This is a genomic window from Campylobacter lari, assembly GCF_001017575.1.
GTDB lineage: Bacteria > Campylobacterota > Campylobacteria > Campylobacterales > Campylobacteraceae > Campylobacter_D > Campylobacter_D lari_C.
In genome coordinates this window covers 1,496,258-1,553,928 of sequence record NZ_CP011372.1, presented here as the reverse complement: position 1 = coordinate 1,553,928, position 57,671 = coordinate 1,496,258, and the positions used below count along the sequence as shown (strand labels likewise).

50 protein-coding genes, 5 tRNA genes, 1 other RNA gene and 2 pseudogenes (1 of these 58 cut by a window edge) are annotated in these 57,671 nt (G+C 30.3%); 34 read left to right on the top strand and 24 right to left on the bottom strand.

The window, feature by feature from the left end:
* Positions 1-101: 101 nt before the first annotated feature.
* The 4 genes from CD56_RS07980 to CD56_RS07965 form a co-directional block, all read right to left on the bottom strand.
* Complete coding sequence (locus CD56_RS07980) at positions 102-1,367, bottom strand: tyrosine-type recombinase/integrase (protein ID WP_047208729.1); 1,266 nt, start codon at positions 1,365-1,367, stop codon at positions 102-104.
* A gap of 175 nt (positions 1,368-1,542) precedes the next feature.
* Positions 1,543-1,618: transfer RNA gene (locus CD56_RS07975), tRNA-Val, on the bottom strand.
* A 45-nt stretch (positions 1,619-1,663) separates the two neighbouring features.
* Positions 1,664-2,854 (bottom strand): replication-associated recombination protein A, encoded by a 1,191-nt coding sequence (locus CD56_RS07970; protein WP_047208728.1) that lies wholly within the window; start codon positions 2,852-2,854, stop codon positions 1,664-1,666.
* Positions 2,851-4,026 (bottom strand): YdgA family protein, encoded by a 1,176-nt coding sequence (locus CD56_RS07965; RefSeq protein ID WP_047208727.1) that lies wholly within the window; start codon positions 4,024-4,026, stop codon positions 2,851-2,853. Before CD56_RS07965 ends, CD56_RS07970 begins: the two co-directional genes overlap by 4 nt.
* A 131-nt stretch (positions 4,027-4,157) precedes the next feature.
* Between CD56_RS07965 and glmM the strand changes: the two genes are divergently transcribed.
* The 3 genes from glmM to hemJ are packed head-to-tail and all read left to right on the top strand — an operon-like array spanning position 4,158 to position 6,386.
* Complete coding sequence (gene glmM / locus CD56_RS07960) at positions 4,158-5,495, top strand: phosphoglucosamine mutase (RefSeq protein WP_047208726.1); 1,338 nt, start codon at positions 4,158-4,160, stop codon at positions 5,493-5,495.
* Positions 5,488-5,943, top strand: a complete 456-nt coding sequence (gene lspA, locus CD56_RS07955) for a signal peptidase II (protein ID WP_047208725.1) — start codon at positions 5,488-5,490, stop codon at positions 5,941-5,943. Before glmM ends, lspA begins: the two co-directional genes overlap by 8 nt.
* A complete protein-coding gene (gene hemJ, locus CD56_RS07950) occupies positions 5,937-6,386 on the top strand; it encodes a protoporphyrinogen oxidase HemJ (RefSeq protein WP_047208724.1) in 450 nt (149 codons plus the stop codon). Before lspA ends, hemJ begins: the two co-directional genes overlap by 7 nt.
* Positions 6,387-6,409: 23 nt before the next feature.
* Here the strand turns inward: hemJ and CD56_RS07945 are convergent, their stop codons facing one another.
* Positions 6,410-7,747 (bottom strand): coproporphyrinogen III oxidase family protein, encoded by a 1,338-nt coding sequence (locus tag CD56_RS07945; RefSeq protein ID WP_047208723.1) that lies wholly within the window; start codon positions 7,745-7,747, stop codon positions 6,410-6,412.
* A gap of 74 nt (positions 7,748-7,821) precedes the next feature.
* Between CD56_RS07945 and CD56_RS07940 the strand changes: the two genes are divergently transcribed.
* Positions 7,822-8,013, top strand: a complete 192-nt coding sequence (locus CD56_RS07940) for a mini-MOMP protein (RefSeq protein ID WP_039619495.1) — start codon at positions 7,822-7,824, stop codon at positions 8,011-8,013.
* A gap of 160 nt (positions 8,014-8,173) precedes the next feature.
* On the opposite strand, the gene CD56_RS07935 is transcribed toward CD56_RS07940, so the two are convergent.
* From CD56_RS07935 to ccoG, 5 genes are all read right to left on the bottom strand, one after another.
* Positions 8,174-9,616 (bottom strand): efflux transporter outer membrane subunit, encoded by a 1,443-nt coding sequence (locus CD56_RS07935; RefSeq protein ID WP_047208722.1) that lies wholly within the window; start codon positions 9,614-9,616, stop codon positions 8,174-8,176.
* Positions 9,609-12,731, bottom strand: coding sequence for an efflux RND transporter permease subunit (locus CD56_RS07930; protein ID WP_047208721.1), 3,123 nt, complete (start codon positions 12,729-12,731; stop codon positions 9,609-9,611). Before CD56_RS07930 ends, CD56_RS07935 begins: the two co-directional genes overlap by 8 nt.
* On the bottom strand, positions 12,731-13,828 hold the full coding sequence (locus CD56_RS07925; protein WP_039629236.1) for an efflux RND transporter periplasmic adaptor subunit: 1,098 nt from the start codon (positions 13,826-13,828) through the stop codon (positions 12,731-12,733). The genes CD56_RS07930 and CD56_RS07925 overlap by 1 nt, the downstream gene beginning before the upstream one ends.
* Positions 13,829-13,915: 87 nt before the next feature.
* Positions 13,916-14,539, bottom strand: coding sequence for a TetR/AcrR family transcriptional regulator (locus tag CD56_RS07920; RefSeq protein WP_047208720.1), 624 nt, complete (start codon positions 14,537-14,539; stop codon positions 13,916-13,918).
* A gap of 2 nt (positions 14,540-14,541) precedes the next feature.
* Complete coding sequence (ccoG, locus tag CD56_RS07915) at positions 14,542-15,915, bottom strand: cytochrome c oxidase accessory protein CcoG (protein ID WP_047208719.1); 1,374 nt, start codon at positions 15,913-15,915, stop codon at positions 14,542-14,544.
* A gap of 185 nt (positions 15,916-16,100) precedes the next feature.
* Here ccoG and rpsU point away from each other — a divergent pair, with 185 nt between their 5' ends.
* The 9 genes from rpsU to CD56_RS07870 all read left to right on the top strand — a co-directional run bounded on the left by rpsU (position 16,101) and on the right by CD56_RS07870 (position 22,929).
* Positions 16,101-16,313 (top strand): 30S ribosomal protein S21, encoded by a 213-nt coding sequence (gene rpsU / locus CD56_RS07910; protein WP_002780697.1) that lies wholly within the window; start codon positions 16,101-16,103, stop codon positions 16,311-16,313.
* A gap of 42 nt (positions 16,314-16,355) precedes the next feature.
* Positions 16,356-16,961: a LysE family transporter gene (locus tag CD56_RS07905; RefSeq protein WP_047208718.1), complete on the top strand. Its 606-nt coding sequence runs from the start codon at positions 16,356-16,358 to the stop codon at positions 16,959-16,961.
* Positions 16,962-17,036: 75 nt separating this feature from the next.
* Positions 17,037-17,654 (top strand): UPF0323 family lipoprotein, encoded by a 618-nt coding sequence (locus CD56_RS07900; RefSeq protein ID WP_039619476.1) that lies wholly within the window; start codon positions 17,037-17,039, stop codon positions 17,652-17,654.
* A 9-nt stretch (positions 17,655-17,663) separates the two neighbouring features.
* The gene (locus CD56_RS07895; RefSeq protein ID WP_047208717.1) at positions 17,664-18,836 is read left to right on the top strand and encodes a glutathionylspermidine synthase family protein; all 1,173 of its coding nucleotides are present in this window, start codon (positions 17,664-17,666) and stop codon (positions 18,834-18,836) included.
* Positions 18,836-19,768: a D-2-hydroxyacid dehydrogenase gene (locus CD56_RS07890; protein ID WP_047208716.1), complete on the top strand. Its 933-nt coding sequence runs from the start codon at positions 18,836-18,838 to the stop codon at positions 19,766-19,768. Before CD56_RS07895 ends, CD56_RS07890 begins: the two co-directional genes overlap by 1 nt.
* The gene (locus CD56_RS07885; protein WP_047208715.1) at positions 19,758-20,249 is read left to right on the top strand and encodes a YajQ family cyclic di-GMP-binding protein; all 492 of its coding nucleotides are present in this window, start codon (positions 19,758-19,760) and stop codon (positions 20,247-20,249) included. The genes CD56_RS07890 and CD56_RS07885 overlap by 11 nt, the downstream gene beginning before the upstream one ends.
* Complete coding sequence (locus tag CD56_RS07880) at positions 20,246-20,725, top strand: hypothetical protein (RefSeq protein WP_047208714.1); 480 nt, start codon at positions 20,246-20,248, stop codon at positions 20,723-20,725. Before CD56_RS07885 ends, CD56_RS07880 begins: the two co-directional genes overlap by 4 nt.
* Before the next feature lie 8 nt (positions 20,726-20,733).
* Positions 20,734-22,446, top strand: coding sequence for an ATP-binding protein (locus CD56_RS07875; RefSeq protein ID WP_047208713.1), 1,713 nt, complete (start codon positions 20,734-20,736; stop codon positions 22,444-22,446).
* A 63-nt stretch (positions 22,447-22,509) separates the two neighbouring features.
* Entirely contained in the window at positions 22,510-22,929 is a 420-nt protein-coding gene (locus tag CD56_RS07870) for a PepSY-like domain-containing protein (RefSeq protein WP_039619466.1), read from the top strand.
* Between the two features lie 52 nt (positions 22,930-22,981).
* Here the strand turns inward: CD56_RS07870 and CD56_RS08615 are convergent, their stop codons facing one another.
* The 4 genes and pseudogenes from CD56_RS08615 to CD56_RS08600 form a co-directional block, all read right to left on the bottom strand.
* The gene (locus CD56_RS08615; protein ID WP_407044205.1) at positions 22,982-23,422 is read right to left on the bottom strand and encodes a methyl-accepting chemotaxis protein; all 441 of its coding nucleotides are present in this window, start codon (positions 23,420-23,422) and stop codon (positions 22,982-22,984) included.
* Between the two features lie 882 nt (positions 23,423-24,304).
* Positions 24,305-24,697, bottom strand: a pseudogene (locus CD56_RS08610) (cache domain-containing protein); the annotation flags it as partial.
* A 452-nt stretch (positions 24,698-25,149) separates the two neighbouring features.
* Entirely contained in the window at positions 25,150-25,590 is a 441-nt protein-coding gene (locus CD56_RS08605; protein WP_407044205.1) for a methyl-accepting chemotaxis protein, read from the bottom strand.
* A gap of 777 nt (positions 25,591-26,367) precedes the next feature.
* A pseudogene (locus CD56_RS08600) lies at positions 26,368-26,910 on the bottom strand (PDC sensor domain-containing protein); the annotation flags it as partial.
* A gap of 385 nt (positions 26,911-27,295) precedes the next feature.
* Between CD56_RS08600 and CD56_RS07855 the strand changes: the two are divergent.
* The 4 genes from CD56_RS07855 (at position 27,296) to CD56_RS07840 (ending at position 27,678) form a co-directional block, all read left to right on the top strand.
* Positions 27,296-27,370 (top strand) — tRNA-Gly (locus CD56_RS07855).
* Between the two features lie 9 nt (positions 27,371-27,379).
* Positions 27,380-27,468, top strand: a tRNA-Leu gene (locus CD56_RS07850).
* Positions 27,469-27,484: 16 nt separating this feature from the next.
* A tRNA-Cys gene (locus CD56_RS07845) sits at positions 27,485-27,558 on the top strand.
* Positions 27,559-27,590: 32 nt separating this feature from the next.
* Positions 27,591-27,678, top strand: a tRNA-Ser gene (locus CD56_RS07840).
* 75 nt (positions 27,679-27,753) lie between these two features.
* Here the strand turns inward: CD56_RS07840 and ilvD are convergent.
* Complete coding sequence (ilvD, locus tag CD56_RS07835) at positions 27,754-29,430, bottom strand: dihydroxy-acid dehydratase (protein ID WP_047208710.1); 1,677 nt, start codon at positions 29,428-29,430, stop codon at positions 27,754-27,756.
* A gap of 133 nt (positions 29,431-29,563) precedes the next feature.
* Here ilvD and CD56_RS07830 point away from each other — a divergent pair, with 133 nt between their 5' ends.
* Positions 29,564-30,916, top strand: coding sequence for a Na+/H+ antiporter NhaC family protein (locus CD56_RS07830; protein WP_047208709.1), 1,353 nt, complete (start codon positions 29,564-29,566; stop codon positions 30,914-30,916).
* A 24-nt stretch (positions 30,917-30,940) separates the two neighbouring features.
* On the opposite strand, the gene CD56_RS07825 is transcribed toward CD56_RS07830, so the two are convergent.
* From CD56_RS07825 to CD56_RS07815, 3 genes are read right to left on the bottom strand one after another with little or no spacing between them, the layout of a single operon-like run.
* Positions 30,941-31,339 (bottom strand): hypothetical protein, encoded by a 399-nt coding sequence (locus tag CD56_RS07825; protein ID WP_047208708.1) that lies wholly within the window; start codon positions 31,337-31,339, stop codon positions 30,941-30,943.
* 1 nt (position 31,340) lies between these two features.
* Complete coding sequence (locus tag CD56_RS07820; RefSeq protein ID WP_047208707.1) at positions 31,341-32,315, bottom strand: phospholipase A; 975 nt, start codon at positions 32,313-32,315, stop codon at positions 31,341-31,343.
* Complete coding sequence (locus tag CD56_RS07815; RefSeq protein WP_047208706.1) at positions 32,278-32,877, bottom strand: molybdenum cofactor guanylyltransferase; 600 nt, start codon at positions 32,875-32,877, stop codon at positions 32,278-32,280. Before CD56_RS07815 ends, CD56_RS07820 begins: the two co-directional genes overlap by 38 nt.
* Positions 32,878-32,918: 41 nt before the next feature.
* Here CD56_RS07815 and CD56_RS07810 point away from each other — a divergent pair, with 41 nt between their 5' ends.
* The 10 genes from CD56_RS07810 to CD56_RS07765 all read left to right on the top strand — a co-directional run bounded on the left by CD56_RS07810 (position 32,919) and on the right by CD56_RS07765 (position 46,018).
* Complete coding sequence (locus CD56_RS07810; protein WP_047208705.1) at positions 32,919-34,223, top strand: NFACT RNA binding domain-containing protein; 1,305 nt, start codon at positions 32,919-32,921, stop codon at positions 34,221-34,223.
* Between the two features lie 2 nt (positions 34,224-34,225).
* On the top strand, positions 34,226-34,546 hold the full coding sequence (locus CD56_RS07805) for a hypothetical protein (protein WP_039619449.1): 321 nt from the start codon (positions 34,226-34,228) through the stop codon (positions 34,544-34,546).
* An 11-nt stretch (positions 34,547-34,557) separates the two neighbouring features.
* On the top strand, positions 34,558-35,286 hold the full coding sequence (locus CD56_RS07800) for a phosphatidate cytidylyltransferase (protein WP_047208704.1): 729 nt from the start codon (positions 34,558-34,560) through the stop codon (positions 35,284-35,286).
* Positions 35,283-36,362: a 1-deoxy-D-xylulose-5-phosphate reductoisomerase gene (gene dxr, locus CD56_RS07795; protein WP_047208703.1), complete on the top strand. Its 1,080-nt coding sequence runs from the start codon at positions 35,283-35,285 to the stop codon at positions 36,360-36,362. Before CD56_RS07800 ends, dxr begins: the two co-directional genes overlap by 4 nt.
* Positions 36,359-37,747: a peptidoglycan D,L-carboxypeptidase Pgp1 gene (gene pgp1, locus CD56_RS07790; RefSeq protein ID WP_047208702.1), complete on the top strand. Its 1,389-nt coding sequence runs from the start codon at positions 36,359-36,361 to the stop codon at positions 37,745-37,747. Before dxr ends, pgp1 begins: the two co-directional genes overlap by 4 nt.
* Positions 37,744-38,751, top strand: a complete 1,008-nt coding sequence (gene tsaD, locus CD56_RS07785; protein ID WP_047208701.1) for a tRNA (adenosine(37)-N6)-threonylcarbamoyltransferase complex transferase subunit TsaD — start codon at positions 37,744-37,746, stop codon at positions 38,749-38,751. Before pgp1 ends, tsaD begins: the two co-directional genes overlap by 4 nt.
* Positions 38,748-39,320, top strand: a complete 573-nt coding sequence (locus CD56_RS07780; protein ID WP_047208700.1) for a type II secretion system protein — start codon at positions 38,748-38,750, stop codon at positions 39,318-39,320. Before tsaD ends, CD56_RS07780 begins: the two co-directional genes overlap by 4 nt.
* Before the next feature lie 117 nt (positions 39,321-39,437).
* Positions 39,438-43,289: an autotransporter outer membrane beta-barrel domain-containing protein gene (locus CD56_RS07775; RefSeq protein ID WP_047208699.1), complete on the top strand. Its 3,852-nt coding sequence runs from the start codon at positions 39,438-39,440 to the stop codon at positions 43,287-43,289.
* Positions 43,290-43,906: 617 nt separating this feature from the next.
* Positions 43,907-45,535, top strand: a complete 1,629-nt coding sequence (locus tag CD56_RS07770) for a multidrug ABC transporter permease/ATP-binding protein (protein WP_047208698.1) — start codon at positions 43,907-43,909, stop codon at positions 45,533-45,535.
* 9 nt (positions 45,536-45,544) lie between these two features.
* Positions 45,545-46,018, top strand: a complete 474-nt coding sequence (locus tag CD56_RS07765; RefSeq protein WP_039619439.1) for a GlcG/HbpS family heme-binding protein — start codon at positions 45,545-45,547, stop codon at positions 46,016-46,018.
* A 23-nt stretch (positions 46,019-46,041) separates the two neighbouring features.
* Here the strand turns inward: CD56_RS07765 and cgb are convergent, their stop codons facing one another.
* A complete protein-coding gene (cgb, locus tag CD56_RS07760; RefSeq protein WP_039619438.1) occupies positions 46,042-46,470 on the bottom strand; it encodes a single-domain globin Cgb in 429 nt (142 codons plus the stop codon).
* Between the two features lie 189 nt (positions 46,471-46,659).
* On the opposite strand from cgb, the gene CD56_RS07755 reads away from it, so the two are divergent.
* The 4 genes from CD56_RS07755 to CD56_RS07740 all read left to right on the top strand — a co-directional run bounded on the left by CD56_RS07755 (position 46,660) and on the right by CD56_RS07740 (position 51,554).
* Positions 46,660-47,664, top strand: coding sequence for a Fe(3+) ABC transporter substrate-binding protein (locus CD56_RS07755; protein ID WP_047208697.1), 1,005 nt, complete (start codon positions 46,660-46,662; stop codon positions 47,662-47,664).
* 19 nt (positions 47,665-47,683) lie between these two features.
* Entirely contained in the window at positions 47,684-49,267 is a 1,584-nt protein-coding gene (locus CD56_RS07750) for an ABC transporter permease (protein WP_052768397.1), read from the top strand.
* Positions 49,267-50,247, top strand: coding sequence for an ABC transporter ATP-binding protein (locus CD56_RS07745; protein WP_052768396.1), 981 nt, complete (start codon positions 49,267-49,269; stop codon positions 50,245-50,247). Before CD56_RS07750 ends, CD56_RS07745 begins: the two co-directional genes overlap by 1 nt.
* Positions 50,248-50,330: 83 nt before the next feature.
* Positions 50,331-51,554: an HD domain-containing protein gene (locus tag CD56_RS07740; RefSeq protein ID WP_047208696.1), complete on the top strand. Its 1,224-nt coding sequence runs from the start codon at positions 50,331-50,333 to the stop codon at positions 51,552-51,554.
* A 5-nt stretch (positions 51,555-51,559) separates the two neighbouring features.
* Here the strand turns inward: CD56_RS07740 and ffs are convergent.
* Positions 51,560-51,657, bottom strand: an RNA gene (ffs, locus tag CD56_RS08245) — signal recognition particle sRNA small type.
* A 52-nt stretch (positions 51,658-51,709) separates the two neighbouring features.
* On the opposite strand from ffs, the gene CD56_RS07735 reads away from it, so the two are divergent.
* A complete protein-coding gene (locus tag CD56_RS07735; protein WP_039619434.1) occupies positions 51,710-52,153 on the top strand; it encodes a hypothetical protein in 444 nt (147 codons plus the stop codon).
* Between the two features lie 10 nt (positions 52,154-52,163).
* Here the strand turns inward: CD56_RS07735 and CD56_RS07730 are convergent, their stop codons facing one another.
* Genes CD56_RS07730 through CD56_RS07715 form a run of 4 tightly spaced genes read right to left on the bottom strand, consistent with a single transcriptional unit; the run spans position 52,164 to position 56,888 of the window.
* Positions 52,164-53,789: a flagellar hook protein FlgE gene (locus CD56_RS07730; RefSeq protein WP_047208695.1), complete on the bottom strand. Its 1,626-nt coding sequence runs from the start codon at positions 53,787-53,789 to the stop codon at positions 52,164-52,166.
* A gap of 4 nt (positions 53,790-53,793) precedes the next feature.
* Positions 53,794-54,807, bottom strand: coding sequence for a flagellar hook capping FlgD N-terminal domain-containing protein (locus tag CD56_RS08595; protein ID WP_052768395.1), 1,014 nt, complete (start codon positions 54,805-54,807; stop codon positions 53,794-53,796).
* A 50-nt stretch (positions 54,808-54,857) separates the two neighbouring features.
* Positions 54,858-56,546 (bottom strand): flagellar hook-length control protein FliK, encoded by a 1,689-nt coding sequence (gene fliK / locus CD56_RS07720; RefSeq protein WP_047208694.1) that lies wholly within the window; start codon positions 56,544-56,546, stop codon positions 54,858-54,860.
* A gap of 3 nt (positions 56,547-56,549) precedes the next feature.
* Entirely contained in the window at positions 56,550-56,888 is a 339-nt protein-coding gene (locus CD56_RS07715; protein ID WP_039619431.1) for a hypothetical protein, read from the bottom strand.
* A gap of 127 nt (positions 56,889-57,015) precedes the next feature.
* Between CD56_RS07715 and typA the strand changes: the two genes are divergently transcribed.
* Positions 57,016-57,671 carry the beginning of a translational GTPase TypA gene (gene typA / locus CD56_RS07710; RefSeq protein ID WP_039629177.1) on the top strand. It continues 1,153 nt past the right edge of the window, so only the first 656 of its 1,809 coding nucleotides appear in the window; its start codon is at positions 57,016-57,018; the stop codon falls past the right edge of the window.

The window sequence follows — 57,671 nt, the reverse complement described above, 5'->3', positions numbered from 1 at the left end:
AATCTGTTTCAAGTTCTGTAATATAAGGTTTTATACTCTTTTTAACGAAATTAAAAAGAGTATAAAAATAATTATGAGAAATATAATATAATATAATATATTTATATTCCTAAAAATTCTAAATTATTTAAATAATCATCATACCATTGTAAAAGTTTTCTTTTTTGAATGATGGTTGCTTTTTCTCTTTCATAAGAAAATTTTATTTGATTAAGTTCTTTATGTGCTAAAACGCTTTCAATAACTTCTTCGCTAATATTTAATTTTAAGAGCTCTGCCTTATGTTGAGAGCAAATAGTTCTAAATGTAGCTCTAAAACCATGAGAACTAGCTCGCTTGTGCCATTTATTTTTACCTCCTAAATTTTTAATGGCTTTACCTATGCTATCTCTATTAATATGTCCTTGTATGGTTTGTGCAGGAAAAACAAAATCGCTAATTTCTCCGCTAAATAAAAATTGCTCTTTTAATACCTTAATCATTGTTTTTGTAAGTGGAATTTCATGTGCAATTTTTGTTTTTGTTTCATTTGCTGGTATAGTCCAAATTTGTTTTTCAAAATCAATATTAGCCCATTTTACACTAGCAGTATTAAAAGGTCTATTGATACTAAGAATTTGTAAATACAAAGCCCTTTTTGTTTGTTTTTCCATTCTATTATCTTGCTTTAGATCTTGAATAAATTCTTTTAAATCTTCTGATTGAATTAAGGCAGGGTATCTTGTATCTATATTATGGTTGTTTTGAAATCTTTTAGAGGAAGCAAAGTTATCTTTTAAGCCATCGCTAGGATCAAAATCAATATATCTATCTTTTAATGCTATTCTAAAAATACCCTGAATATGATTGATTAAACGGTGTATGGTTTCTAACCTACTTGTATAAGGATTATTTGGATTATAAATAGCATTAAATATAGATAATAAATCGCTATATTTTATGTTTTTTACATCTAAATTTCCTAAACTTGGCATGAGATATTTTTCTACCATTTGTATAATTTTTTTAACATAGCTATCGCTAAGACATTTTTTTTGTTTTTGATCTATATAAAGAATAAATAAGTTTTTAAACTTATATTTATCATTTCCATTTTTTAGCAACCGTATATCTTTACATTTTTCAAATTCTTTTAAAAACTGAATAGCTTCTTTTCTAGCTTCAGCTACACTATAAATTCCTTCTCTAAATTCTTTAAGTTTTGTGTATTTGTCATTAATTTTAATACTAAAAGTTTTTTGACCACTAGGATATACAAAAATATAAAGCTCTTTTGGATTACCTACAGCTTTTTTGTATCGTTTATCACTAGGTTTTAAATTTCTAATATCTTTATCTTGTAAGCTTTGTTTTGCTATGTTTGCCATTATTTTCCTTTAAAGAACCCTATTAGGTTTTAAGAACCCTAATAATGACCTTAATTAATTGAAAATAATTATAACACAAAAGAAATTAATTGAAATCAAAGATCATTTAGTTTGTTTATATATAGCATTTTGAAAGCATTTTTTGGAAATTAAAGAAATCGAAAGAAATAAAAAATGGTGGCTCCGATTGGACTTGAACCAACGACCACCACCATGTCAAGGTGGTGCTCTACCAACTGAGCTACGGAACCAAAAAATGAAAATTATATAAAAATATTTTTACATTGTGCTTAAAATCACTTTTTAACTTTTTTCATATCATTTAGCCATAAATCTAGCTGTGCTTCAAAGCCTATGCCTTTACTATGATAAAATTTCAAGTCTTTTTCTAAGTATCTTTGCTTAACCCAGCCACCAAAATCATGCGGATAAAGGTAGTTTTTTCTTTGAGGGTTGTTATTATCAAGATAAGGAAGTATTTTTAACGCAGGATTGTTTTGCACATAATTTAGCGCTTCATTTATAGCAAGATAGCTTGAGTTTGACTTGGGCGAACTTGCTAAAAATACCACACATTGAGCTAAGATGATCCTAGCTTCAGGATAGCCTATGTTTTTTACTGCTATGAGTGTGCTTGTGGCTAGATTAAGTGCTTGTGGATTTGCATTTGAGATATCTTCACTTGCAAATATCACTAATCTTCTAGCGATGAAATCCGCACTTTCGCCCCCATCAATCAACCTCGCAAGATAATACAAACTCGCATCTACATCACTTCCTCTTAAGCTCTTTATCATAGAACTAGCTAGTTTATAGTGTGTATCTTTACTTGAAGTGCCATCGCTTAAAACATTTGCTCTTAATTTTTTCAAAGTTTCAAGCGTGATATGAGTGCTATCTAAAGCCAAAGCAAACTCACATAAATTTAAAAAGCTTCTTGCATCATTTGCACTAGAAGTGATTAAGAAGTCTTTGGCATCATCATCGATTTTACATTGGAGTTTTTCTTGCACTTTTGTGGCAAGTTTTTCTAAGTCTTTATATTCTAAACCTTTAAATTCAAAAAGCATACTTCTACTTCTTATGCCTGAAGTTAAAGTAAAATAAGGGTTTTCAGTGCTTGCACCTATGAAAAGGCATTTTTGATTTTCCAAAGGAATTAAAAGCATTTCTTGTTGGGTTTTTGAAAGCCTATGTACCTCATCGATAAAGATCAAAGGTTTGAATAAAGAATTTTCATAATTAATTAGTATTTTTCTAAGCTCTTCAAGCTTAAAATTTCCTCCATCAAACTCATAAAAGTCTAGTTTATACTCATACGCTATAGCCCTTGCAAAAGAAGTTTTTCCACAACCTGCTGGACCAAAAAATACACTATGAGGGAGTTTTGAAACTTGTATGAATTTTTTAAAAATTTCTACTAAATTTTCTTGTCCTAAAACCTCATCTAAAGTTTTAGGACGAAAAGTTAAGCTTAAATTTGTCATTGTGGATTTATGGTAAGTCTTTCACCATTAATGATAGTTGTAACATCACTTTTGTTAGAATCATCATAGATAAAATCAAGCACATAAGAGCCATTATTATCTACAAAATAAGTATCAAAATTTGCAAAATCAGGCCAAATTTGACTAGGAAGAATTTCAGTGTTTGCATGCAATTGTGATTTTATATTATTTTCAGTGAAAATAGTTTGCCCATTTGCATCAAATTTTTTACCTTCTTTTTCAAAGCTTAGATTATTTAAGATGATTTGTGGGTTTGCTTTTAAAAACTGACTTGCTAAAAGCATCATAGAAAAAATATCAGTGTTTGAGTTTTGCACTAAACTATCATAAGCTTTTTTAGAAAGATTATTAAAATTCATATCTAAATTAATGTTGTTTAGCATAAAGTTTTCATTTGCAAGATTAAATTTAGCTAAATCTAGTTTTAAAACACTATCATAATCATTTTGAGCATTTTGAGCTGTTTTTGCAAAAATTTTTAATTTATCAAAGTCAAAAGTAATAGAACTTATAAAATTAACACTATCAATGCTTATATTTTGCTCACTATTTCTACTAGGACTAAAGATATCATTAAAACTTAATTTTTGTATAGGAAATTCAGAAATTTTGATATTTTTTGCTTCTAATTTTTCTTCATGAGATAGTTGTTCTAACAAAACATAACCTAGATTAAGCTCCATATTTTTTACAAATTCTTCAGAACCTATAATCTTAAAAGATGTATTATTTAAAACTAAATTTGTATCATTGCGGGTAAAATTGATATCATTTATTTTTGCATTGATGTTAATGTCTCCACCTTTTGCACTAACTAAGATTTTAAAGATTTCTTCATTTGGAAAAATACCTTTTAAGTCTTCATTTTCATTTAAAATAGAAATGATAGCATTATTGCTTGCAAAAAAATTATTAGAAAAATCCACATTCACTTTAAAACTATAAGGCAAGTCATTAAGTGTAGCTATAAAACTTCCTTTGGAATTTAAAAGTCCTTTGGTATAGTTAGCATCTTCAACACTATAATATGCTGTATCTTGGCTCATTTGAGCAAATATTTTTCCATTGATTGAGTTAATGTAAGAAGCTGAGGTAAAAAATCCTATAACTAATAAAACTACTACTACAACTCCTGCGATGATTTTTTTCATTCATTTTCCTTAAGTGAAATTTTAAAAATTATATATTTTTATTGCTAACTAATGCTTATAAAATTCTCACATTTATACATTACTTAACTTTTTTTCTTATAATTGCACTATTTAAAATCAAAGGTAAAAAAATGAAACTTTTTGGAACAGATGGAGTACGCGGTAAAGCAGGGGAGTTTTTGGATTCGTTTTTAGCTATGCGTTTGGCTATGGCTGCTGGAATTTATTTTAAAGACAAAGCCCTTACAAATAATATCTTAGTAGGAAAAGATACAAGAAGAAGCGGTTATATGATAGAAAATGCTATCGTTTCAGGGCTTACTTCTATAGGATATAATGTTATAGAAATAGGCCCTATGCCAACACCTGCTATTGCGTTTTTAACTGAAGATATGCGTTGTGATGCAGGGATTATGATATCAGCTTCACACAATCCTTACTATGATAATGGTATTAAATTTTTTGATGCACATGGAAATAAACTTGATGAGCAAGCAGAAGCAAAAATAGAAGAAATTTATTTTAACGATAAACTCATAGAAGAAGCAAGAACAACAAAATCACAAATTGGGCAAGCAAAAAGAATTGATGATGTGATAGGAAGATATATTGTTTCTATAAAAAATTCTTTTCCTAAAGAGCTGACTTTAAAATCTTTACGCGTTGTTTTAGATGTGGCTCATGGAGCTTCTTATAAGGTAGCACCTACGGTTTTTAAAGAACTTGGTGCAGATGTGATTGTGATCAATGATAAACCAAATGGTTTAAATATCAATGAAAATTGCGGGGCTTTACATCCTTTAAATTTAGCCTTAGAAGTAAAGAAATTTAGAGCAGATATGGGTTTTGCTTTTGATGGAGATGCAGATCGTTTGGTTGTTGTGGATGAAAAAGGAGAAGTAGCCCATGGAGATAGTCTTTTGGGTGTTTTAGCTTTATTTTTGAAAAAACAAGGCAAGTTAAAATCAAGCGTAGTTAGCACTATAATGAGTAATGGTGCTTTAAAAGAGTTTTTAAATAAACATAAAATCACACATGAAACTTGCAATGTAGGTGATAAATACGTGCTTGAAAAACTCAAAGAATGCGGTGGAAATTTTGGTGGAGAGCAAAGTGGGCATATTATCTTTAGTGACTATGCAAAAACTGGAGATGGTTTGGTAGCTGCTTTACAATTTAGTGCTTTAATGTTAAGTGAAGCAAAAAGTGCAAGCGAAATTTTAAATCAAGTTAAACCTTACCCACAGCTTTTGCATAATCTTAAAATTTCAGAGAAAAAAGACTTAAGCAAGCTTGCAGGTTTGGAAGAGTTGAAAAAAGACTTAGAAAAAAAAGGAATTGCTAGTTTGTTTAGGTACTCAGGTACAGAAAATTTAATACGCTTATTGCTTGAAGCAAAAGACATTAAGCTTTTAGAAAAAGAAATGAAAGTTGTTGAAAGCTTTTTTATGAAAGCATTGAATGCTTAAAATCTTGCCTTTAAAATTTTGGCTTGTTTTTGCTTTAGTTTTTATACTAGATCAAGCAAGCAAGTATTTGTTTTTGCAAGGGCTTGAGTATAAGGGTGAATTTTTTGACTTGGTTTTAACCTATAATACCGGTGTGGCCTTTTCAATGTTTGCCTTTTTAGGAGAGTATTTAAAATATATACAGCTTGTTTTTATTTTGGCTTTGTTTGGGTATTTGCTTTATCAAAAAGAGTTTTTTAAAACGCATTTGATTGCTTTTGCTATTATGCTATCTGCTGGGTGTTCTAATTTACTTGATCGCTTTGTGCATATAGGCGTGGTGGATTTTGTATTTTGGCACAAGTGGTTTGAATTTGCTGTGTTTAATTTAGCTGATGTGATGATAAACATTAGCGTAGCTTTGATTTTAATAAAAGAAATTTTTAATAAAAAAGGAGAAAAATGTTAGATTTTTTAACCGACTGGTATTTATGGATTAAAATGGTGCATTATTTAGCTTTTGTTTCATGGATGGCTGGATTGTTTTATTTGCCAAGACTTTTTGTATATCATACAGAACATAAAGACAATAAAGGCTTTGTGGAAGTGGTAAAAATTCAAGAAAGAAAATTGTATTTTTATATCCAAACTCCTGCTATGATTGTAACTTTAATAAGTGGTAGTTTAATGCTTCATGTTAATAAAGCTTTAATGGTTGGATCAGGTTTTATGCATGCTAAATTAACCTGTGCTTTGCTTTTAATTATTTATCATTTACAAAATTATTATTATTTAAAACAACTTCAAAATGATACTTGCAAAAAAAGTGGGAAATTCTTTAGAGCTTATAATGAAATTCCAACGATATTATTTATAATCATCGCTATTATGATGGTGGTAAGACCGTTTTAATAAAAAGCCTTTTTTAAGGCTTTTTATCCTTTAAACTCCATACTTTTAAAATCAAGTGGATCAACATTTTCTTGCATGATATTAATGTGTTCTTTATCTTGTAAGCGTTTATCATCTCTAAATACAGCACGCACTAAATCCATGCCTGTGTAAAAGTCTTTCATCAATACCATAAACAAATAACGTCCAAATTCACTTGTATATAAAGTATTGTTTTCTTTTTTTATAGCTTTACTTAGTTTAAGGCCTAAAAGTTCGATGAAAAGATCTTTTTCTAAATTACATTCTAAAGTTTTGTTAAATTTATCAATTTCGATTTTACCAGTAAACATTTCGGTTAAAAAGACATATTTGATGATTTCTTTTTTGCCAAAATTAGCTTTAGCAATATTTGCATTTTGTTTTTCTTTGATGAGTTTAGAATAATCATTTAAATTAAAAGCATTGATTAAAAGTTCTCCGTCTAAAAAGCTAAAAGCCCCGCTTCCCACGCCCAAATACTCATGATGGCTACTTACATACTCATCATTAAAGCTACTTTTTTCTAAAGAAAATGACCATGCATTATTTCTTTCATAATCTTTGAAAAAATCTACAATGATTTTATAAAACTCAAATTCATTATCTTTAAAACTTACTCCTAAAGTTTTTGCGATATTATCTTTTGTGAGGTTTGATTTCATCAAAGGATAAGTTGTGATTTGTTGAGGTTTTAAACTCTTAGCTATTTCTAAATCATTGAGCAATTGCTCTTTAGTTTGAGAAGGAAAATTAAAAATCAAATCAAGACTCATAATAGGAAGCACACCTATGGCTTTAGAGAGTTTTTCTTGAAGTTCTTTGCTAGAGCCAAATTTATGGTATCTTGCTACTTTTTTTAAAGTATCATCATCAAAACTTTGTATACCGCAACTTAAACGATCTATAAGCCCTTTAAACATTTCTAATTTTTTTGGGTCAATATGGTTTGGATCGGTTTCACAAGAAATTTCTTTGATGTTAAATAATTTTTTGCAAAGTTCTAAAGTTTTAGCAAGCTCTTCTTCGTTGATCAAAGTAGTGCCACCACCCACATACATAGAAGTAAAATCAAATCCTTTACTTTTGATTTGTTTGATCTCTTCTCTTAAACTTTCAAAATATCTTTTTGCTAAATCTTCATTGTAATAATACTTATGAAAGCTACAATATGGGCAAAAAGTATGACAAAATGGTATGTGAGCATAAAGCATATAAGATTTTTTTGGATTAACTTTTTTTTCTTGTCCTTCTTTTAAAAGTTTCACATCAAAACCATTCTCTAAAGATTTTTGCATAGCCTTGTGTGAGTAAGAAAGAGCTAAGTTTTGTAAAAAATTCATATTTTTCCTAAATTTTCATTTTGTAGTTATTTAAAAAGACTATAATTGTATCATATTTTTACAAAGGCTTTATAATGAAAAAGATTTTTATAGCATTTTTTGTATTTTTGTTAGGATTTATAAGTGTATCAAATTCTGCACCTTTAGATGAAATTTTTCAAGATGTTAATGTTTCAGGTAGTATGCGTTATCGTTTTGAACATAATAGCCCAAAAGATAGAGGAAATAATAATTTTAATCAAAGAATTCAAATTCAAATGCATTGATGATTTATGAAAAAAGTAATTTTAGTATTTATCTTTTTTGCAAATATAGCTAATTGCATCCCTATTGAGGAAGCTGTTAAAAAACTTCCTGTGTCACCAAAGAAATGTTATTATTGTGTAGTAGATGATAATAACTCAAAAACAACTAAGCCTTAAAGGCTCAGTTGTTATAAAAGTTTTCCTTTAAGTTTTCTTCCATAGCTTTGATGTTTTCTTTTGATTCTTCTTTAGCGTTAAATCCTCCACCAAAAGCTTTCATAACATCTACAATGGAATTTGCAAGCTCATAAGATGAATTAGTATAAGAAAGTTTAGCATTTAAGTAATTTCTTTGATCTTGTAAAAAATCAGCCAAGTTAATCACACCATTTTCATATCTTAAGGTAGAAATTTCATAAATTTTACTTTGAGCTAGAAATAAATTTTTATAATTTTGCTCATTTTCATAATAGCTTTGGCGATTAAATAAAGCAAGTCTTATTTCTCCAAAGGCTGTTTTTAATGTATTTTCATATTGTAAAAAAGCTTCATCTTTGGTAAGTTTTGCAATATTAACATTATTCATAATCTCACCCCAATGAAAAATTGGCATTGCAAAATTTCCAGCTACATTCCAAGTATTACTTCCATGTTTGACTAAAAGATCTAAATCATTACTTTGAAAGCCCAAAAGTCCTGTTAAAGAAAGGTTTGGCAAAAATGCAGTTCTAGCTACTCCAACAAGATAGTTTTTTTCTTCTAAAATTTTTAAACTAGCTTGCACATCAGGTCTTTGAAGTAAAATTTCACTACCAATGCCCTCAGGTATGTTAAGCTCGTATTGTCCTATTTTTTTATACTCTATGCTATTATAAAGTATATCATCAATATCATTTGAAGTTAAGATTTTTAAAGCTTTAGTATTAGCTTCTTTTTGAATTTTAGCATTTGTGAGTAAAACTCTTGAATTTTCAAGCTCAGCTTTAAATTTGTTAAGCTCATACTCACTAATCATTCCAAGTTTAAAATGCTCTAATTTTAACTCATAAGTTTTTTGATAACTTTGGGTTGTTTCTTCTAAAATTTTTACTTGCTCGCTTAAGCTTGCTAGGTTAAAATAAGTTTTTACTACATTAGAAATTAAACTTAATCTCGCACTTTCATAGTCAAACTCACTAGCTTGCAATTTTGCTTTTGAGGCACCATAAGTATCTCTGTATTTACCCCATAAATCTACTTCATAGCTTAAATTTAAACCCATATTAAAATCGTTACCATAAGCAAACTCGTTGCTTTTATTACTTGGAGCATTAATGCTAGTTTTTCCTCTTGCTCCACTAGCACTTGCATCAAGATTAGGAAGCAAATCGCTTCTTGCTATACCTAAAGTTTCATAAGCTTTTTGTAAATTCATATATGCAATTTGCAAGTCGTTATTATTTTTTAAAGCTTGATCGACTAAGGTATTTAAATAATTATCATCAAAAGCTTTCCACCACTGTTTATTAATGCTAATATTTTGGTCTAAGCTTTTGGTGTAATTTACATCTTTGATTTCTAAATTTGGTTTTAAACTACAAGCTGTTATTAAAAAACAACTTGCAAAAATTATTAACTTATACATGTTTTTTACCTCTTTTTTTATCAAGCCATTGATTAAAACTTTCTAGTAAATAGAAAAATAAAGGTACAAAGAAAATAGCTATGGTGGAAGCTGCTATCATACCCCCTATAACACCTGTACCTATTGCATGACGACTTGCGCTTCCTGCTCCATAAGCAAAATATAAAGGTAAAATACCACAAATAAATGCTAATGAAGTCATTACAATAGGTCTAAATCTTAACTTAGCTGCACTAATAGAAGCTTCAAAAATACTTTTTCCTTTTTTAAGATGTTCTTCCATAGCAAACTCAACAATCAAAATAGCGTTTTTAGCTGAAAGACCTATTAAAAGTAAAAGTCCTGTTTGAAAATATATATCATTTTCTAAGCCTCTAAGCCATACAAGAAGTAAAGAACCAAACACCGCAAAAGGCACAGCAGTGATTACTGCTAAAGGCATGAGCCATCTTTCATACTGAGCTGCTAGAATCAAAAATACAAATAAAAGTCCTAACATAAATGCTATTTGTCCTGCGCCACTACTTGTAACTTCTTGATAAGCTGAACCTGCCCAAGCAATAGAATAATCCTCTCCTAAAGTTTCTTTAGCAACTTGTGCAATAGCATCAATGGCTTGTCCTGAGGTATAGCCTGGAGCAGGATCACCTTGCACTAGTGCTGATGGGAACATATTAAAGCGTTTTACATCATCAGGTCCAACACCTCTATGGAGGGTTAAAACGCTATCTAGGGCTATCATAGAGCCATCTTTTGCTCTAACGAAAATATTCTTTAATGCATTTTGTGTATTTCTAAAATCTCCTATGGCGCTAATATTTACACGATAATTTTTCCCAAGCATAGAAAAATCATTCACATAATAAGTTCCTATAGTAGCATTTAGCGTGCTAAATACATCTGCTAAATTTAAACCATAAAGTTTTACTTTGTCACGATCAATTTCTAATTTTAATTGTGGAAAATTAGTATCAAGTGTCGTTCTTACATTGTTAAGTTCAGGACGTTTATTTGCTGCTTCAACTAATTTATTTACATCTGCTTGAATTTCATCATAGCTTTTACCACCACGATTTTGTGCATACATTTCAAAACCACCGGTTAAACTTAAACCTTGGATTGGTGGTGGATTAACAAAGAAAGTTTGGAAATTCGGATTTAAGAAATATTGTTTATTATACATTCCTGTTAAATCAAAACTACTAGTGCTTCTATCGTTCCAATTTTTAAGCATTACAAATATAGCACCAGCATTTTCTTTTAAAGAGCCTGTAAAAAGATCATAACCTATAAGACCTACAGCATCTGTTATATTTTCATTCTTACGAATTTCTTCAGTCATAGCATCCATTGATTGAGTAGTTCTATTAAGAGAAGATGCTGCAGGTAGATTAACAATAGTTAAAAAGTATCCTTGATCTTCGGTTGGAACGAGTGAATTAGGTACTAATTTAAATAGTCCGTATAAACCGCCTATTAGAATAAAAAATATTATAACAAAACGCACAGTTCTTTTAAGTATATAAGCTACACCGGCTCCAAAAACTTCAGTAGACCAATCAAAAATATGATTGAATTTTTTAACTAAATAAAATGGCTCCCCTTCATTTCTTCTTAAAAAAATCGCACATAAAGATGGAGTTAGTGTTAAAGCTACAAAACCTGAAATTGTAACTGAAATTGCTAGGGTTATAGCAAATTGTTTTTGAATTTCGCCCACAAAACCGGATATAAATGAAACAGGTATAAATACTGCACAAAGTACAAGAACGATAGATACAACAGGTGCAGCAACTTCATCCATTGCTTTAATAGCTGCTTCTTTTATGCTTATATTAGGATCTTCATGCATAATTCTATCGATATTTTCAACCACAATAATTGCATCATCAACAACAATACCAATGGCGAGTACTAAGGCAAAAAGTGTAAGCAAATTAATACTAAAACCTAAGACATATAATCCTGCAAAAGTTCCTAAAATAGAAACAGGCACAGCAATCATAGGTATGATGGTTGAACGGAAATTTTTTAAGAATAAATACATTACAATTACAACCAAAATAAGTGCTTCAAAAAAGGTTTTTACAACTTCTTTGATTGAAGCTTTTACAAATAAAGTAGTATCGTAAGGTATTTTATAATCTAAACCTTCTGGAAAATTTTTTGAAAGTTCTTCTAGTTTCTTTTGTACTAAATCAGCTGTATTTACAGCATTTGCTCCAGTTTGCAAGAAAATCAAAATAGGAGTAGCGTTTTTACCATTTAATCTACCATTAAAAGTATATTCTCTTGAGCCCAAAGATACTTCAGCTACATCTTTAAGTCTTAAAAAAGAACCATCACTATTTGCTCTTATGATAATTTCTTCAAATTCTTTGGTGTTTTTTAACCGCCCTTGCATAGTGACTGAATACACATAAGGAGATCTTTCCACTACAGGTTCTTGGCCTATCTTACCAGTAGCATATTGAGCATTTTGCTCGCTAACTGCGGCAATCACATCAGTAGCAGTAACTTGATATTTGTTTAATAAGTCAGGATTGAGCCAAATTCTCATAGAATAATTTCTTGAACCAATAGCTACAGCATTACCTACACCAGGAACCCTAGCAAGATCATCTAAGATATTTAATGCAGCATAATTATACACTTCGAGTGAATCCATAGAGCCATCAGGTGAGTATAAAGTAGCAACTTCTAAGATGCTTGAACCAGTTTTTCTTACACTAACACCGGTTTTTTTAACATCTTCAGGCAGTTTTGCCATGGCAGCTGAAATTCTGTTATTAACATCAACTGTTGCTTGGTCAGGATCTGTACCTATGTTAAAATATACACTTAAACTCATATCTCCTGAAGAACTTGAGGTTGAATCCATATAAATCATATTTTCAACCCCATTGATAGCATCTTCAAGAGGAATGGCAACTGTTTGAGCCACCGTTTGAGCATCAGCACCTGAGTAATTTGCACTTACTTTTACAACAGGTGGAGTTAGAGAAGGGTATTGCTCTACAGGCAAAGAATAAAGGCCTATAATCCCTGCTAAAGAAATGATAATAGCTACAACAGAAGCAAATACAGGTCTTTCTATAAAAAATTTAGAAAACATTATTTATTCTCCATTACGCTAACGCTTGCACCGGGACGTATTTTTTTGAAGTTATTTAAAATCACTTTATCGCCATTTTTTAATCCCTTATCAATAACTGCTCTATCAGGGGTTTGATAGATAACATTAACAATGGTTTTAACCACTTTTCCATCTACTAAAGTATAAACATAAGTAGCACTATCATCTTGTAAAAGAGCAACTTGAGGAATTTCAAACCCGTCTTTTTGAACAAAACCACTAACATGAACATTTGCAAAAGAACCAGGCATTAAACTTGAGTTATTATTGTCAAAAATAGCCTTTGCTTTTACCCCGCCACTGCGAGTGTCTATAACGCTATCTATAAAATATAATTTTCCATTAAAAAGTTCTCCACCAACATTAGCTTGCACTTGAATGTTTTCTAACTGCCAATTTCCACTTTGAATATTTTTATTCATATTAATTTTATCTACATCAGAAATATAAAAATCTGCAAAGATAGGGTTAATGTTTGTAATACGCACAAGCTCAGTAGAAGAGGCATTTACATAATCACCTACATCCATCAGTGCATCTCCTAAAACCCCATCAAATGGAGCACTTACTACAGTGTATTTTAAGTCTAATCTTGCATTAGCAAGTTTTGCTCTAGCACTTTCTAAATTAGCTTTTGTGGAGTTAAATTTAGCTAAACTTGCATCGAATTCTTTTTGTGAAATAGCATTCTTTTCTATTAGAATTTGATCTCTTTTGAAATTTTTTTCAGCATCATCAAAATTTGCTCTTGCAACTAAGGCTTCTCCATAAGCCATATTTACGCTTGCTTGATATTTATCAGGTTCTATAAGAAAAAGTTTATCGCCTTTTTTAACAGCTTGACCACTTTTGAAATATTTTGCTTTGATTTCACCGCTTACTTTAGGCTTGATTATCACATCTAATTCAGTGCTTAATCTTGCAGGATAAGTAAATTCTAAAGGTAAATTAGCACTTTGCATAGTCATAATGCTTACAGGTTGGGGAGGGAGTTGTTTAACTTGTGCGTTTTTATCATCTGAACATGCTACAAAGATAAGTGAAGCACAAGCTAGAGTTAAAAGTTTTGTTTTCATTGGTTTCCTTAAAATTATTTATTTAGCTCAATAAAAAAGTAATTTATATTACAAAAATATATGCATAATTATTCTATCAATATATAGTTAATTAAAGTTAATAACCCCACTAATAAAAAGTTTTACGATTTTTGATGCATGCTCTTCTTGCTCTTTTTTATTCATTAGTACTTTATTTCCAAAAATACTTTGCATAAAAAAAGTTCCTCTTAACATAGCACAAAATGTAACACTTAAAAATTCAGCATTGTTAGCTAAATGCTCATTTTCCATTTCAAATCTTTTTCGTAAAACATTTTCAACTTCTTTGCGATTATTACCTTTAAACCATGAGGAAAAATCAAATTTATCATTATAAATTTGAGAGTATAGAAGTCTTACTATAGAAATGGTTTTTTTGTTGTTGAAAATTTTTAAATAAGCCAAGGAATACTGATATAAATATTCTTCTAAGCTTAATTCATTCGTGATTTTCATATTTTTTTTTAAATTAGCTAAGAAATGATTTTCGGCAAAATCATTTAGTATTTCTTCAAATAAACCTTCTTTACTTTTAAAGTGCTCATAAACACTAGAAAAAGATCCACCGGTTTGTTTAATAATGTCTTTAAGATTGGTTGCTTCATAACCATTTTTTAAAAATGATTCTGAAGCAATTTGTTTGATTTTCTCAAGTCTTGCTTGAGATTTAGTAGAAAGTTTTTTTTTCATTTTCAATGTTTTTTGTGTTTTAAAACAGAATTTTTTGGATAGACAAAATTACTTTCTCTTGTAATAACGATATTTTTATCATCAAGCGCATAAGCTTTAATGGTTAAAGGTATTACTGTATCTTTTCTATCATTATTTGCTAGTTTTTTGGTAGCTTTTAAAACAACTATTTGTTTATCTTTTTCACCGGCTTTTAATTTAAAAGATTTTTTTGGTCTAATGATTTCTAAACCATCATCAATTCCTTGTAATTTCACATCAAAATAATACTCATGAGTTTTATTATCTGTGTTTTGGAATAAAAATACATAAGCATTAGTGATTAATAAATCTCCATCATGTGTTTTTCTTACTTGATAAAGCTCGCTGGAGCGATTGATATTTAAAAGCATATTTTCTTTTTTGCTACCCATTAAAACTAAGGCCGCAAAAACACCACATAAAACTACTAAATACCCGATGGTTCTAAATCTAAAGTACCTTACTTTTTCTCTTGTTTCAATAGCTTTTGCACTAGTCCAGTTAATCAAACTAGGGCGATCAAATTTAGCTTGAATTTTTGAACAAGCATCAGCACATTCAAGACAGTTAATACACTCAAGTTGCATTCCTTGGCGTATATCTATATGAGTAGGGCAAATTTTTACACAGGCTTCACAACCTATGCATTCACCTTGTGGTGGTTTTTGGTAAAGTTTAGTATGTCCATCATAAATCACACCGCCTCTTTTATCATCATAAATAACTTGAACGGTGTTATTGTCAAACATTACAGATTGAATTCTTGCATAAGGACATACATAAACACAAAATTTTTCGCCCAAATACACTATATCAAAAGTAAAGGCCAAAGAAGCACAAAACAAAATCCCCAAAAGCAATAAATGATCAGCAGGATTTTGAATATATACAAAAAAATCTTCAGGTGGTACAAAATACCATAAAAATGCACTCATCATTAATAGAGAAAAAAGATAAAAAATCACAATACTTAAAACTTTTTGAACAAAAAATCCATCAGCTTGTTTTTGTTTGTTTGCGGTGCTTTTGTGAATTTTAAAGATTTTTGTTTGCAATAAATCTCTATAAATAACTCTAGCAATAGTTTGAGGACAGCTCCAAGCACACCAAATTCTTCCTGCTAGAGTGGTAACAAAAAGTATAGTTAAAAACATACCCATGATAACAAAAGGCATTAAATAAAGCTCTTGGGTATCAAAAGCAATAAAAAATAAATTAAGTTTTTTATGGTCAAAACTTAATAAAAAGAAATGATTTCCATTGATTTTGACAAAAGGTAACGCTATGAAAATAATCATAGAAATGATATAAGCTATATACCTTTTTTTAGTATAGTTGGTAATACAAGCACTCATTTTTATTTTCCTTGAGAAATATTTTTTTAATTGTAGTACTAGAAAAATTAAACCAAACTTTGTCTTAATTAAGAATTTATGTTTAATTTTTATTTATGTAATTATTACAAAAATAAATTTTATTTTCAAGTGAAATTGTGATATAATCCTTTTTTTAATTTTATTTAAGAAAGGTGGTGAGGGTCGTGCCAGGAATTAAGGTACATCCTAATGAGTCTTTTGATGAAGCATATAGAAAATTCAAAAAACAAGTAGATAGAAATCTAGTTGTTACTGAAGTTCGCGCAAGAAGATTTTTTGAGCCTATGACTGAAATTCGCAAAAAACAAAAAATTTCAGCACGCAAAAAAATGCTTAAAAGACTTTATATGCTTAGACGCTACGAGTCAAGACTCTAATACCAAAAAGCCGAGAAATCGGCTTTTCTTCATTGATTACTTATGTTTCTTTGGATTTTAATCATTCATTTTTTTGGACTTATTTTACCAGGACCTGATTTTTTCTTAGTAAGTTCTTATGCTTTAAGAGAAGGTATTAAAAGTGCTTTAAAAGCTAGCTTGGGCGTGAGTTTGGCTATGAGTTTGTGGATTATATTTTCTATACTTGGTTTGAGTGTGATTTTTCATCAATTTCCATTTTTGCAGATTGCTTTATCAAGTTTTGGGGCTTGTTATCTTTTGTATTTAGCTTATAGAATTTACAAAAATGCAAAAATAGGTAATATAAAAGTTCAAAAAACTCACATATCTGCATTTTTAAGCGGGATGATTACAAATTTATCTAATCCAAAAGTTATTTTTTATTTTGCTAGTGTTTTTGCAAGTTTTGATTTTACCCAAATGCGGTGGATGTTGATAGTTTTAATTTTTGTTTTGATCTTAGAAACTATAATTTACTTTTCTTTAGTTTCTTTACTATTTTCAAAACCTTTCATGGTAAGAATTTATCAAAAGAATTTAAAACTCATTGATTATTTAAGTGCTTTTATATTTTTTGTTTTTGCTATGTCTATTTTAAGTAGTAATTTAATGACTATGATAAATTAAAGCAATTAATTTTTATTAATACTTTTTTTGTTAAAATCTTATTTAAGTTAAACTTATTAAATTATAGGAAAGATTATGAAACACATTAAAACTATACTTAAGCTTAGTATGATAAGTGGTATTGCTGCTATAAGCGCAGGTGCTTTAAGTGCATGTAGTAGCAATGCAAGTGATTCTAATAATGCGTTAAGCCAAGCAGCAAATACTCAAGGTGCTTTTGTTATCATCGAAGAAACTGCTCCAAATCAATACAAAATCAAAGATCAATTTCCAAGTGATGAAACTAGGGTGGTTTTAAAACAACTTGATGGAACTGAAAGAGTTTTAAGTAAAGAAGAAATGGATAAGCTAATCCAAGAAGAAGCTGCTAAAATAGACAATGGTACTTCAAATTTAACAAATCCAAATAACGCTCAAATGAGCAGCGGAGGACTTTCTTTAGGTGAGACATTGCTTGCAAGTGCAGCTGGTGCTATACTTGGTAGTTGGATAGGCTCTAAGCTTTTTAATAATCAAAATTTTGCAAATCAACAAAGGGGAGCATTTTCAAATCAAAGTGCTTACCAAAGAAGTGTAAATAGTTTTAATAAAGCAAGCACAAGTGCCACTTCAGGCTCAAGTGCGAAAAAATCAGGCTTTTTTGGCGGTGGTTCTAAAGCTACTTCGAGTTCTTCTAGTTCTTTTGGCTCTTAAGGGTGTAAAATGAATTTTTTAAAAGTAAATCCTTTAGAAAAATCTTACTTAGATCAAATTGGCTTTTCATGGCATACGGATAATGATGGAAGTGATTATTTAGATTCTAACTTAGTTTGTGTGAGGGAAAATGAAGCAAATGCATATTATGAAGCAGTGAATGAGCTTTATGATATGTTTGTAGCTGCTGCGCAAGAAGTGATTGATAATAATCGTTTTGATGAGCTTGGAATTCCTTTTAATTTAGTTGATGCAATTAAGATGAGTTGGGAAAATGATGTGCATTGGCATTTATATGGAAGGTTTGACTTAGCAGGTGGGCTTGATGGTAAGCCTATAAAGCTAATAGAATTTAATGCTGATACTCCAACATCTTTATTTGAAAGTGCTATTTTACAATGGGCTATTTTAAAGCAAAATAACCTAGATGAAAGCTCGCAATTTAATAATATATATGAAGCCTTAAAAGATAACTTTAAAAGACTCATCACTTTAGAAGAAGATGTAAGTGAGTTTGAAAAATATTATGAAGGTTGGAAGATATTATTTTCTTCAATCGCAGGTAGTGATGAGGATATGATCACAACCAAACTTTTAGCACATATTGCTAGTGAAGCAGGTTTTGAGAGTGAGTTTTCTTTTATAGATGAAGTAGAATTTTCGCCCGAAGGTGTTTTTAAAAATGATGTAAATTTTGAGTATTTTTTCAAACTCATTCCTTGGGAAAGTATAGCCATAGAAGAGGGTGAGCTTGCTATGCTTTTAACGCAAATCATGCAAAATCAAAAAGCAATCATTTTAAACCCTGCTTATACTTTACTGTTTCAAAGTAAGGGTATAATGAAAATTTTATGGGAGCTTTATCCAAATCATCCTTTATTACTTGAAACAAGCGATAAGCCTTTAGTGGGTAAAAAATGCGTTAAAAAACCTGTTTTTGGTAGAGAAGGAGCTAATGTTTCCATTATAGAAGCTAATGGAGATGTAAGTTTTGAAACAAAGGGAGATTATCAAAACAATCGCTTTATATATCAAGAATTTGCTGAGTTTAATAAAAATGAAAATGATTATTATCAAGCAGGAGTTTTCTTTGCTTATGAGGGTTGTGGGTTAGGTTTTAGAAAAGGTGGATTAGTACTTGATAATTATTCTAAATTTGTAGGACATATAGTAAAAGATTAATGAAAATAGTGTGCTTAGATGCTGCTACCTTAGGTGGAGCGGATTTAACGGCTTTTGAAAGTCTTGGCGAGTTTGTAAGTTATGATTTAACTTCTAAAGATGAGGTTATTGCAAGAATAGCTAATGCACAAGTTGTGATGATAAATAAAATCATCATTGACAAAAAAGTGATTGATAGCGCCAATCTAAAACTTATTTTACAACTTGGTACAGGGGTAAATAATATAGATGTAGCTTATGCAAATTCTAAAGGTATAGTGGTAAAAAATGCAGCCGGTTATTCTACAAAAAGTGTTTTAAGCCATACCTTTGCTTTGCTTTTTGCTTTTTTAAATCAAATTCCATATTATGATAAATGGAGTAAAGAAGGTAAATGGTGTGAGAGTGAAATGTTTTGTGATTTTAGCAAGACTTTGCATGCTTTAACCGGTAAAAAACATGGCATTATAGGACTTGGAGCTATAGGTAAAGAAGTAGCTAAGGTTTCTCAAATGTTTGGTTCTAAAATTTGTTACTATTCTACCTCAGGGACTAATAATAATGATGAGTATGAAAAAGTAAGTCTTGAAGAGCTTTTAAAAACTTGTGATGTAATTAGTATCCACGCACCTTTAAATGATAAGACAAAAAATTTATTAAGTAAAAAAGAATTAATGCTTTTAAAAGATGATGCTATTTTGATTAATGTAGGACGCGGTGGAATCATCAATGAAGCAGAATTAGCTCAAGTTATGAATGAGAAAAATATCAAAGTAGGGCTTGATGTGCTTGAAATAGAACCTATGGTTAAAAATCATCCTTTGCTTAGTATAAAAAATAAAGAAAATTTAATCATCACTCCACATGTTGCATGGGCAAGTGAAGAATCCATACAAAATTTAGTCCAAATTGTATTTAATAATCTTAAGGAGTTTATAGAAAATGGCAAGTGAACATAGTTTTGATATTAGCGGGGAAATCGATAAGCAAGAGTTAAAAAATGCTTTAGAGCAAGCTAAAAAAGAACTTGATAGCAGATATGATTTAAAGGGTATTAAAAGTGAAATAGAGTTAAATGAAAAAGAAAGTGTTTATAAGCTTATTTGCTCTAGCGAAGCAAAGCTTGAAGTGCTAAAAGATATTGTTATTTCAAAGCTTATTAAAAGAGGGATAAACCCTAATGGTATTAAAGAGTTAAGCAGGGAAAGTGGAGCAAATTTTAGACTAAATTTAAAAGTTAATGACACTATTGATACTGATAGTGCTAAGAAGATTAATAAAGCTATAAAAGATAGCAAACTAAAGGTAACTTCAAGCATTAGAGGTAATGAAATTCGCGTAGTTGGTAAGCAAATTGATGATTTACAAAGCGTGATAAAAATAGTAAAAGAACTCAATTTAGAACTTAATCTTAGTTTTAAAAACCTTAAATGAAAACTTTACTTCAAATAGTTTTTTTGTGTTTTGTGTGTGTTTTTTTAAGCTCTTGTGCTTTAAAAAGCAAAACACAAGCACAAAGTACTTATATTATTTTAAAAACCCCAGAGTTTAAATTTGCTGATTATGGTTTTTTATATGAGGGAAAGAATTTTACAAGCTTAGAGCTTTATAGCGCTTCTAAAGCCTTACTTGAGTTAAAAATTAGCGATAAAATTTGTGTTAATGGCATATGCTATGCAAAAACTTTTTTTAATAAAAGATTTTTTAATAATGAATATTATGATGATTTTTTGCAAGATCTAATCTATAAAAAGCCTATTTTTTATGGAAAAAATAAACAAGCTACCTCTTGCGGTTTTACTCAAAAGATTATAAGTAAAAATTATGATATTTTTTATGAGGTTTGTGATAAAAATATGAGTTTTAATGATAAAAAATCCAAAATCAAATTTAGTATAAAATCAATATAAAGGAAAATATGAAAGATTTAAAACTTTTTCTTAATGATACTTTTAAAAGCAATATTTATAAAAACTTACAATGCAGTGAAGATGAAATTTTAATTTTAAAGCATTTATGCAAAAATTATTTGCAGGCAAATGCAAGTATTAATGCTTATAATCTTCTTAGTGAAGTTTTTAAAAATGATGAATATGAGTATTTAGATCATTTAAAAGATCTTAAAAATCTTATAGAAAAAGGTTTTATTGTTCAAATTTTTTCTGATTTTAAAGCAAGTAAAAACTCAAGTTTGCTTTTAAATTTATTACAATGTGAGTTAAGTTTAAGTGAAGTTTTCTTGCAAGTTTTAGAAAATAAAAGCATACAAGATTATATGCAAGATCAAATTTATGAAGATCATATTGCGTATTTAAAAGATGAATTTTTTAAAATCGAGCTTTATCAAAGATTGCGTTTTTTTGCTAAAAGCTCTCAAAGTAAGAATATTAAAAAAGATATAGCAACCTTTGAGGCATATATTAAAGAGCGTTTAAAGAAAAGTAAAATTTCTAATGTTTTAGCAGAGATTTTTAAAGAATATGCTTTAAACGATAATGAATGTTTGATATTTATTAGTTTATTAAAAGAAGAGTATTTGCTAAATACTGAAAATTCTTATAGTAGAGATTTTAATTTTTTACTTCATTTAATTAGCGAGGATGAGGCTCAAAAGCAAGAAAACAAAGCTTTGTTAGAAGAAGATTCTAAGCTACTTAGTTCAAATCTTTTAGAATATGATGAATTTGTTAATTCTTTGGGTGATATAACTAAGATTTTTTATTTAAGTGATGATATTTTACAAAGAATTATTAATTTCAAAGAGCCAAAGAAGAATAAAAAAATTAAACTTCAAAATTTAGTTAAAGAACAAGATATCTTTGAGCTAATCGAGCCAAATATCAATATAGATGATGTTATTATGCCTCAAAGTACTAAAGATTTATTAGAAAGTATATTAAAACAACAAGATAAAAAGGTTTTAGAAAGATTAAATAAATGGGGTATAAAAACTAATAAAAACATAGAAGCTAAGATAATTTTCTATGGTCCTGCTGGTACAGGTAAGACTATGAGTGCATTAAGTATGGCAAAAGCTATGAAAAAATCTATTTTAAGTTTTGATTGCTCAAAAATTTTAAGTAAATATGTGGGCGAGAGTGAGCAAAATGTAAGAAAGATTTTTGATACTTACAAAGAACTTTGTCAAACAAGTAAGCAAAGTCCTATTTTGCTTTTAAATGAGGCGGATCAATTTTTAAGTACTAGAGTAGAAAGTAGTGCTGGTGCTGATAAAATGCATAATCAAATGCAAAATATTTTTTTAGAGCAAATTGAGCGTTTTAGTGGAGTTATCATAGCTACAACAAACTTTTTAGAAAGTTTAGATGTGGCTTTTTCAAGAAGGTTTGAGTATAAAATCGAATTTAAAAAGCCAAATTATGAACAACGCTTAATGATATGGCAAAAGGCTTTGCCTAAAAATGCTAAATTTGACGATAGTTTTGATTTAAAAAATTTAGCTTCATATGAATTAAGTGGAGCTCAAATTGTAATGGTAGTTAAAAACACAGCTTTAAAAGCGGCTATTTCTAAAGATGGTGTTTTTAAAATGAGTGATTTTTTGCATACTATAGAAAAAGAAATAGAATCTTCTTTTGATAAAAATAAGATAGTTGGTTTTAAAAATTAAAATTCACACAAATTTCACAAGCAAACAATATCATTCTTTCAACTTTTATCTAAAGGAGAAAAAATGAAAATGAAATTAATGGTAGCTAGTTTAGTTTGTGCAAGTTCTATGTTTGCAGATATGGTTGTTAGCCCAAATGCTTTACCTCAAAAGGCTCAAGAATTTTTAAACACTCATTTTAAAGGTGTAAATGTAGGTTATGTAAAGCAAGATGTAGATTCTTATGAAGTAAATTTAGTTGATGGAACTGAAATTGATTTTATCATTAATGGAGACTGGAAAGAAGTTGATGGAAAATATAAAGCAATTCCAACAGGATTTATCCCAAAAGAAGTTATTGCAAAAGTACAAGCAGCACAACCAAATGCAGCTATTGTAGAAGTAGATAAAAAAATCAATGGTTATAAATTCAGAACAAACAATATGATGGAAATTTATACAGATTTTAAAGGTAATATTTTAGGTCAAAAATTTGATGACTAATCGCTTAATCCTTCCACACCAACTAAACCCACTAAGGGTTTAGTTTAATTATTTAAAACTTCTTCTTCCTAGCATCCTCTAAGATATCATTAGCTATTTTATTTACATTATCAGATATAGCTGCACTATCTTTTGCTATCTTTAAGTTCTCTTGGGTTACATGATCAATTTGTGCTACAGCATCATTTATTTGAGTAATACCTGTAGTTTGTTCTTTAATACTCTCACCCATTTCATTAATAGATTGAACTAAGATATTAGTATTAGCTTCAATCTCACCTAAAGACTTTTGAGTTCTTTCAGCTAGGTTTCTAACTTCATCTGCAACAACAGCAAAGCCACGACCGTGTTCTCCTGCACGAGCTGCTTCAATAGCAGCATTTAATGCAAGCAAGTTAATTTGATCTGCAATATCACCTATTATAGAAGTAACATTTTTAATCTCTTCACTTTGAGCAATAACTTCACTAGTTTTATGCGATACATTTTGCATAGAAGAAGTAATCTCTTCTAGTGCTGCTGCTGTTTCTTCTAAAGAAGAAGCTTGAGAAGATGAAGAATCTGTTAAGTTCTTAACAGCACTTTGTAATTTACCACTTTCATCTGCTAATAAAGAAGCAAATTCAGATGATTGTCTTAGCATAGCTACGATTTCTTGACCTAATACATTAGTAGTTACTTCAACTCCACCTTTAGCATTTTTAACTTCAGTAGTAAAGTCTAATGCCTTATAGCTATCAAATACTCTATTAATTTCATTCATATTAGAACCAACCTTTTGTTCTAATACATTTAGCATTTCATTTAATACATTTTTTAATTCTACTAATTGAGGATTAGCAGGAATTGCAGTAATTCTAGCTGTTAGATTACCACCTTCTATTTCTTTAGCTGTATCTACTGATTGTTCTACTGCTTTAGCATCTTGTTCTAATGCATTTTTAGTTTTGGTGATGTTTTCATTGATAGCTTTTGCCATAGCACCAAGCTCATCATTTGTTTTAACATCTATCATAGCTGAATCTTTAGTTTTATGATTGATGAAATCAAAGAAAGAGTTGAGACCGGTTTGGATTTTTTGTAGAGGGGATAAATTATAATTAATCATGAATCTTATGACTATAAGAGCTATCACTAAACTTATGGCCCCTATAATTATTTGTTTTACTAAAGCTTTATTTACCGGATCTTTGTAAATTTTTTCATCCGCAATTACACAAACATTGTACCCTGTTGAGGATTCTTGGCATATTACTGCTTTACGCGGTGCACTTCCATCTTCAATAATCATAGGTTCACTTGAAAGCTGTCCTGCCTTACCTTCTGGTGTAGAAAGATAAGCCTTTACAATGTTTTGGGATAAATCATCTTTTGTTAACAATGCTTTTGAAGATTCATGAAACAACACAGTTCCTTCATCATCTAAAACCACAGTGTAGCCACTTTGAGATCTTCCCATTGCTAGTACATTATCTGAAAAAGTATTTAAATCATAATTTCCACCAACTGCACCTATAAATTTACCATCTACAACAATAGGATATGAAAAAGCTAAAGAAGGAGCCTTTAAACTTGGAGCCATATAAGGTTTTGAAATAACGACTTTATTTTCTCCAGAAGAAACGCTCGTGTACCAAGTTCTAGTTCTTGGATCATAGCCATCAGAAGGCATTTGATGGTTTCCATTTGACCTAATCATTGCTCCATTTTTTGCAAGTCCTACATACAAAACATCAAAACGACTTGACTCTTTTGCAACTTTAACCATAGTGTAGATTTCTTCTAAACTTGCATTGGGGTTTTTTTGAATTTCAGCCGCAACGGCTTTTATAGCATCGCTTCTTGAAGCAGTGTAATCATCAAAGCTTTTTAAAACATCTTGCATAGTTTTAACTTGTATATCGTTGATAAGTTTTTGTACATCGTGCTTTACTTCGGCATAGTTAAAAGCATTTGCAATAAATAAAATAGCTATAATTGCTAAGAATGCAAAAAAAGTGAGTTTACCTGTTAAGGTTTTGGTAATTTTTCCCATAAATCATCCTTATTTATAGTTTGTGTAGTTTTTAGGGGAAAAATTATCTTATATTATTTTTAATAAAAAAATATCTTATTTAAATGTAAAAAAATGATTATTTAATAAAAAATTATAAAAAGCAATTAAAAACATAATGAAGGATAGTAGTTAAACTAAACCCACTAAGGGTTTAGTTTAATTATTTAAAACTTCTTCTTCCTAGCATCCTCTAAGATATCATTAGCTATTTTATTTACATTATCAGATATAGCTGCACTATCTTTTGCTATCTTTAAGTTCTCTTGGGTTACATGATCAATTTGTGCTACAGCATCATTTATTTGAGTAATACCTGTAGTTTGTTCTTTAATACTCTCACCCATTTCATTAATAGATTGAACTAAGATATTAGTATTAGCTTCAATCTCACCTAAAGACTTTTGAGTTCTTTCAGCTAGGTTTCTAACTTCATCTGCAACAACAGCAAAGCCACGACCGTGTTCTCCTGCACGAGCTGCTTCAATAGCAGCATTTAATGCAAGCAAGTTAATTTGATCTGCAATATCACCTATTATAGAAGTAACATTTTTAATCTCTTCACTTTGAGCAATAACTTCACTAGTTTTATGCGATACATTTTGCATAGAAGAAGTAATCTCTTCTAGTGCTGCTGCTGTTTCTTCTAAAGAAGAAGCTTGAGAAGATGAAGAATCTGTTAAGTTCTTAACAGCACTTTGTAATTTACCACTTTCATCTGCTAATAAAGAAGCAAATTCAGATGATTGTCTTAGCATAGCTACGATTTCTTGACCTAATACATTAGTAGTTACTTCAACTCCACCTTTAGCATTTTTAACTTCAGTAGTAAAGTCTAATGCCTTATAGCTATCAAATACTCTATTAATTTCATTCATATTAGAACCAACCTTTTGTTCTAATACATTTAGCATTTCATTTAATACATTTTTTAATTCTACTAATTGAGGATTAGCAGGAATTGCAGTAATTCTAGCTGTTAGATTACCACCTTCTATTTCTTTAGCTGTATCTACTGATTGTTCTACTGCTTTAGCATCTTGTTCTAATGCATTTTTAGTTTTGGTGATGTTTTCATTGATAGCTTTTGCCATAGCACCAAGCTCATCATTTGTTTTAACATCTATCATAGCTGAATCTTTAGTTTTATGATTGATGAAATCAAAGAAAGAGTTGAGACCGGTAGTGATAACTGCAATAGGTTTTAAGTTTTTGATAATAGCAAATCTTACTAAAAGTAAAGCCACTGCTATAGCTATTAATGCAATGATGATTTGTTGAAATAATACTTTATTAACTGCATCAGTATATACAGATTCATCTGTAATAGAACAAACCATATATTTAGGATTTAGTGCTTGGTTACAAGTTACTACTTGAGTTTTTCCTTGATCGTCTTTAGCATAGAACAAGGTTTCTTGTTTAGTTGGATCAATCAAATCAGGATTTGCTTTAACGGCATTAGCTATGTTGATACTTAAATCGTTTTTGGTGAGCATTCTATCTTTGTCTTCATGAAAAACAATAACACCCTCTTTATCATATACACCTGCATAGGAGCTTTCAGAATGACCAATAGCTAAAACATCTTTAGAGAAGGTATGCAGATTATAATCGCCTCCAACTACCGCTAAAAGCTTACCGTTGACAAAAATAGGAGCTGTATAAGATATAGTTACAGCATCATCTTCTACACTTTTATAAGGATCAGATACTACAAGTTTTCCTGCTGCTTTAGCTTCTTGATACCATGATCTTGTTCTTGCATCAAATCCTGTTTCTTCCGGGCTTCTAACAATTCTATTAGATTGATATAATTTGCCATTTATGTCAAATCCAAGATATACCACATCAAAGCCAGCTGATTCCTTTATAGTAGCTAGTATATCAAAAATTTCTCTAGTCTCTACATTGGGATTTTTTTCCATAAAGCTTACAATTGAACTAATTGCCGTTCTTTTGCTATTTGAGTAAATTTCATAAGCTTTATTAACATCTATCATGGTTTTCTTTTGGATTTCTTCTAGATAGTAGCTAGTATTTTGTTTGGATTCAAAATAGTTAATAACATTAACTACTATTAAAATAATAGCTATTAAAAAACAAGCTATCATAGTCAGTTTATTTGATAAACTGTTAAATTTAAACATTTGGATACTCCTTGTCATTAAATTTTTAATCGTGTATTTTACTGCTAAAAAAATTATAAAAAAATAAAACTATTGCTGTTTTTAAGTGAGGCTTTATAGTAATAGGTATTATTTTATTTAAATTTAAGTTTTTATCTGTATAATTTCAACTTATCATTTTTAAGCGGGAATAGCTCAGGGGTAGAGCACAACCTTGCCAAGGTTGGGGTCGCGAGTTCGAATCTCGTTTCCCGCTCCATTATCACCCGCCCGGGTGGTGGAATTGGTAGACACAAGGGACTTAAAATCCCTCGGAATTTTTCTTCCGTGCCGGTTCAAGTCCGGCCTCGGGCACCACTTTTTGGTAACTCAAGGCGACATAGCCAAGCGGTAAGGCATGGGCCTGCAAAGCCTTGATCTCCGGTTCGAATCCGGATGTCGCCTCCAATGCGATGTTAATACTTGATATTTTATTCTTTCGGGAGATGGCTGAGTGGTCGAAAGCGGCGGTCTTGAAAACCGTTGAGGGTCACACCTCCAGGGGTTCGAATCCCTTTCTCCCGGCCACTTTAACATAATTTTTCATATTTTTGTTTTCACATTTAAAAGATATTTCTTAATTTCTCTAAGAAATTAAGAAAATTATTCTAAATCTAAAACCCCGCCTTTGCTAGCATTGCTCACAAGTTTTTGATACATTTTAAGCCATCTTGAATTTACTTGTTTATAAGGCATTTTAAAGTTTGCTTTGCGTTTGCTAATTTCATCTTGGGTTAAATTTACATTAATGCTGTAAGTATCCACATCAATTTCTATCTCATCGCCATCTTCTAAAAGCGCTATAAGCCCACCTTCTGCAGCTTCAGGAGAAATGTGACCTATGCTAAGCCCTCTTGTAGCTCCGCTAAAACGACCATCTGTTATAAGTGCAACTTTAGCACCAAGTCCCATACCTGTGAGCAATGAAGTCGGGCTAAGCATTTCTTGCATACCAGGTCCGCCTTTTGGCCCTTCATAGCGTATTGCGCATACATCGCCTTCTTTAACTTTACCTTTTATAATGCCTTTAATGGCTTCTTCTTGAGAGTTAAAACAAACCGCTTTTCCTTTGAATTTACGCTCACCCATAATACCTGCAGTTTTTATCACACAGCCTTGCTTGGCTAAATTCCCAAAAAGTATAGCAAGTCCACCTACATTTGAATAAGCATTGTCTATTTTTCTTATAATATTTTCATCTTTAATACTAGCATTCTCAATGCGTTCTTTTAAAGTTTTTCCGCTAATATCTAGAGTATCAAGTTCTAAAATATGGCCTGGTTTTTTAGCTATTTCAGCCATTACCGCACTTACTCCACCTGCTTTGTGTATATCTTCCATATAAACAGTATTTAAAGATGGAGCAATTTTGGCTATATGAGCTACATTAGCACTGATGTGATTGAGTTCTTTTATGTCCAAATTTACACCTGCTTCATAAGCAATGGCAAGCATATGTAAGATAGTATTTGAGCTTCCACCCATAGCCATATCAACAACTAAAGCATTGCTAATGGATTTTTTAGTAATGATATTACGAATTTTAAAACGCTCATCTAGAGCAATCTCACAAATTCTACGCGCAGTCTTTCTTAAAAGCTCTTCTCTTTCTTTGCTAAGTGCTAAAATGGTTCCATTTCCTTCTAGTGCTATACCCATAGCCTCGCATAAAGTATTCATAGAATTTGCAGTAAACATACCCGAGCATGATCCCCCGCTAGGACAAGCTTTGCATTCTATATCTTTTAAATCCTCTTCATCGATTTTTTTAGCCTCATAAGCTCCCACTGCTTCAAAAACAGAACTTAGGCTGATTTTTTCTCCGTGTTTATTTACTCCTGCTCTCATAGGCCCACCACTCACAAAAATAGTCGGCACATTAACTCTTAAAGCCCCCATGAGCATACCTGGAGTGATTTTATCACAATTTGGGATACAAATTAGTGCATCAAGTTGGTGTGCATTCATCACTGTTTCAATAGAGTTTGCGATGATTTCACGACTTGGCAAAGAATAAAGCATACCATCATGTCCCATAGCTATACCATCATCCACACCTATAGTGTTAAATTCAAAAGGAATACAGCCATTTTTGCGAATTTCATCTTTAATGATTTTTGCATATTCATTTAAGAAAAAATGTCCTGGAATGATATCTATATAGCTATTTGCCACACCTATAAAAGGCTTGTTAAAATCCTCATCATTTAAACCACATGCTCTAAGTAAAGAGCGATTTGGTGCTTTTAAATGTCCTTTTTTGATCGCGTCGCTTCTCATTTGTATCCTTTTTAAAGTAAAAACTATCATTTTATGCTTTTATTTTGCAATTTTTGCTTAAATTTTTTAAACTTAAATGGTATTTTAAAGAAAATTATTTAAAATGTGCAATTATTTTGATTTAAGGAATGTAATGCTTTTAACTAATCCAGTATTTATAGGCGTTGTATTGATGACGCTTTTGTGTTTTTTTAGGTTTAATGTTTTGCTTAGTGTTTTGCTTTCTGGGCTTTTTGTGGGCGTTTGGTCTAAATTTATGAATGTAGAGCATTTAACTTTGATGGAGTTTTTTACTCAACTTCCACAAGCTATGATGGATTCTATGAAAGTTTTAATCGATGGTATGCAAGGAAATTTACAAACAGCACTAAGTTATATTTTACTTGGAGCAGTGGCTGCTGCTATATCAAAAACTAATTTAACAGCATATTTGATTAAAATAGTTTCGCATTATATTTCACATAAAAAATACTTACTTATACTTTCTTTGGCATTTATTGCTTGTTTTTCACAAAATTTAATCCCTATCCACGTGGCTTTTGTGCCTTTATTGATCCCACCTTTGTTAAAACTTTTTAATAAGTTAAAAATAGACCGTAGAGCCATAGCTTGTGCGCTAACTTTTGGACTTACAACTCCTTATATGGTGGTACCTTTGGGATTTGGGCTTATTTTTCAAACTTTGCTTGTGGATAATTTAAATTCAAATGGGGTACAAATTAGCCTAAGAGAAGTTTCTCAAACTATGGCTTTTGCGGCTATTTGTATGCTAGTTGGTTTGTTTTTGGCTGTGTTTGTATTTTATGCTAAACCAAGAGAATATCAAGAAGAGCAAATTGCCAAAATGGATTTTGAAAATTTAAAAATGAGTAAAAAAGAATGGGGCGTTTTAGCTGGTCTTTTGCTGACTTTGATTTTGCAAATTTTAACGCATAATTTACCTTTATCAGGACTTTTGGGTTTTGTATTGATGGTGGTTTTGGGCGGAGTAGAGTATAACAAAGTTAATCTAGTTTTTGATGATGGGCTTAAAATCATGGGTTATATAGCCTTTGTAATGCTTGTTGCTTCAGGGTATGGAGAGGTTTTAAAGCAAAGTGGGGGTATAGCTGAGCTTGTAAAAACAAGTGTGCCTTTTATGGAGCAAAGTCACTTTTTGGCTATTTTTATCATGCTAGCCATAGGGCTTTTAATTACCATAGGCATAGGTAGTTCTTTTGGTACTATTCCTATCATCGCTGCTTTGTTTTGTCCTATATGTATAGAGCTTGGTTTTTCACCTGCTGCGATTATTTTTATCATCGGCGTTGCTGGAGCTTTAGGCGATGCAGGATCGCCTGCTAGTGAAACAACTTTAGGAGTGAGCGTAGGGCTTAATGCAGATAAGCAAGGTGATCATATCAAAGATACTTGTATACCAACCTTTTTATGCTTTAATGGCTCTTTACTTATCTTAGGTAGTGTTATAGCATTTTTCTTAATTTAAAATATTAAAAGTCTAAAAAGGCTTTTAATATTCAAATTCTTCCACATAACCACAATCAATTGTAAGAATTTTCATTTGGAATGATTTTATAAACTCGATTATAGGTTCAACTCCACCATAAGGAAAAGAAACGGGGTAAAAATATAATTTGGCAATATTTTCCTCTATTTTTTCTATGGAGTGAAAATAATACTCTCCATTTCCTATACAATCAAAAATATCATCAAATTCCCAGCAATCTCTGCTTGAGAAATATTCTAATTCTTTTTTGCTATAAAAATTATATATACTTTCATCTGTGTATAAATCTTCTATTTGTAAATTTTCATCTTTTAAAATTTTAATATAATTAAACAACTCACATAATCTTTTAAAAGATTTTTCATCGTTAATGATAAACTTAATAAAACAAAATTTTTCCATTTTAATACATTAACAAAATTCCGCTTGAGAGTCTGCTTGAAGATTTATTATACTCAATAAGACTCTCACCATAACCATTAAAATACTGAGTGTAAATATACAAGCCATTGTTAGAAATTTTATAAGCTCCGCTTATTTCCACTGCACCGCGGTTATTAGCAAAATTTAAATTATTACGCCATAAGATATTGATAAAATAATCATCTTGAGTATAAGCAAGATTGATATCAAAATTACCCAAATATTTTTCTATATCGGGATTATCATCCTCTGAGCTTTTTTCAGGAATTCTTAGCCAAACCCTAGGTATAAACACAAAGTCCCCAAAAAACCACGCATTGCTTAGATAAATTCTATTCCAAGATCTTGATTTTGGATCATCTTGTCCGTTTGATTCGTGCAACAAACCAACGCGTACATTTTTTAAATTTTCAAAAGCTCCATGCCCACTTATAGGAAAATTGATGAAAAATTCAGGCAAATAATTAGTTTCTCTAAAAGGCGATGAATGCTCATAAAGCTGCCACCACGAAATTTGTGTATAAGCTATGTTGTAACTTTCATTTAAACCCAAAAGATTTTCAAAAAGAGTTTTTTTAAGACTAATTTGAAATTTAGTTTCAGTGCTTTTATAATCTCTTTTGCTAAAACTATAAGAAACAGGCATAAAATAACTAAGATTATGCGTGCTAATACCAAAAGGATTATATGATTTTTCTGTGCCAAGGTAATTTGCTAAAGCTTCGCTTCTTGGGTTAAAATCATCTATTTTGCGTTCTTTTGTTGTATTTTGCTCATTATTAAGAGAAAGTTCTAAATTTTTTGTTTTCGCTGTATCTTTTAAAGCTAAGCTTTTATAAATTTGCATAGCCTTTTTATACTTACCTTGCCTTTCATATTCTAAGGCTTGATTGATTAAATCTTCATTTGCTAAAGCACTAAAAGCACATAGTATGGGTAGAATTGTCCTTTTCATGAAGCCACTTTTTGTATTCGTTTAAATAATTTAAATTTATAAACTCATTTTCATTTTCAAACTCTATAAATTCTGCTTTCATTGTATCACAAAAAAGGGCTAGTTTGTGGTTATTTTCTTGTAAAAATTGCAAAGTTTTTTCAAAATTTCTACTATGATAAAATCCGCACAAATAATGCTTGTGTTTTTTTGTGCTTGCTAAGAGTATATTTTGTGCTTTTAGATGATGAAAAAGTTTATAAATACTTTCTTTGCTTATACTCGGAGTATCTACACTAAGGATAAATACATAGGTATTTTGAAAATGTTTAAGTATAGAATTTAAGGCAATGAGTGGAGAATAGTTGTTTAAATCCTCATCTAAAATAAGTGCTAAGTTTTTTTGATGAAATTTATCTTTTTTGGTGCTAATAAAAACTTGATTAAAAATTTTTGACATTTTTTCATACTGATAAAGAGTTAAGTTTTTATCATCTACTTGCAATAAGCTTTTATCTTCTCCCATACGTGAAGACTTTCCGCCACATAAAATCACACAAGGATAGGGAATTTTTTCACTCATAAAAACCTCATAAATTCATCAAAATATTTTATAATACATTTATGAAATATACAGATTTAATACAAATAAAAGATTATTTTAAACAATTCCAAAGACTAAATTATCTCAAACGCCTTGATGATAATATCTTAGAGCTTAGCTTAGATCATCAAGTTTTTATACTAGATTTAACACGTGGAAAAAGTGGAATTTACCAAGATAAACTCCAAGCAAAAGTCTATAATGCACCTTTTGATTTTATGTTAAAAAAATACTTTTCTAATGCAAAGATTTTAAATTTAGAAGTATTAGAAAATAATAGAATTTTATCTTTTGAAGTTTTATCGGAAAAATCTTACAAAGCTTATGGAGCTAAGATTTATTTTGAATTTACAGGAAAAAACACTAATGTAATCATCACAGACACTAATGATATTATCATAGAAGCTTTACGTCATATAGATAAAAGCTACCGTATTGTAAAAATAGGCGAAAAACTTCAAGCTTTAAAAGCTTATGAGATCAAAGAAAAGTTTGTAAAGATTGATGATTTTAATGCGTATTTTAAAGAAAGTGCTAAAAAGTTACAGCAAGATCGTTTAAAAGACATAAAAGAAAATAAACTTTTAAATGTAGATAAAAAAATCTTTACCCTTAAAGAGAGTATAGAAAATTTAGAGCAAGAAAGCAATTTGTTAAAAAAAGCTCAAGAATTAAGCCAAAAAGCAGATGTTTTATTTGCTAATTTAAATTCTTTAAAAGATTATCAAAGAGAATTTATTTTGCAAGATTTTAATGCAAATGAACTTGCTTTTAAGCTCGAAGATACTCCTAAAAATAGCGCGAATGAATTTTATAAAATGGCAAAAAAGCTAAAACAAAAGGCTAAAAATATCAATATAGAAAGAGAAATTTTAAGTGAAAAACTTGATTTTTTAATCAATTTAAAAGATTTAATCACTAAAAGCACTTCTTTGCGAGAATTAGAAGTTTTAATGCCTAAAAAAAGTAAAAAAACCAAAAAAGAAGAGTTGAATGCAGGGGTTAGTAGTTTTTATTTTGATGAGTTTAAAATCAGCGTAGGGCGCAATGAAAAAGCTAATGAATACTTGTTAAAAATAGCTAAAAAAGATGATATTTGGTTGCACGTGAAAGATTATCCTAGTGCACATGTGATCATCACTTCAAATAAATTAAAAATAAGTCAATTAGTGCTAGAATTTGCAGCAAAACTTTGTGTGGAATTTTCCAAGCTAAGCTCTGGAGCTTATTTTGTCGATTATACGAGTAAGAATTTTGTTAAGGTTAGAGAAAAGGCTTTTGTAAATTATACAAATTATAAGACTATAAGCATTTTAAAGGAGTAAGTATGCCTATAAGTCCCATAGGTGGCGTTAATTATGCTAACCAAAATGCACCGGTACATTCAGCACAAGTAAGCAATGAGCTAGCAAAAGATTCTTTTGCAACTTTAGTAAATATGAGTGAGTTTCAAGCAAAAGAAAAGGCAGTTGAAAAACTTGAAAAAGTTAATCAAACCCACGAAGTAAGCGATGAAGTAAAAGAAAGACAAGAGGAAGAAAGGAAACATTCTAAACATCATCAAGAACAAGAGCAAGAAGATGAAGATGAACAAGAAGAGCAAGAAGTAGTTAAAAAAAGCTCTCATTTGCTTGATTTAAGTATATAGAAAGGATAAAAATGTTTTCAAAGACAAGAATTTTTAGTGCTATTGTGATGATAGCTGTGATAGCTGTTGTTGCTTTAGTGGATAATTTTTTAATTAATTTTGTGATTTTTGGTGTTTTATTGTTTTTGGCATTTAATGAAGCAAAAGCTATGTTTAAAAGCAAACATGCAAGTGTTTTTGTGGCTTTGTGTATTTTTGCAATAGGAGCATTTTTAGATAAACCTTTCTTTATAGGACTTATGGCTTTGATTTTGATTTTGGGATATTTAGTTTATAAAAAAAGTGAAAATTTAAATGAACTTATGCCTTATATATATCCTACTTTGCCTATTTTAATGCTCTATCAAGTATTAAGCTATGAGGGTATGTTTGTATTGTTTTGGCTTATAGTGATTGTGGTTGCTTGTGATAGTGGGGCGTATTTTATAGGAAAACTCATTGGTGAGAGAGCTTTTTCTCCAACAAGCCCAAATAAAACCTTAGAAGGGGTTGTAGGTGGCATAGTTTGTGCAGGGATTTTAGGAACTATCATAGGCTCTTTTGAATTTAGCTTAGTAAAAAGTATTTATATATCTTTAATAGTAGCTATTTTTGCTGTGATAGGGGATTTACTTGAGAGTTATTTTAAAAGACAAGCAGGCATTAAAGATAGCGGTAATTTAATCCCAGGACATGGGGGAGTTTTAGATAGAATTGATGCTGTTATCATTGCAGCATTTGCAATGGCAACTTTAGTATGATTGTACTTGGAAGCACGGGAAGTATAGGGGTTAATACTCTTTTTATTGCTAAAGAAAAAAACATAAGCATAGAAGCTTTATCTTGTGGTAAAAATATCAAGCTTTTAAATGAGCAAATAGCTCTTTTTAAACCTAAATTTGTATGTATCCAAGATGAAAAAGATAAAACCTTGGTTCATCATGATAAGATTTTTTGTGGCCAAGAGGGCTTAAAAGCGATGATAGCTGAGTGTAAAAGCTCTTTGGTGGTAAATGCTATAGTAGGTTTTGCGGGGTTAAACTCAAGTCTTATGGCGCAAAAGCTTGGCAAAACTTTAGCCTTAGCAAATAAAGAAAGCCTAGTAGTAGCAGGGAAATTTTTTGACACTTCCAAAATTAAAGCCATAGATAGCGAACATGCAGCACTAAAGTGCTTGATAGATAAAAGAAAAAACATTAAAAAGCTTTTCATCACAGCAAGTGGCGGAGCCTTTTATAATTATAAAATCAAAGATTTAAAAAATGCCAGTGTAAAAGAAGCTCTCAAGCATCCCAACTGGAGTATGGGGGCTAAGATCACTATAGATAGTGCTAGTATGTGTAATAAGCTTTTTGAAATCATCGAAGCTTATCATCTTTATGGTATTAAACAAATAGATGCTTTGATAGAAAGAAAGTCTTTGGTGCATGCTTTGTGCGAGTTTAAAGACGGTGGTATAAGTACGTATTTTTCTCATGCAAATATGCGTTTGTCTATAGCTCAAGCGATTTTAGATGAGCATGATCAAAGCTTTATAGAAAATTTGGATTTACTAGCTATACCAAGTTTAAAATTTGAAAAAATTAGTTTAAAAAAATATCCTATATTTTCACTCAAAGATGAGCTTTTGAAAGAGCCTGACTTGGGTGTGATTATAAATAGTGCAAATGAGTATATGGTGTATCAATTTTTAGCTCAAAAAGCGCAGTTTTTAGACATAGCTAAAGGAATTTTTAAAGCATTAGATCATTTTGGTGTGCCAAAGATTAACCAAATTGAAGATGTTTTTGAGTATGATAAACAAGTAAGGCTTTATTTAGATAAGGAAATGAAGTGAGATATTTTTTAAGTGTTTTGATTTTTATAAATGCAGTTTTTGCTTTAGAATTTAGTGTGAAAGAAAATGGAAAAAGTTTAGATGATAATAACACAGTTTTAATCCTTGGAGGCATACAAGGAGATGAACCAGGTGGGTTTCATGCAGCTAGTTTGCTTTTGAGTGATTATAATATCACTAAAGGTAAAATCATCGTTGCGCCAAATTTAGCTTTTGAAAGTATTATTGCTAGAAATAGGGGAAATTTTGGAGATTTAAATAGAAAATTTGCTCATATAGATGAAAGCGATCCTGATTTTCACACTATAGAGCGTATAAAAAAGCTTATTTTAGACCCTGAAGTTAATATGGTCATAAATTTACACGATGGAAGCGGTTTTTATAGACCACAATATGAAAGCAAAGATAAAAACCCAAACCGCTGGGGTAATACTAGCATTATTGATCAAAGTGAGGTAAATTCTACAAAATATGCAGACTTAGAAAGCATAGCTAAAGAAGCGGTGGAAAATATCAACAAAGCTTTGGTAAAAGAAGAACATCAATATCATTTAAAAAACACCAAGACCCAAGAAAGCAATGACAAAGATATGCTAAAGGCTTTAACTTATTTTGTAGTGTCAAATCACAAAGCAGCCTTTGCTAACGAAGCGAGCAAAAATTTACCAACACATTTAAGAGTGTATTATCATCTTTTGGCGGTGGAGTATTATCTAAAAAAGGCAAATATAGAATTTCAAAGAACTTTTGAGCTAACTCCAAATGGAGTTTATAGAGCTATTGAAAAACCTTTAGAAGTAAGACTTTTTAATGATAAAATTTTACTTTATCTTGACAAACCTACTAATGCTATAAATTTTTTGCCTTTTCCTGTTAATCAAGCTTTAAATTATGAAGCAAGCAATGAGATTACAGCGGTGATTTCAAATGCTAATTCATACTCAATCAATTACGGCAATCGCTTGCAAACAAGACTATATCCTGAATACTTTGAGTTTTCAAATGCGCTAGATAGTGTTGAAATGATAGTAGATGGAAAAAATATACAAACAAATTTTGCTCAAAAAATCATGGTAAAAAATAGCTTTAAAATTCCTTCCATTGTAGGTGTAAGGGTTAATGTCATAGGTTTTGATAGGGGTAATGATGAAAGTGGTATAGAGATAAGTAAAAATCAAATGCAAAGTCGTTATTCTTTGGATAAAAAAAGAAAAATTTATAGAGTAGAATTTTATGAGTTAAAAAATGCTAATTTAGCTGATCAAGCCTTAGAAAAAAAGACAAATTTTAAAGAAATCAAAAAAGCAAATATACCTGCAAAAGCCATAGAAAAAGCAGAGCAAAAAGACAAATTTATCGGTATGATTTTAGTGGAATTTCAATGAAAAGTTTAATCCTTGCCATAGAAAGCTCGTGTGATGATAGTTCTATTGCTATCATAGATAAAAACAGCTTTGAATGCATTTTTCATACAAAGATTTCTCAAGAAAATGCCCATAGTGTCTATGGAGGGGTGGTGCCTGAGCTTGCAGCAAGATTACATAGTGAAGCCTTACCTAAAATCTTAGAAAAATGCCAAAAATACTTTGATAAGCTTTGTGCCATAGCAGTTACAAATGAACCTGGTCTTAGTGTGAGTTTGATAGGTGGGGTAGCTATGGCTAAAATGCTTGCCATTAGTTTAAATTTACCGCTTATAGCGATTAACCACTTAAAAGGACATATTTATTCTATGTTTTTAGATAAAAAAGCTAGCTTTGATATGGGTGTGTTGCTTGTAAGTGGTGGACATACTATGGTGCTTTTTATCGATGAGCAAGGCAAAATCACAGAACTAGCAAGAACAACTGATGATAGCTTTGGAGAAAGCTTTGATAAAGTAGCTAAGATGATGGGGCTTGGTTATCCTGGTGGGGCCATCATAGAAAATTTAGCTAAAAATGCAAAAGAAAGTGATTTAGAATTTAGCATACCTTTACTTCATTCTAAAGACTTAGCTTATAGTTTTTCAGGACTTAAAAACCAAGTGCGTTTGGAAATTTTAAAAGAAGAGTTAAGCTTAGAGCGTAAAAGCAAAATCGCCTTTGCATTTCAAAAAGCAGCCATAGCGCATATTTTAAACAAGTTAGAAAAAATTTTTAAAGAGTATAAATTTAAATGTTTTGGTATAGTAGGTGGAGCTAGTGCAAATTTAAGTTTAAGAAGTCAAATAGAGCATTTATGCCAAAGCTATCAATGTGAGCTTTTGCTAGCTCCGCTTGAGTATTGCTCAGACAATGCTTTGATGATAGCAAGAGCAGCTTGTGAAGCTTATGAGCGTAAAGAATTTGTAAGTATTGAAGATGATCTTATAAGCCCTAAAGTAAAAAACTTACAAGGTATGTTATGAAAAAGGCTTTTACTATTATAGAACTTGTGTTTGTAGTGATTATACTTGGGGTTTTAGCAGCAGTTGCTTTGCCAAAATTTAGCGCAAGTAAAGATGAAGCAAGCACAGCTCAAGCTTTGGGAAATTTAAAAACTTTTATCAATGATGTAAGCTCTTATGTGTTAAAAAATGAAAGTCTTTCCAGTATAGCTTTAATGAGTAATGTAGCAAATATAAAAAATGAAGATTTATCAAATTTGCAAAATTCCACCAAAGAGCTTGATTTTAGTGTAGGAAATGATGAGCAGTGCTTTAAAGTGCTTTTTGTGGATAAAGAAAGCATTTTGCTTTTAGCATTTATAGTTGATAGCACCCAAAAAAGCAAAGCCCAAAATATAGCAGATTTAAAAAATCAAGTTTTGAAAGACCCTAAAAATCAAAGTATAAAAACTCAACTAGATGAGGCTTTAAATGCCTTTAGTCAAAGTGAGCTTATAAGCACTTCAAAATCTAAAGCTTGTCAAAGTCTAATCCACTCTAAAGCTTTTAAAGACTTAGCTACTAGGGTGTATTTTTTAAGTGGTAGTTGAGAAATATTTTAGTATTAATCGTACATTTACATATATGATGCTTAAACTTTTTATAAATAAAATTTTATTATAATTCCAATTTATTTTCATTATTAAAATTTAACATAAGGAGTTTTAATGTCTTATTTTACGGGGGGGGGGATTGAAAATTCTCAATCAAACAATACCTCTTTAAATTCATCTCATTCAAACAATAACTTTTCTTTTACTAAAAAAACTTTCTTATCTTTAGCAACTATATCTTTTCTAGCTACCTGTGCTAATGCTAGTATAGTTACTATAAGCGATCAAGCCTCTAATGGTTCTATAAAAATAACCAAAGCTAAAGATTCTAAAACACTAAAAGAAAAACAAACAAAAAATTCAAGAGATATTAGTGGTGGTAGCTGTAGTGGTACTACTTGTACTATAAGTGATAGCCAAACAGGTCAAATTAATATAAGTAATGGTGGTGGTACTTTAACTATAACCGATAAGGGTAGTGTTAGTGGTGGTGGACAAGGTATTATGGTTAACAATAAAGTTTCTAATGTAACTATTGTTAACCAAGGTAGTATTAATGGGAAAGTTAGTGGTATTAAAAGTCAAGGCACTATAGATAGTATATTAAATTCTGGAACTATAAGTGGTGGAAGTCACTATGGAGTTTATGTCAATGGTGGCTCTGTAGAAAGTATAGAAAATCAAAAAGATGGTGTAATACAAGGAAATAAATCAGGAATTCATCTTGATAATCAAGCTAAAATTTCTAGTGTGGTTAATAAGGGAACTATAGTTACAACAAGTGCTAGTGGAGTAGGTTTATATGAAGCTGGTGCTGGTATCAATGTTATAACTTGGGGTACTTCTATAAAAACAATTGATAATCAAGGTTTAATATTAACTTCTAATGCAGGTATAGGTGTATTAAGTAGTGCTACAAATGGTGATTCAAACGTTGAAACTTTAAAAAATTCAGGAACTATAGAATATACCGGATCTTTAGATATGATAAATGAAAAGAATGAAGGTTTTGGCCAAGGTGCTGGTATCTATATAAGTAATATGGATGGCATTCCAAAAATCAACACCATTGAGAATAGTGGATTAATTAATACTTACAACGGGATGTATTTTTCCTTAGGCTCTCAAGTGGAAAATATAAATAATCTAGGAACTATCCATGCCATTAAAGATGGTATTGTTCTAGGAAATGATGTAGGCTCTAACGAGAAACGCCAAACCGAAATCAAGCATATTAATAACACAGGCTCTATTATAGCAGGTAGACATGGTATATTTATAGATAAGTCAAGTAATCAAGAAGTCCCTTTCTACATCAACACTATCGAAAACAAAGGCACCATACTAGGACAAAGTGGTGCAGGTATATTTATAAGTGCACCCAAAGAACATATCAAAGACTACGTTAAATTAGATGGCTCAAATTCCCTCATAGCAGGTGGCACCGCAGGTATTCATAATAAAGGAACTATAGGTACTAATAACAATGGAGCTTCTGTAAATAATGGCAATGTAATTGACTTGCAAAACGGTGCTACTATAGCAGCATTATCTCCTAACAAAGATGGCAGTTTCAATTACAATCTAGCAGGCGATGCTATCTTAAATGAAGGAACTATAAAAGGTAATATTAACCTTGATAAAGAAGCTAATATTTATGGTGCTATAAATAATAAAAACACCATTACAGGAAATATCAGTTTAAATAATAATTCTTATGCTAGTTCTATAAAAAATGAAAAAGAAATTCAAGGTTCTATAAATTTAAAAAATGATTCTCACATAGATAGTATTATTAATAGTGGAACCATCTCACAAGGTATAAGTTTAGATAAAAGCACCATAGGTTCTATAGAAAACTCAGGAACTATAGGAAATGGTGGTATTAAGCTATACAATGAAAGTCAAGTAAGTTCTATTACAAACAATGAAGGTGCTAAAGCTGATTTAGACTTAAAAAACAATTCAGTAGTAGATTTAGTAATAAACAATGGACAAATGGAAATTACTAAAGATGATACTAGTCATATAAATGCTTTTGGTAATAATGGTAACTTACAAAGTAAGTTTAAAAACGAAGGTGAAATGAAACTTCTTGAAAACAGCAAAGATGCTATATTAGAACAAGGTTTAGAAAATACTGGTTCTATAGAGATAATTAACAATGCAGGAACCATTACAAGCATCACTAACACTTTTAATAATAAAACTAAAGATACCAAAGAAAATAGCACCATAGGAACTATCATTAATACAGGTATTATAGGAAATGAAGCTACACCTTTAGCTACTCAAGATATAACTTATGGTATTAATAACAGTGGTACTATAGAAAAGCTTATTAATTCTTCAGGTGATTTATCTGATCCTAATGCAGGTAAGAATATCCACATTTATGGTGGTATAAACAATAGTGGCTATATGGATATTTTTAATACAGGTAATATTCATGGTGGTATTACAAATAGTGGTACTTTGATTGTATCAAATGGACACATTCATCCTGCAACTGCAAATGAAGAAGCTACATGGCATGCAGGTTTTATAGGCAAAAACAATAATGGCTACCAATTAGAAAACAATGGTCAAGGTAAAATCAGCATAGATGGTTGGTATTTTAAAGATCTTGAATACACTCAAAGCAATGAACAAAGATTGGAAAATTCTATCATTATAGGTGGAGATAATATAGGTGGTATTAGTGCAGATAAAATCTATGTTAATACAAGCAAATTACAATTAAATACTATTTATGATGCTAATACTTTCTTTGCAGATAAAGATGGTAATATAGCAGGTGATAAAACCAATAATGGTGCAGGTGTAGATGGTAATAATATCTATAGTTTATCAGGTATTTATGACTTTGTAGGTTTGGGTAATGGTAAGTATGTAGCTAATGTTAATTTGTCAGAATTAAGTGGTAAAACCCTAGCTAAGTCTATGGTGTATTCTTCTAGATTAAGAAATATTAATATTTCTAATATATTAAGAGATTTAAACACTAAAAACTTCCAAACAGAATTCTCTCAAACATTAGATATGCAATTATCTAAAGCAGGAGAAGCTTATGGTAATGATGCAGATTTATTAGCTGAATTAGAAGATATCTTTATTCCTAATAAAAATCCAAATGCAAAAAATCATTCTTTCTTACTTCCTTACTATAACCACTCATCTATTAAAATAGGAAGAAGCATAGGTCAACTTGATGTTGATACTGTTGGTATGATAGGTGGATCTTTTAGAGAATTACCAAATGATTATGGTATTATAGGTTTTTATGCAGGTTATGAAGATGCCTCTAAAGAACAAAACACTCAAAGAATTAAATTTGATGATAAAACTTACTATGGTGGTTTAACTTATTATGGAATATTAGCAAGAGATGGTATTAATCAATACTATATTAGTGCTAGTACAAGACTTGATTATACTAAAAGCGATATAGAGAAATCTTACAAAAATATTCCTACTACTATAGATAGCGAGGCTAAAACTTATGGTTATGGAGTAGATGTAAAATTAGGTGCTAATTATTATAATACTTTAGATATAGCTAGAATATCTCCAGAAATAGGTCTTAGTTATTATGGTATGAGTAATAAAAACTTTAGTTTAAGACATATAGATGGTTTAAGAGAGCATTATTTAGCAGAACAGTTTAACTTTATTGATGCAAGTGCAGCTTTAAAATGGTATAAGCCATGGAGTGATAAAATAAGATCTAATGTTACTATAGGAGCTATAGTTAATTTATATGAAGATGCAAAAGGAAATTTAAAACTTGGTCAAAACACTTTAAGTTCGGATATAGAAACTTCTAAGTATTATGGCTTTGGGCAATTAGGTTTTTCTTATGCTATAGCAGATAATGCTGATTTATCATTAAACTATGCAGGTGCATTTACATTTGATAACACTACCTCTCATACTATGTTTTTAAAACTAGGAATGTGGTGGTAAGTTCTTTCACACTAACTAGTAATAGTTAGTGTGAAAAACTATAATAAATACAAATACTTAAAATAATAAAAGTTATATTTATGTAATTTAATGAGTAATAAGGTTATAAGTTAAATCATGAAAACAATCATAAAGCTAATAATAGTAATATTGATAATATTAGTCTTATTAGCTTTGCATATTATTAATAATATAGAATAGCTAATATTATGAACAATAATATAAAGTAGTGTTTAAAAACAAAAAATAACAGACATATAAAAATATAAAATCAAAACAAAAATATAAAAAAGGATAAGATTAAATATATAAATAAATTAAAAATTATAATTCAATTGCCCAGAGTTTGCTTAAAACAAATTATAAAACGACAAAAACAAAATTAAAGAAAAAGCACAATTGATATAGTAAATTAAATTAATGTGTTAATCAATAGATATAAAAATCAAATAAGGTTTTTATAAGTGTATAAACATAAACTCCTTATTAAGCAAACTCTATTGCATTAAGCTTAAAGTAAAAATTTAAGCTTAATGTGGATTAAGCAAGCTCTGGGGAGTTAAATTACTATTGTGTATTTTAGTATATAATATTTATTATATTATAGGTTTTTTGATATGCAATTTATATTTATACTTTTTAAAGAAAATAAACTTAAAATCATTCTTTTTCTGCTTTTTAGTATTTTTACAAGCTTACTAGGTGTATTGACTTTAGTTTTTATTAATGAGTTTTTATTAAAAACTAGTCTTGAAAACTCAAATATCATTGTGTATTTTGTGCTTTTATTGCCTGTGTTTTTTGCGAGTTCTTCTTTTGTAGAAATTGCTCTAAGCTCGTTCGGGCAAAGCTTTATTTTTAAAATGCAAAGAAGGGTTGTAAAGCAAATTTTAGATACAAGTGTTTTGAGTATTTTAAACACCACTAAAGCAAAGGTTTTAGCTTCTTTAAATAATGATGTGCGTAGTATTTCTTTTGGACTTTTAAGACTTCCTGAATTTATACAATCAAGTGTTTTGATTATTTGTGTAAGTGCTTATATAGCTTATCTTTCTTTGGAAATTTTCTTTTTGTGTTTAGCGTGGATAGTGTGTGTTTTTTTGGTGGATAATTTTTTGATGAGCAAGGTATATTTTTATTTTAAAAATGCTAGAGAAAATGATGATGCTTTGCAAAAAAACTATCAAAATATTTTACAAGGACATAAAGAATTAACCTTAAATCCTTTAAGAGCAAAGTATTATTATGAAAATGAGTTTGAAAAAAATGCTCTAAAAAAGAAAAAAAGCTCTACTATGGGAAATATCTTGCATATTTTATCTAACAATTGGAGCAATAGTGCTATGCTAGCTTTAGTAGGAGTAGAGTTTTATATAGCTTTAAGCTATGAACTTGCTAGTTTGCAAAGTGCTACGACTATTGCTTTAAGTGTGCTTTTTTTAAGAGCGCCACTTGGAGCTATGATAGGAAGTTTTCCTACGCTTATGATGGCAAAGATCGCTTTAGATAAAATTTCAAATTTAAATTTAGAAAACTATTCTCATGAATTTAAACTCAGTCAAAATAAAAAAACTTGGCAAAAACTTTCTTTTAAAGATGTGTCTTTTGCATACAATGAAAAATTTGCCCTAAAGCCTGTAAATTTTGAGCTTAAAAAAGGCGAATGTGTATTTTTAATAGGTAAAAATGGTAGTGGTAAATCTACTTTTTCTATGATTTTAGCGGGGCTTTTCACAGATTTTAAAGGAAGTATTTTTTTAGATGATGAAAAAGTAACTTCAGAAAATATTTATGAGTATAGAAGTTTAATTAGTGCGATTTTTAGTGATTTTCATTTGTTTGAGCATGTTTTAGAAGATGAGAAATTTAGCAAAGAAGACTTGGCATACTGGCTTGAAATTTTAGAACTTAATGAAAAAGTAGAGCTTGTGGGAAATACTTTTAGTACTATAAAGCTCTCAGCTGGACAAAAAAAGCGTCTTGCTATGCTTAATGCTTTGCTTGAAAAAAGAGATATTTTGATTTTAGATGAGTGGGCAGCTGATCAAGATCCTATGTTTAGAAAGTTTTTTTATACTAAACTTTTGCCACTTTTAAAACAAAAAGGTATTACTATATTTGCTATAACTCACGATGATGTGTATTTTGATATGGCTGATAGAATTTTACTCGCACAAAATGGTCAAATTTGTGAATTAAAAGGCGATATAAAAGAATTAGCTAAAAATGCAGTAGAAAAATTTTAAAGGAAAAAAATGAAAAAATTACTCATTTTATGTGTATTTTTAGGAGTAAGTTTGATGGCAAAATCTTTTGAGCTTGTAAAAGAGCCTGTGCTAACTACACAAATGGTTGAAGGGATTTTGGAGCTTGCAAAGAAAGAAGCAAGAAAAAATGGCTTTCATGTAAGCATTACCATAGTAGATAAATCTGGTCAAATTTTAGCAGTTTTAAGAGATGATAAAGCGGGTGTGCATACGCTTAATGCTAGTTATAAAAAAGCTTACACAGCCACTTCACAAAAAAGAGAAACAGCGGTTATTTTTAAAGGTGTAAAAGAGGGTAAAATACCTGAAGATATTCGTTATTTAGATGATAAGTTTTCCATTATGCCTGGTGGGGTGCCGATTTTTATAGATGGAGTTGTTGTTGGTGGTATAGGTGTGGGTGGAGCACACTTAGATGAGGATGTAAAAATAGCTAAAGCAGGGATAGCGTTTTTAAAATAGGCTTTGAAAATCAAAGCCTATGATTACTTAGCTTTTGCATAAATTTCTTTTTCAATGTCTATGTAAAATTGTGCGATAGCTTTGTAAGCTTCTTCCCAAGCTTTTAGTGTAGTTTCATCTGCATTTAATACTACTTTAATAGCCTTTAAAAGACAAGCACCTACTATAGGGTAATGTTCTTCTTTGACATTTAATTTTGTATGAGTGATAGCTACTTTATCAACAAAGCTTCTCATATTTTCTAAATTTTCTACATTTTTTGCTGCCATTAAAATAGCCATTGCTAAAGCTTTTGGTTGCTCGCCTGAAGCTTGTTTTTCCATATTAAACATAGGCTTTACTTCAGGATATTCTTCAAACATGATTTTATAAAATTCTTTAGTTAAAACTTCGCCATTTTTTTGTAAAACCGGCACACAATCTTTGATGATTTGAATTTGTTCTTGTGTCATTTTTTCTCCTTTGTATATTGTATTTTTGATGATTATATAAAAATGAGAGAAAAAATATCTTGATTTATGTTAATTTTGTATCATTTTATTTTAAAATGATTATGTGTATCAATTTAAGTAAATATAAAGTGAATTATTAATATAATAATCCTTATCAATTTCAAAATTTAAATTAAGGAAATTTATAAAATGAAAGCAAAAGTAGTTTTACTATCTTTACTAGCTGCTATGAGTTTAAGTGCTCAAGAGCTTACGATTTATTCTCATCGTCATTATGATAGCGATAAAGGAATTTTCAAATTATTTCAAGAAAAAACAGGCATTAGTGTAAATGTGGTGCAAGCTAAGGCTAATGAACTTGCTAAAAGATTAGAAGTTGAAGGTAAAAATTCAAAAGCAGATTTATTTATGACTGCTGATGCGGGAAATTTAGAACAAGTTCGCACAAATAATCTTTTTGTTTCAGTGAGTTCTCCTGAATTAGAAAAACTTTCTCCAAAAGAATTAAGAGGTAAAAACAACGAATGGTATGCTTTTACAACAAGAGCAAGAATTATCGTTGCTTCTAAAGATAGAGTTAAAGATGGAGAGATTAAAACTTATGAAGATTTAACTGACCCTAAATTTAAAGGTAAAGTTTTAGTAAGAAGTTCAAATAATGTTTATAATATTTCTTTGTTAAGTGCAATGATTGATACTTTGGGTAAAGAAAAAGCAAAAGAATGGGCTCAAGGCATAGCAAATAATCTTGCGCGCACTCCAAAAGGCGCAGATCGTGATCAAATTCGTGCAATCTATGCGAAAGAAGGTGATGTAGCTATATCAAATAGCTATTATCTAGGACACTTAGCAAATTCAAAAAATCCTAAAGATGTTGAAGCTGCAAATTCAGTAAAAGTGATTTTTCCAAACCAAGATGATAGAGGAACGCATATTAACGTAAGTGGTATAGGTATTTTAAAAACTTCTAAAAATAAAGAAGCTGCGGTCAAATTTATCGAGTTTATGCTTTCAAAAGAAGCACAAGAAATTTTAACAAACCAAAATTATGAGTATCCGGTAAACAAAGAAGTAAAACCTGCTAAAATTTTACAATCATGGGGTGAGTTTAAAATCGAAAAACCAAATTTTGAAGCTTACTGGGGTAATGCTAAAGAAGCTTTAATGATTTTTGATGAAGTTCAATGGAAATAATTTTAAGGAAAAATAAAATTTGAAATTTTTAAGTCTAAGGTGGTCTTTTGCCACCTTTTTTTTCTGTAGTTTAATCATACTGCCTATACTTGCTATCATCTTACACCTTCCTTTTATAGATATTAATACCTTAAAACATTTGAGCAAAAATGTCTTGCCACGATATATTTTTGGTAGTGCTTTTATATTGTTTGGGACTTTAGTATTGTGTTTGATTATAGGTTTAGTTAGTGCTTATTTGATAGCTTTTTATAAATTTTTTGGCTCGAAATTTTTTGAATGGTTTTTGATTTTACCTTTGGCAATACCTTCTTATGTGATGGGTTTTGTTTGGATTGATTTGTTTGAATTTCAAGGCTTAATCCCTACTTTTTTAGGTGTTGATAGGCGTATAGATATCATGAATGCATATGGGGTGATTGTGATTTTATCTTTTGCGCTTTATCCTTATGTGTATTTTTTTGCTAAAAATACCTTTGCTTATGGACTTGGAAATATCATTTTAAGTGCTAAAACGCTTAAGGCTTCTAATTTAAAAACATTTTTTAAAGTAATTTTGCCATTTTGTCGTGTGGGTATAGTGGGTGCTTTGCTGTTGGTGGCTATGGAAGTTTTGAGTGATTATGGTTTGGTGGCGTATTTTGGTGTAGATACTTTTAGTGCAGGAATTTTTAGAACATGGGGAAGTGGTGGTGATGAAGTCAGCGCTGTGGCTTTGAGCGTAGCTTTGCTTGTGTTTATCGCACTTTTAATGCTTTTAGAAAAAATTCAAAGAGGTAAAAAAGGCTTTAATCAAAATGTGTTTTTGCCTACTCCAAAAGATGAGTTAAAAGGCTTTAAGGCATTTCTAGCCTTTTTATGGTGCTTTTTAGTGGCATTTTTAGCTTTTGTAGTGCCTATTATATGGCTTGTTTATTGGACTGGGTTTGATTTTATACAAAATTTAAGCAATGTCTTAACACCTGCATTTTATAGCCTTAGCGTGGCTTTGGCGAGTTCTTTTACTATTGTGGGAGTGGCATTTTATTTGTGTTTTGTGGTGCGTTTAAATGATACAAAAGCTTCTAAAACCATCCTTTGGCTTACGACTTTAGGGTATTCTTTACCTGGAGCTGTGGTGGCTGTGGGAATTTTAGTGATTTTGGGTGTGTTAAATTATATTTTTGATCTTTTATCTTTTGAATATGCCATAGGTGGTGGATTTTTAGTGTTGTTTTTTGGGTATTTTGTGAGATTTTTAGCTTCAGGGATTTTTGCAACTCAATCAGGCTATGAGCGAATTTCTAAAAACATAGACTATGCAAATTTAACCTTAAAATCAAAACCACTTAAAATTTTCACTCAAATTCATTTTCCTTTGATGAAGCATTATTTGGCTTTGGCTGTGGTGATTATTTGTGTGGATATTTTAAAAGAATTGCCTATTTCGACTATACTTTCACCTTCAGGCTTTCAAACGCTTTCATCGCTTGTGTTTGCTTATAGTGAAAATGAGTTAATTTACAATGTTTCTTTGCCATCTTTGATTATAGTGTTATTTGGGATTATCCCTACATTTTTAATGCATTATTTGCAAAATAAAAACAACCAAAAAGGACAATAATGGAAATCTTAAAAATTGACAATCTTTACAAATATTTTGGAAAAACAGAAGTTTTAAAAGGAATTTCTTTGAGCTTAAAAGAAGGCGAGATTGTCAGTATTTTGGGAGAAAGTGGATGTGGTAAGAGTTCTTTGCTTGGTTGTATAGCAGGTTTTTTTGAAATCAATGATGGTAGTATTTATATAGGAGATAAACTAGTTGCTTCTAAGAGTGTATATTTAGCCCCACAAGAGCGTGATGTTGGAGTTTTGTTTCAAGATTATGCTTTGTTTCCGCACTTAAATGTAGAAGAAAATATATGCTTTGGTATAAGCTCTTTAAGTAAAAACGAGCAAAAACAAAGGCTTGATGAAGTTTTAGAAATTTTAAATTTAAATACACTTTTAAAGCGCTATCCAAATGAGCTAAGCGGTGGGCAAGCCCAAAGAGTAGCACTAGCAAGAACCATAGTTGCAAGGCCAAAGATTATACTTTTTGATGAACCTTTTTCAAATTTAAATCACACTTTAAGCGTTAAAATGCGCAAAGAAATTAAAAATATCTTAAAAGAGCATAAGCTTAGTGCTATTTTTGTCACACATGATAAAGACGATGCTTTTTATTTATCAGACAATATCGCTTTGATTAAGGATGGGAAAATTTTAGACTATGGAAGTGCCAAAGAGCTTTTTTATAAGCCTAAAAATATAGATAGTGCTTGCTTTTTAGGAGAAGCATTTTTTATAGATCCAAATACAATTTTAGATGAGAAATTCAAAGCATATTTGCAAAGTAAAAATGGTATTTTACGCCCTAATGATATACAAATTTCAACTTCACAAACTCCTTTAAAAGCCAGTGTTTTAGAATGCGTGTTTTATGGAGATTTTTATGAAATAAATGTGAGTTTGGAAGGACATATTTTTAGCATTTACCATGATAAAGAGCTTAGTAAAAATGAGGAAATTTATCTTAAGTTAAACGATAGAGAAGCTTTTTAATCGCTCTAATTCATTTTCAAATATATCTAAAATTTGCTAAAGATTATAAAATAAAGTAAAATCACAGCAAAAAAAGGAAATAAATGATTAGTGTAGAATTAATAGAGCATATTTTTAAAGCCGCCTCTATATCAAGGTGGAATGATTATCCTAGAATGACAAATTTAGTCGAGCTTGATAAGCAAGCGCATAAATTTGTCATCGCTTATTTCATTGCTAAAATGGAAAAAGATGTCAATATGCGCTTTATCATAGAAGCGGGGATTTTTGAGTTTTTAAGCAGGGTGGTAGTGACTGATATACGCCCTGATGTGTATCATGAGATAACGCGTGCAAAAAATGAGCAAGTAAGTGCTTGGGTGTTAAGTAAAATCGCACCGATGATTCAAGATATAGAAAATGGTGAGTTTTTAAAACGTTATGAGCTTTTTTTGCAAGGTAAAGATTATGCGAAAGAAAGGCTTATTTTAAAAGCTGCTTCGTATTTTGCGACAAGGTGGGAGTTTAATATAGTTTATCAAACTAGCTCGTTTTTAAGTGATATTGATGAGATTAAGGCTAAGGTTGAAGAAGAATTAGAAGATTATTATGAATTAATTGGCGCAAGAAAAATCGCTCTTAATCAAAAAATTTCTAAAATAATCGATCTAAGCGGGCGCTTGCGTTTTCAAAAAAGATGGGCGCAAACTCCAAGGATTCCTGAAACTGCGGTTTTAGGACATATGCTTGTAGTGGCTATTTTGTCTTATTTTTATTCTTTAGAAGTAAAAGCATGCGATGGTAGACTAGAAAGCAATTTTTATTGCGCTTTGTTTCATGATTTGCCTGAAAGTTTAACTAGAGATATCATCTCTCCGGTAAAATATGGCATAGATGGTTTAAATGAAATCATCAATGAGTATGAAATGAAGCTTATTAATGAGAAAATTTTACCTTTTATACCACTATCTTTTAGAGAGGAATTTAGCTATATACTTGGTATTAGAGAAGGACAAAATGAAGAAAGTGCCTTTGTAAAAAATGAATTTGAAAATCGTATTTTTAATAACAAACCAAGTGTTTATAGTGGTAGTTTAGATGCGGTTAATGAGGATCGTTTTAAGGCTATTGATGGAAAGGCTTTGAAGTATTGTGATAAATTAGCAGCTTTTATAGAAGCAGCTTTGTCAATTAGCTATGGAGTAAAGTCTAAAGAGCTTGAAAGTGGTTTTGTGGGAATGTATGAGTATTTTAAAACAAATCCGACTATTAATGGGGTAAATTTCTTTAGAATTTGTGAGGATATTAAAGGGTATTTTAAACTTTAAAAAACCCTCTCCCAGATGACTGCGGCACACACTAAGTCTAAGTGCTCTGCTGTGTTCCCACCCTGAAGCGGTGCTTAAAAATAGCATTGCACAGGTCTAAGAGAAGGCAGTTGAAATAATACCTTAAAATATCTTAAAAAACATTGAGGTGAAGTATGTTGAGTATATTTGCAAACTTTTTATCTAAATTTAGAGAATTTTTTGTTCCTAGTCATTTGTCTTTAGAATTTAGAGCAAAATCTTTTGCTGCCATTATCGTGGCAAATAAAAATATAAAAGCAGAAATTTGGCAAGTTTTAGCTGATATTGCAAGTGAAGTTTATCCAGATGATAAAAGTAGACAGGCTATTTTAGTACAAACTTCTAAAGAATATGTAGATAGAGTTTTAAAAAATGAGCTTAGTTTGGATGCTTTGCTTAAAAATATTGCTTTGCTTTTAAAGAAAAATCCAAGATATGCAAAAAAGATTAATTTTCATAGGCTTGAGCGTTTGATGGATAAAAATGAAGAAGAAGCTTTAGTGCAACTTAGAGTTTATGAGTTTTTTGAGCAAGAAATAAAATATATTTTAGAAAAAAATTCAAAAGAACCATCATGAAAGGCTAAAATTAGCGTTTCATGTTGATTGCTTTTTGTATCATTTGATCAGCTGTTGTGATACTTTTACTACTTGAATCATAAGCTTTTTGTAAGGTGATTAAGTTTGTAAAAGCTACCGATAAATCTACATTTGATTGCTCTAGTTTTCCACCTTCAAAAGTAGCTGTGCTGAAATTTCCATTGGCATCGAGTAAAAAGGTTGGGTTGCCACTATTACCAGTTTGTCCATAGAGATTTTCTCCTAGTTTTTCTAAACCTTGTTCGTTTGTAAAATTAAACAAAGCAAGTTTAGCCATAGCTATTTGATCGCCGTTAGTAAAAGTGGCGATGATAGTACCATCTGTGTTGATAGAATAATTATTTAAAAACCCTTCACCCTTGCCATCTGTTTGTGTATGTACTGAAGGTTGTTTATTTTTTAAAGCATGAAGTCCATCATAACCTGAATTTGGTATATTTGGATCATAGTAAGAACCAAGATTTATATTAACCCTTGTGCCATTATTATCTACTGAATTTAAGGTATTTGAAACTAAAGCTCCAGCTTCGTTAAAGGTGATTAAACCTTCAGTTGTTCCACCTATTTTATTGCCATCATTATCATATACTTGAGCAACGGCTTTGTACTCTAAATCTGTGCCATTTTGTGGTAAAACTCTATCTAATTTAACTCTTACCCAACTAATAGAACCATCGGGATTGATTAATTTTGCAGAAAGTTCTGAGCTATCAGCCACTTCTTTTTCTACGCTTAAATGAGATGATTCTAATTTAGCTGTTTCTAAATCTACTTTATCTAATTTTTGATTATCAATACTAAAAGCTAAATTCTCATCTAAAGTAGCTTGTAATGTTTGACTAGCACCTTTTTCATCAGTAATTTTAAAATATATAGTATCGCCAGGTTTTAAGCCATAAATTTGCTCATCTTTTACACTACCTGAAATTTTTACACTACCATCTTCATTTTTGCTAAATTCAAATTTAGAAGCATCTACATCTACATTTACCGCTTCTGTTTTGGTACTTGTGTCTAAATTACCACTCCAAGTTATATTTTGCGTTGGTTGAGGTGGTAAATAAAGATTTTTAGGTACAGAAATAGGTCCTTGGGTATTAACTCCACCCATTTGGAAATTTTCTCCAGGTGTTCCGCTCCAAGCTGTGGTAACTTTTTGTCCCATAACTTGACCAAACATATTTGAAACCCTATCGCTTAGTTGAATTTCTTTTAATGATGGATTCATAGTTCCAAGTACATAATTTCCATTTGAATCTACTAAAAAGCCATTTGCATCCGGTTTAAAAGCACCATTTCTAGTATAATAAACTCCATTGGCATTACTTACACCAAAAAAGCCTTTTCCAGCAATAGCCACATCAAATTCATTATCAGAAGAAACTAACGGTCCTTGCTCAAAAATATCATTAGTAGCTCCTGCAACACTACCATAACCAGTTTGACCTTTGTTATATGACTGTGTTGTTATGGTGCTGTAAAATACATCTTTGAAAGCTACATCAGAGTATTTAAAACCAATTGTATTGACATTGCTTATATTATGAGCTGTATTGTCTATACCATAACTTTGAGATTTTACTCCATTTACTCCATTGTAAAATGCTGTAAACATGATTTTATCCTGTAATCTCTTTAATATCTTCCCATTTAACCCAGCTACCGCCCATACCAACTAGAGCTTCACCTTCCTCAAATTTAACCCCAGTAATAGGATAAGCACCATAAGTTGAGTTCACTGTAGTCCCATCTTCACCTATATAGCTTGCTCTTACATAGTATTTACCAGATGGCACAGGATTTCCGCTATCATCGGTTCTATCCCAAACAATTTGCTTCATACCTGCAGTCATATCTTTAACTTTCATTGTTCTTACAGGATCTCCTGCTTCGTTATAAATGGTAAATGTTACAGGTTCGCTATCTGATTTATAAGCTGAATCAATCTTAGCTGTTTTGATATCAACGCTTGGGGTATGTCCTATAACTTTAAATGTTTGGTCTTCTCCAACTACTGCTTTAACAGTTTCTTCTTGACCCTTATCATCAACTAATTTTACATATATAGTTTCTCCAGGTCCTGCTATTTCTTTATCTACCTTACCTGTGATATCTAGTTTATCTTCACCATTTTTCTTAAGTTCAAAACCTTCAGTATCAATGTCAGTCTTTTTACCTTTTTGTGGTTCTTGCGGTAAATACATATTAATTTGAAATTGTATATCATCATCTGCTACTACAAGATAATTATCTTTAACTGTTGCAAGTTTCCCAACCGCAGCTAATGCACTCATACCAGTACTTGCTGCAATAGAATTTTGTAATTTAGTCATTGCTACTACAAGCTGAGTCATAGTTTTATTAGTATTATCTTGCATTTCAAGTGCTGAAAGTTGCGCTGTTTGAGTAAGCATTTTTTCAGTATCCATAGGATCGGTTGGATCTTGATGTTGGAGTTCGATTAAAAGAAGCTTTAAAAATGCATCCTTGTCAAGTTCTGCTCCGGGATTGTAAATTAATCCATTATCTCCACCGCTTTCTCCAGCTCTGGTATTTCCTTTAGCATTTGGCATATCTTTGGTATTAAGTGCTGCTAAAGGACCTTGAAGAGTTTGTGTATTTATATTTGACATAAAAATCCTTTTTTATATGTTTTTAAAGCTTAAAGCAAAAAATATTCCATTTAAAAATATTTTGCCAAAACCATTTCTAAGCTTGGTTTTTCTTGAATTTCTTTTTCAAAATTCACCTTATCTTCTTTATTATTATTGTTTTTTTGTTTTTGTGGATTATTCTGCTCTTTTCTTTCTTGGTTGTTAAAATTCATCTCTAAATTTGTAAAGCCCATATTTACAAGAGCATTTTTAAACTCAGCTTGATGTTGTATGAAAAGATTTAAAGTATTTTGATTAGAATTAAAGCTGATGTTTAGATTAGATCCTCTTTGGACTAGGGTAACTTCTACTTCCCCAAGATTGTGTGGATTTAAAGTTATACTAAAGCGTGTTATAGGTGCTTTATAACTTTCTAGTTTTTCTTTAAATTCTTGAGCAAAATCATTGAAAGTTTCTTTCATAGGAATATTTTGATTTTTTACAAAATTATTAGAAACTCTATTCATTTCTTTCACATAAGAATTTAAATTTTCCTCGCTATGGTCTTTTTCATCTTTTATAACTTCTTTAGTGCTTTTAAAAATATCACTAAAACTGTCTGTGTTTTGAGTATTTTTGTCTGTTTTTAATTGTTTGTCTTGAGTATTTAGTAAATTTTCTAAGTTAATTTTCAAATCTTGATTTTGATTTTGTAAATTTTGGATATTTTTTGTATTTGTTAGTTCGGTTTTTAAATCTTTTGAATTTTCTAAAACAGAACTTATTTTTTTACTAAAACTATCTTCGCTGGTGGTTAATTTTTCACTTTTTAATATTTCTTTAAAATCTATCTTTTCTTTGTCTTTAATTTCTTTTTTTAAGTTTGGATTTTGAGTTAGATTGATAAGCTCAATATCATTTAGTTTATCATTTTTGCTAATATTTTTTATATTTTTTGTGTCTTTGATTTCTTTATTATCTTGAATTTGAATTTTTTCTACTAATTTTTCCTTAAAATCGATGTTTTGAATATTTTCTTTTGCTTTTACATCTTTTTTTGGAAGTTCTATATTTTTTAAAGCAGAAGAAAGCAAAGAAATACCTTCATTTTCTTTGCTTTTTACATTTTTGCTTGTATTTGGTTCTTCTTTTAAAAGTTTAGTGATTTTTTGATTGATTAAATCTTGAAAAACATTAGTATTGTTTTGTTTTTGTGGTTCAATTAAGTCTTTATTATTTAAATTTGAAGTTTTAAAAAAACCTTTTTTTTCAAGATTTGGAAAGGTTTCTTTTAAATCTTTAATTTGTTCAAATTTTATGTTTTTTATATTTAATCCAAGCTCTTTTGCTATATTAAAAAGCTCATTAATATTTTTTATATTTTTTAACTTGTGTAAGTTTTTTTCAAGAGCTAAAGTAGCAGTATTATCTTGGACAAGTTTGTTTAATTTTATATCCTTGCTATCGCTTTGTAAAACTTCTAATAAAGAAAGAATTTGCATAAAATTTGCACCTTCAAAAAGCTTTATAGCATCTTTTTCATCTAGCGAAAGTTTATTATTGGTGTCTTTTAAGTCTTTATCTTTGCTTGAGTTTTCTTTTTGTGGTGCTTTAAAATCTTTTGATATGCTTTTATCTTTTTCATTTATTGCTTGCAATAAGGAATTTAAAAATTCCTCTCCATCGTTTTGTGAATTAGTACTTTCTTTGCTAGGATTTTCATTTTGTGGAGCGATGCTTAGTAAATTTAAAGCATCGCCTGCTTGGATATTTGACATTAATTAACCTACTAAAAAATTATTTTTTGCTAAATTTGGAAATAAATTTTGCAATTGTGCTGCACAATCAAGTTTTAAATTTTCATGAGAAAGATTAAAGTTTTTAAATATTACTAACAATTCTTCTATATTTTTAGCGTTTAAAACAGCATTTTCATTATGAGCATCATCTAAAATTTCACTTACTTTACTTGAAAGCTTTGCATAGTTTAATTCTTTTTCTTCGTTTGAATTTACAACCTCTAAATAATTTAAAAGTTCCATAAAATGCTTACTATTTAAAACTGAAGTTCCTTGTTTTTCTAAGTTAGCGTTAAAGATTTGAGTATTTAGGTTTGACATATTTTTCTCCTTAAAAATAATTCTTATCCAAGACAAAAGCAACAAGTGTTCCAATTTGCTAATCTTAACTTTTAAGCATTTTTTTTATATAATATTAGATTTTAAATTTAAGACTTTGGAGAAAAACTTGGATAATATTAGAAATATAGCCGTTATAGCTCACGTTGATCATGGTAAAACAACAATGGTAGATGAGCTTTTAAAGCAATCAGGAACTTTTAGCGAGCGTGAGCAAATAGCAGAGCGCGTAATGGATAGTAATGATATAGAAAAAGAAAGAGGTATTACTATACTTTCTAAAAATACTGCTATTAATTATAAAGGCACTAAAATAAACATCATAGACACTCCAGGCCATGCTGATTTTGGTGGTGAAGTTGAGCGTGTGTTAAAAATGGTTGATGGAGTTTTGCTTTTAGTTGATGCGCAAGAAGGGGTTATGCCTCAAACTAAATTTGTGGTAAAAAAGGCTTTATCTTTAGGGCTTAAACCTATTGTTGTTATTAATAAAATCGACAAGCCAGCTGCTGATCCTGAAAGAGTAATCAATGAAATTTTTGATCTTTTCGTGGCTTTAGAGGCAAATGATGAGCAACTTGATTTTGCAGTGGTTTATGCAGCTGCTAAAAATGGTTATGCAAAACTTGCACTTGAAGATGAAAGTACTAATATGGAGCCGTTGTTTAAGACTATACTTGAGCGCGTGCCTGCTCCAAGTGGTAGTGATGAAAATCCTTTACAGCTTCAAGTTTTTACTCTAGGTTATGATAATTTCGTTGGTAA

Bases quoted from the DNA above. Each gene is read 5' to 3' on its own strand.
- ccoG (WP_047208719.1), bottom strand. From the start codon at position 15,915: ATGAGTGCTTGTATTACCAACTATACTAAAAAAAGGTATATAGCTTAT.
- hemJ (WP_047208724.1), top strand. From the start codon at position 5,937: ATGTTAGATTTTTTAACCGACTGGTATTTATGGATTAAAATGGTGCAT.
- CD56_RS07930 (WP_047208721.1), bottom strand. From the start codon at position 12,731: ATGTTTTCTAAATTTTTTATAGAAAGACCTGTATTTGCTTCTGTTGTA.
- CD56_RS07805 (WP_039619449.1), top strand. From the start codon at position 34,226: ATGCCTATAAGTCCCATAGGTGGCGTTAATTATGCTAACCAAAATGCA.
- CD56_RS07745 (WP_052768396.1), top strand. From the start codon at position 49,267: ATGGAAATCTTAAAAATTGACAATCTTTACAAATATTTTGGAAAAACA.
- CD56_RS07880 (WP_047208714.1), top strand. From the start codon at position 20,246: ATGAAAACTTTACTTCAAATAGTTTTTTTGTGTTTTGTGTGTGTTTTT.
- CD56_RS07870 (WP_039619466.1), top strand. From the start codon at position 22,510: ATGAAAATGAAATTAATGGTAGCTAGTTTAGTTTGTGCAAGTTCTATG.
- CD56_RS08615 (WP_407044205.1), bottom strand. From the start codon at position 23,422: ATGCAAAATGTATCGCATAAAACTAGTGAAGTTATTGCTCAAAGTGAA.
- CD56_RS07780 (WP_047208700.1), top strand. From the start codon at position 38,748: ATGAAAAAGGCTTTTACTATTATAGAACTTGTGTTTGTAGTGATTATA.
- CD56_RS07940 (WP_039619495.1), top strand. From the start codon at position 7,822: ATGAAAAAGATTTTTATAGCATTTTTTGTATTTTTGTTAGGATTTATA.
- ilvD (WP_047208710.1), bottom strand. From the start codon at position 29,430: ATGAGAAGCGACGCGATCAAAAAAGGACATTTAAAAGCACCAAATCGC.
- CD56_RS07900 (WP_039619476.1), top strand. From the start codon at position 17,037: ATGAAACACATTAAAACTATACTTAAGCTTAGTATGATAAGTGGTATT.
- CD56_RS07905 (WP_047208718.1), top strand. From the start codon at position 16,356: ATGTTTCTTTGGATTTTAATCATTCATTTTTTTGGACTTATTTTACCA.
- CD56_RS07965 (WP_047208727.1), bottom strand. From the start codon at position 4,026: ATGAAAAAAATCATCGCAGGAGTTGTAGTAGTAGTTTTATTAGTTATA.
- CD56_RS07810 (WP_047208705.1), top strand. From the start codon at position 32,919: ATGAAATATACAGATTTAATACAAATAAAAGATTATTTTAAACAATTC.
- CD56_RS07895 (WP_047208717.1), top strand. From the start codon at position 17,664: ATGAATTTTTTAAAAGTAAATCCTTTAGAAAAATCTTACTTAGATCAA.
- fliK (WP_047208694.1), bottom strand. From the start codon at position 56,546: ATGTCAAATATCCAAGCAGGCGATGCTTTAAATTTACTAAGCATCGCT.
- CD56_RS07735 (WP_039619434.1), top strand. From the start codon at position 51,710: ATGTTGAGTATATTTGCAAACTTTTTATCTAAATTTAGAGAATTTTTT.
- CD56_RS08595 (WP_052768395.1), bottom strand. From the start codon at position 54,807: ATGTCAAATATAAATACACAAACTCTTCAAGGTCCTTTAGCAGCACTT.
- CD56_RS07980 (WP_047208729.1), bottom strand. From the start codon at position 1,367: ATGGCAAACATAGCAAAACAAAGCTTACAAGATAAAGATATTAGAAAT.
- CD56_RS07820 (WP_047208707.1), bottom strand. From the start codon at position 32,315: ATGAAAAGGACAATTCTACCCATACTATGTGCTTTTAGTGCTTTAGCA.
- CD56_RS07970 (WP_047208728.1), bottom strand. From the start codon at position 2,854: ATGACAAATTTAAGCTTAACTTTTCGTCCTAAAACTTTAGATGAGGTT.
- CD56_RS07755 (WP_047208697.1), top strand. From the start codon at position 46,660: ATGAAAGCAAAAGTAGTTTTACTATCTTTACTAGCTGCTATGAGTTTA.
- CD56_RS07730 (WP_047208695.1), bottom strand. From the start codon at position 53,789: ATGTTTACAGCATTTTACAATGGAGTAAATGGAGTAAAATCTCAAAGT.
- CD56_RS07815 (WP_047208706.1), bottom strand. From the start codon at position 32,877: ATGAGTGAAAAAATTCCCTATCCTTGTGTGATTTTATGTGGCGGAAAG.
- dxr (WP_047208703.1), top strand. From the start codon at position 35,283: ATGATTGTACTTGGAAGCACGGGAAGTATAGGGGTTAATACTCTTTTT.
- CD56_RS07765 (WP_039619439.1), top strand. From the start codon at position 45,545: ATGAAAAAATTACTCATTTTATGTGTATTTTTAGGAGTAAGTTTGATG.
- cgb (WP_039619438.1), bottom strand. From the start codon at position 46,470: ATGACACAAGAACAAATTCAAATCATCAAAGATTGTGTGCCGGTTTTA.
- CD56_RS07775 (WP_047208699.1), top strand. From the start codon at position 39,438: ATGTCTTATTTTACGGGGGGGGGGATTGAAAATTCTCAATCAAACAAT.
- tsaD (WP_047208701.1), top strand. From the start codon at position 37,744: ATGAAAAGTTTAATCCTTGCCATAGAAAGCTCGTGTGATGATAGTTCT.
- CD56_RS07715 (WP_039619431.1), bottom strand. From the start codon at position 56,888: ATGTCAAACCTAAATACTCAAATCTTTAACGCTAACTTAGAAAAACAA.
- lspA (WP_047208725.1), top strand. From the start codon at position 5,488: ATGCTTAAAATCTTGCCTTTAAAATTTTGGCTTGTTTTTGCTTTAGTT.
- CD56_RS07825 (WP_047208708.1), bottom strand. From the start codon at position 31,339: ATGGAAAAATTTTGTTTTATTAAGTTTATCATTAACGATGAAAAATCT.
- CD56_RS07800 (WP_047208704.1), top strand. From the start codon at position 34,558: ATGTTTTCAAAGACAAGAATTTTTAGTGCTATTGTGATGATAGCTGTG.
- CD56_RS07830 (WP_047208709.1), top strand. From the start codon at position 29,564: ATGCTTTTAACTAATCCAGTATTTATAGGCGTTGTATTGATGACGCTT.
- CD56_RS08605 (WP_407044205.1), bottom strand. From the start codon at position 25,590: ATGCAAAATGTATCGCATAAAACTAGTGAAGTTATTGCTCAAAGTGAA.
- CD56_RS07925 (WP_039629236.1), bottom strand. From the start codon at position 13,828: ATGAAAACAAAACTTTTAACTCTAGCTTGTGCTTCACTTATCTTTGTA.
- CD56_RS07875 (WP_047208713.1), top strand. From the start codon at position 20,734: ATGAAAGATTTAAAACTTTTTCTTAATGATACTTTTAAAAGCAATATT.
- CD56_RS07890 (WP_047208716.1), top strand. From the start codon at position 18,836: ATGAAAATAGTGTGCTTAGATGCTGCTACCTTAGGTGGAGCGGATTTA.
- glmM (WP_047208726.1), top strand. From the start codon at position 4,158: ATGAAACTTTTTGGAACAGATGGAGTACGCGGTAAAGCAGGGGAGTTT.
- CD56_RS07945 (WP_047208723.1), bottom strand. From the start codon at position 7,747: ATGAATTTTTTACAAAACTTAGCTCTTTCTTACTCACACAAGGCTATG.
- CD56_RS07920 (WP_047208720.1), bottom strand. From the start codon at position 14,539: ATGAAAAAAAAACTTTCTACTAAATCTCAAGCAAGACTTGAGAAAATC.
- CD56_RS07770 (WP_047208698.1), top strand. From the start codon at position 43,907: ATGCAATTTATATTTATACTTTTTAAAGAAAATAAACTTAAAATCATT.
- CD56_RS07740 (WP_047208696.1), top strand. From the start codon at position 50,331: ATGATTAGTGTAGAATTAATAGAGCATATTTTTAAAGCCGCCTCTATA.
- CD56_RS07935 (WP_047208722.1), bottom strand. From the start codon at position 9,616: ATGTATAAGTTAATAATTTTTGCAAGTTGTTTTTTAATAACAGCTTGT.
- CD56_RS07885 (WP_047208715.1), top strand. From the start codon at position 19,758: ATGGCAAGTGAACATAGTTTTGATATTAGCGGGGAAATCGATAAGCAA.